57 protein-coding genes (2 of these 57 cut by a window edge) are annotated in these 56,373 nt (G+C 58.7%); 30 read left to right on the top strand and 27 right to left on the bottom strand.

Annotation, left to right across the window (positions count from 1 at the left end; genetic code table 11):
- On the bottom strand, positions 1-2,042 hold the 5' portion of the coding sequence (locus tag GOX21_RS12915; protein ID WP_170377708.1) for a [protein-PII] uridylyltransferase. It extends 778 nt beyond the left edge of the window; 2,042 of the gene's 2,820 nt are visible here — the first part of the coding sequence; its start codon is at positions 2,040-2,042; its stop codon lies off the left edge, out of view.
- Entirely contained in the window at positions 2,002-3,174 is a 1,173-nt protein-coding gene (locus GOX21_RS12910) for a penicillin-binding protein activator (RefSeq protein WP_170377707.1), read from the bottom strand. The genes GOX21_RS12915 and GOX21_RS12910 overlap by 41 nt, the downstream gene beginning before the upstream one ends.
- An 88-nt stretch (positions 3,175-3,262) precedes the next feature.
- Between GOX21_RS12910 and rsmI the strand changes: the two genes are divergently transcribed.
- The 3 genes from rsmI (at position 3,263) to gshB (ending at position 5,487) form a co-directional block, all read left to right on the top strand.
- Positions 3,263-4,120, top strand: coding sequence for a 16S rRNA (cytidine(1402)-2'-O)-methyltransferase (gene rsmI / locus GOX21_RS12905; RefSeq protein ID WP_170377705.1), 858 nt, complete (start codon positions 3,263-3,265; stop codon positions 4,118-4,120).
- A 1-nt stretch (position 4,121) separates the two neighbouring features.
- Positions 4,122-4,487, top strand: a complete 366-nt coding sequence (locus tag GOX21_RS12900; protein ID WP_170377703.1) for a YraN family protein — start codon at positions 4,122-4,124, stop codon at positions 4,485-4,487.
- 67 nt (positions 4,488-4,554) lie between these two features.
- Positions 4,555-5,487, top strand: coding sequence for a glutathione synthase (gene gshB, locus GOX21_RS12895; RefSeq protein ID WP_170377701.1), 933 nt, complete (start codon positions 4,555-4,557; stop codon positions 5,485-5,487).
- Here gshB and GOX21_RS12890 read toward each other — a convergent pair.
- Genes GOX21_RS12890 through cobU form a run of 4 tightly spaced genes read right to left on the bottom strand, consistent with a single transcriptional unit; the run spans position 5,484 to position 9,083 of the window.
- Positions 5,484-6,998, bottom strand: a complete 1,515-nt coding sequence (locus GOX21_RS12890; RefSeq protein ID WP_170377699.1) for a YifB family Mg chelatase-like AAA ATPase — start codon at positions 6,996-6,998, stop codon at positions 5,484-5,486. The two genes, gshB and GOX21_RS12890, sit on opposite strands and share 4 nt — an antisense overlap.
- Positions 6,999-7,043: 45 nt before the next feature.
- Entirely contained in the window at positions 7,044-7,928 is an 885-nt protein-coding gene (locus GOX21_RS12885) for a glutathione S-transferase (RefSeq protein WP_170377697.1), read from the bottom strand.
- Positions 7,929-7,986: 58 nt separating this feature from the next.
- Positions 7,987-8,565: a histidine phosphatase family protein gene (locus tag GOX21_RS12880; RefSeq protein ID WP_170361448.1), complete on the bottom strand. Its 579-nt coding sequence runs from the start codon at positions 8,563-8,565 to the stop codon at positions 7,987-7,989.
- Positions 8,562-9,083, bottom strand: a complete 522-nt coding sequence (gene cobU, locus GOX21_RS12875; RefSeq protein WP_170377695.1) for a bifunctional adenosylcobinamide kinase/adenosylcobinamide-phosphate guanylyltransferase — start codon at positions 9,081-9,083, stop codon at positions 8,562-8,564. The genes GOX21_RS12880 and cobU overlap by 4 nt, the downstream gene beginning before the upstream one ends.
- A gap of 100 nt (positions 9,084-9,183) precedes the next feature.
- Between cobU and GOX21_RS12870 the strand changes: the two genes are divergently transcribed.
- The 6 genes from GOX21_RS12870 (at position 9,184) to GOX21_RS12845 (ending at position 15,868) form a co-directional block, all read left to right on the top strand.
- On the top strand, positions 9,184-10,062 hold the full coding sequence (locus GOX21_RS12870; RefSeq protein WP_170377693.1) for an RNA polymerase factor sigma-32: 879 nt from the start codon (positions 9,184-9,186) through the stop codon (positions 10,060-10,062).
- Positions 10,059-10,874, top strand: coding sequence for a ChaN family lipoprotein (locus GOX21_RS12865; protein WP_170377692.1), 816 nt, complete (start codon positions 10,059-10,061; stop codon positions 10,872-10,874). The genes GOX21_RS12870 and GOX21_RS12865 overlap by 4 nt, the downstream gene beginning before the upstream one ends.
- A 63-nt stretch (positions 10,875-10,937) precedes the next feature.
- A complete protein-coding gene (coaBC, locus tag GOX21_RS12860; protein ID WP_170377690.1) occupies positions 10,938-12,134 on the top strand; it encodes a bifunctional phosphopantothenoylcysteine decarboxylase/phosphopantothenate--cysteine ligase CoaBC in 1,197 nt (398 codons plus the stop codon).
- 15 nt (positions 12,135-12,149) lie between these two features.
- Entirely contained in the window at positions 12,150-12,605 is a 456-nt protein-coding gene (gene dut / locus GOX21_RS12855; protein ID WP_170350570.1) for a dUTP diphosphatase, read from the top strand.
- The gene (locus GOX21_RS12850) at positions 12,605-13,654 is read left to right on the top strand and encodes a HesA/MoeB/ThiF family protein (protein WP_170377688.1); all 1,050 of its coding nucleotides are present in this window, start codon (positions 12,605-12,607) and stop codon (positions 13,652-13,654) included. The genes dut and GOX21_RS12850 overlap by 1 nt, the downstream gene beginning before the upstream one ends.
- A 198-nt stretch (positions 13,655-13,852) precedes the next feature.
- Positions 13,853-15,868 carry a M3 family metallopeptidase gene (locus GOX21_RS12845; RefSeq protein ID WP_170377686.1) on the top strand — a complete coding sequence of 672 codons (2,016 nt, stop codon included), beginning with the start codon at positions 13,853-13,855 and terminating at the stop codon, positions 15,866-15,868.
- On the opposite strand, the gene GOX21_RS12840 is transcribed toward GOX21_RS12845, so the two are convergent.
- Genes GOX21_RS12840 through GOX21_RS12815 form a run of 6 tightly spaced genes read right to left on the bottom strand, consistent with a single transcriptional unit; the run spans position 15,865 to position 22,429 of the window.
- Complete coding sequence (locus GOX21_RS12840; RefSeq protein ID WP_170350567.1) at positions 15,865-16,797, bottom strand: 2-hydroxyacid dehydrogenase; 933 nt, start codon at positions 16,795-16,797, stop codon at positions 15,865-15,867. The genes GOX21_RS12845 and GOX21_RS12840 overlap by 4 nt on opposite strands.
- A gap of 15 nt (positions 16,798-16,812) precedes the next feature.
- Complete coding sequence (gene rodA / locus GOX21_RS12835) at positions 16,813-17,952, bottom strand: rod shape-determining protein RodA (RefSeq protein ID WP_170350566.1); 1,140 nt, start codon at positions 17,950-17,952, stop codon at positions 16,813-16,815.
- The gene (gene mrdA, locus GOX21_RS12830; protein WP_170377684.1) at positions 17,949-19,898 is read right to left on the bottom strand and encodes a penicillin-binding protein 2; all 1,950 of its coding nucleotides are present in this window, start codon (positions 19,896-19,898) and stop codon (positions 17,949-17,951) included. The genes rodA and mrdA overlap by 4 nt, the downstream gene beginning before the upstream one ends.
- Entirely contained in the window at positions 19,895-20,431 is a 537-nt protein-coding gene (locus GOX21_RS12825) for a rod shape-determining protein MreD (protein WP_170377683.1), read from the bottom strand. The genes mrdA and GOX21_RS12825 overlap by 4 nt, the downstream gene beginning before the upstream one ends.
- Positions 20,424-21,326 carry a rod shape-determining protein MreC gene (mreC, locus tag GOX21_RS12820; protein WP_170377682.1) on the bottom strand — a complete coding sequence of 301 codons (903 nt, stop codon included), beginning with the start codon at positions 21,324-21,326 and terminating at the stop codon, positions 20,424-20,426. Before mreC ends, GOX21_RS12825 begins: the two co-directional genes overlap by 8 nt.
- A 56-nt stretch (positions 21,327-21,382) precedes the next feature.
- Entirely contained in the window at positions 21,383-22,429 is a 1,047-nt protein-coding gene (locus tag GOX21_RS12815; protein ID WP_008756832.1) for a rod shape-determining protein, read from the bottom strand.
- 154 nt (positions 22,430-22,583) lie between these two features.
- On the opposite strand from GOX21_RS12815, the gene GOX21_RS12810 reads away from it, so the two are divergent.
- A complete protein-coding gene (locus GOX21_RS12810) occupies positions 22,584-23,369 on the top strand; it encodes a 23S rRNA (adenine(2030)-N(6))-methyltransferase RlmJ (RefSeq protein WP_170377681.1) in 786 nt (261 codons plus the stop codon).
- Between the two features lie 164 nt (positions 23,370-23,533).
- On the opposite strand, the gene GOX21_RS12805 is transcribed toward GOX21_RS12810, so the two are convergent.
- Positions 23,534-25,102 (bottom strand): 2-isopropylmalate synthase, encoded by a 1,569-nt coding sequence (locus GOX21_RS12805; RefSeq protein ID WP_170377680.1) that lies wholly within the window; start codon positions 25,100-25,102, stop codon positions 23,534-23,536.
- Between the two features lie 290 nt (positions 25,103-25,392).
- Between GOX21_RS12805 and GOX21_RS12800 the strand changes: the two genes are divergently transcribed.
- On the top strand, positions 25,393-26,058 hold the full coding sequence (locus GOX21_RS12800) for an SDR family NAD(P)-dependent oxidoreductase (protein ID WP_170377679.1): 666 nt from the start codon (positions 25,393-25,395) through the stop codon (positions 26,056-26,058).
- A 4-nt stretch (positions 26,059-26,062) separates the two neighbouring features.
- Here the strand turns inward: GOX21_RS12800 and GOX21_RS12795 are convergent, their stop codons facing one another.
- Positions 26,063-27,508 carry an MORN repeat-containing protein gene (locus GOX21_RS12795; protein WP_170377678.1) on the bottom strand — a complete coding sequence of 482 codons (1,446 nt, stop codon included), beginning with the start codon at positions 27,506-27,508 and terminating at the stop codon, positions 26,063-26,065.
- Between the two features lie 146 nt (positions 27,509-27,654).
- Here GOX21_RS12795 and GOX21_RS12790 point away from each other — a divergent pair, with 146 nt between their 5' ends.
- The 3 genes from GOX21_RS12790 (at position 27,655) to GOX21_RS12780 (ending at position 31,350) form a co-directional block, all read left to right on the top strand.
- On the top strand, positions 27,655-29,313 hold the full coding sequence (locus GOX21_RS12790; RefSeq protein WP_170377677.1) for an NAD+ synthase: 1,659 nt from the start codon (positions 27,655-27,657) through the stop codon (positions 29,311-29,313).
- A gap of 314 nt (positions 29,314-29,627) precedes the next feature.
- Complete coding sequence (locus tag GOX21_RS12785) at positions 29,628-29,861, top strand: hypothetical protein (protein ID WP_170377676.1); 234 nt, start codon at positions 29,628-29,630, stop codon at positions 29,859-29,861.
- Positions 29,862-30,021: 160 nt separating this feature from the next.
- A complete protein-coding gene (locus tag GOX21_RS12780; protein ID WP_170377674.1) occupies positions 30,022-31,350 on the top strand; it encodes an NAD(P)/FAD-dependent oxidoreductase in 1,329 nt (442 codons plus the stop codon).
- Between the two features lie 3 nt (positions 31,351-31,353).
- On the opposite strand, the gene GOX21_RS12775 is transcribed toward GOX21_RS12780, so the two are convergent.
- Positions 31,354-32,286, bottom strand: a complete 933-nt coding sequence (locus GOX21_RS12775; RefSeq protein ID WP_170377672.1) for an MBL fold metallo-hydrolase — start codon at positions 32,284-32,286, stop codon at positions 31,354-31,356.
- Positions 32,287-32,402: 116 nt separating this feature from the next.
- Between GOX21_RS12775 and GOX21_RS12770 the strand changes: the two genes are divergently transcribed.
- Positions 32,403-32,837, top strand: coding sequence for a DUF1801 domain-containing protein (locus tag GOX21_RS12770; protein ID WP_170377670.1), 435 nt, complete (start codon positions 32,403-32,405; stop codon positions 32,835-32,837).
- Positions 32,838-32,897: 60 nt separating this feature from the next.
- Positions 32,898-34,223 (top strand): glutamate--tRNA ligase, encoded by a 1,326-nt coding sequence (gltX, locus tag GOX21_RS12765; protein WP_170377668.1) that lies wholly within the window; start codon positions 32,898-32,900, stop codon positions 34,221-34,223.
- Positions 34,224-34,249: 26 nt separating this feature from the next.
- Here gltX and GOX21_RS12760 read toward each other — a convergent pair whose 3' ends face one another.
- Positions 34,250-34,861: a gamma-glutamylcyclotransferase family protein gene (locus GOX21_RS12760; RefSeq protein WP_170350552.1), complete on the bottom strand. Its 612-nt coding sequence runs from the start codon at positions 34,859-34,861 to the stop codon at positions 34,250-34,252.
- Positions 34,862-34,955: 94 nt separating this feature from the next.
- Between GOX21_RS12760 and GOX21_RS12755 the strand changes: the two genes are divergently transcribed.
- A complete protein-coding gene (locus tag GOX21_RS12755) occupies positions 34,956-35,402 on the top strand; it encodes an RrF2 family transcriptional regulator (protein WP_170350551.1) in 447 nt (148 codons plus the stop codon).
- A 2-nt stretch (positions 35,403-35,404) separates the two neighbouring features.
- Here GOX21_RS12755 and GOX21_RS12750 read toward each other — a convergent pair whose 3' ends face one another.
- Both GOX21_RS12750 and GOX21_RS12745 read right to left on the bottom strand, forming a co-directional pair.
- The gene (locus GOX21_RS12750; protein ID WP_170377666.1) at positions 35,405-37,933 is read right to left on the bottom strand and encodes an ABC transporter permease; all 2,529 of its coding nucleotides are present in this window, start codon (positions 37,931-37,933) and stop codon (positions 35,405-35,407) included.
- On the bottom strand, positions 37,930-38,625 hold the full coding sequence (locus GOX21_RS12745; protein ID WP_170377664.1) for an ABC transporter ATP-binding protein: 696 nt from the start codon (positions 38,623-38,625) through the stop codon (positions 37,930-37,932). Before GOX21_RS12745 ends, GOX21_RS12750 begins: the two co-directional genes overlap by 4 nt.
- Before the next feature lie 26 nt (positions 38,626-38,651).
- On the opposite strand from GOX21_RS12745, the gene GOX21_RS12740 reads away from it, so the two are divergent.
- The gene (locus tag GOX21_RS12740) at positions 38,652-39,311 is read left to right on the top strand and encodes an arylesterase (protein WP_170377662.1); all 660 of its coding nucleotides are present in this window, start codon (positions 38,652-38,654) and stop codon (positions 39,309-39,311) included.
- On the opposite strand, the gene GOX21_RS12735 is transcribed toward GOX21_RS12740, so the two are convergent.
- The 5 genes from GOX21_RS12735 to ettA form a co-directional block, all read right to left on the bottom strand.
- Positions 39,312-39,872 carry a L,D-transpeptidase gene (locus GOX21_RS12735; protein WP_170350548.1) on the bottom strand — a complete coding sequence of 187 codons (561 nt, stop codon included), beginning with the start codon at positions 39,870-39,872 and terminating at the stop codon, positions 39,312-39,314.
- A gap of 191 nt (positions 39,873-40,063) precedes the next feature.
- Complete coding sequence (locus tag GOX21_RS12730) at positions 40,064-40,270, bottom strand: cold-shock protein (protein ID WP_170350547.1); 207 nt, start codon at positions 40,268-40,270, stop codon at positions 40,064-40,066.
- A gap of 210 nt (positions 40,271-40,480) precedes the next feature.
- A complete protein-coding gene (locus GOX21_RS12725; protein ID WP_170377660.1) occupies positions 40,481-41,236 on the bottom strand; it encodes a hypothetical protein in 756 nt (251 codons plus the stop codon).
- A gap of 146 nt (positions 41,237-41,382) precedes the next feature.
- A complete protein-coding gene (locus GOX21_RS12720; RefSeq protein WP_170377658.1) occupies positions 41,383-42,129 on the bottom strand; it encodes a hypothetical protein in 747 nt (248 codons plus the stop codon).
- Positions 42,126-43,793, bottom strand: a complete 1,668-nt coding sequence (gene ettA, locus GOX21_RS12715; RefSeq protein WP_170350544.1) for an energy-dependent translational throttle protein EttA — start codon at positions 43,791-43,793, stop codon at positions 42,126-42,128. The genes GOX21_RS12720 and ettA overlap by 4 nt, the downstream gene beginning before the upstream one ends.
- Before the next feature lie 135 nt (positions 43,794-43,928).
- Here ettA and GOX21_RS12710 point away from each other — a divergent pair, with 135 nt between their 5' ends.
- The 3 genes from GOX21_RS12710 (at position 43,929) to dacB (ending at position 46,597) form a co-directional block, all read left to right on the top strand.
- Complete coding sequence (locus tag GOX21_RS12710) at positions 43,929-44,399, top strand: MOSC domain-containing protein (RefSeq protein WP_170377656.1); 471 nt, start codon at positions 43,929-43,931, stop codon at positions 44,397-44,399.
- Positions 44,400-44,431: 32 nt separating this feature from the next.
- On the top strand, positions 44,432-45,052 hold the full coding sequence (locus GOX21_RS12705; RefSeq protein WP_170377655.1) for a nicotinate-nucleotide adenylyltransferase: 621 nt from the start codon (positions 44,432-44,434) through the stop codon (positions 45,050-45,052).
- A gap of 66 nt (positions 45,053-45,118) precedes the next feature.
- Positions 45,119-46,597 carry a D-alanyl-D-alanine carboxypeptidase/D-alanyl-D-alanine endopeptidase gene (gene dacB / locus GOX21_RS12700; protein WP_170377653.1) on the top strand — a complete coding sequence of 493 codons (1,479 nt, stop codon included), beginning with the start codon at positions 45,119-45,121 and terminating at the stop codon, positions 46,595-46,597.
- A gap of 2 nt (positions 46,598-46,599) precedes the next feature.
- On the opposite strand, the gene GOX21_RS12695 is transcribed toward dacB, so the two are convergent.
- Together GOX21_RS12695 and GOX21_RS21740 are read right to left on the bottom strand one after the other, a co-directional pair.
- Positions 46,600-47,022 (bottom strand): tellurite resistance TerB family protein, encoded by a 423-nt coding sequence (locus tag GOX21_RS12695; protein ID WP_170350540.1) that lies wholly within the window; start codon positions 47,020-47,022, stop codon positions 46,600-46,602.
- Positions 47,023-47,103: 81 nt separating this feature from the next.
- Positions 47,104-47,571, bottom strand: coding sequence for an Lrp/AsnC family transcriptional regulator (locus GOX21_RS21740; protein WP_368040019.1), 468 nt, complete (start codon positions 47,569-47,571; stop codon positions 47,104-47,106).
- A 109-nt stretch (positions 47,572-47,680) separates the two neighbouring features.
- On the opposite strand from GOX21_RS21740, the gene phhA reads away from it, so the two are divergent.
- From phhA to GOX21_RS12665, 5 genes are all read left to right on the top strand, one after another.
- Entirely contained in the window at positions 47,681-48,481 is an 801-nt protein-coding gene (gene phhA, locus GOX21_RS12685) for a phenylalanine 4-monooxygenase (protein ID WP_170377651.1), read from the top strand.
- Positions 48,482-48,488: 7 nt separating this feature from the next.
- Positions 48,489-48,842, top strand: a complete 354-nt coding sequence (locus tag GOX21_RS12680; RefSeq protein WP_170350538.1) for a 4a-hydroxytetrahydrobiopterin dehydratase — start codon at positions 48,489-48,491, stop codon at positions 48,840-48,842.
- A gap of 124 nt (positions 48,843-48,966) precedes the next feature.
- Positions 48,967-50,541, top strand: coding sequence for a lysine--tRNA ligase (locus tag GOX21_RS12675; RefSeq protein WP_170377649.1), 1,575 nt, complete (start codon positions 48,967-48,969; stop codon positions 50,539-50,541).
- Between the two features lie 48 nt (positions 50,542-50,589).
- On the top strand, positions 50,590-50,991 hold the full coding sequence (locus tag GOX21_RS12670) for a DUF4864 domain-containing protein (protein ID WP_170361506.1): 402 nt from the start codon (positions 50,590-50,592) through the stop codon (positions 50,989-50,991).
- A 134-nt stretch (positions 50,992-51,125) separates the two neighbouring features.
- Entirely contained in the window at positions 51,126-53,414 is a 2,289-nt protein-coding gene (locus GOX21_RS12665) for a glycosyl hydrolase family 28-related protein (RefSeq protein WP_170377647.1), read from the top strand.
- A gap of 45 nt (positions 53,415-53,459) precedes the next feature.
- Here GOX21_RS12665 and GOX21_RS12660 read toward each other — a convergent pair whose 3' ends face one another.
- On the bottom strand, positions 53,460-54,122 hold the full coding sequence (locus tag GOX21_RS12660; RefSeq protein ID WP_170377645.1) for a hypothetical protein: 663 nt from the start codon (positions 54,120-54,122) through the stop codon (positions 53,460-53,462).
- Positions 54,123-54,268: 146 nt separating this feature from the next.
- Between GOX21_RS12660 and GOX21_RS12655 the strand changes: the two genes are divergently transcribed.
- Together GOX21_RS12655 and GOX21_RS12650 are read left to right on the top strand one after the other, a co-directional pair.
- A complete protein-coding gene (locus tag GOX21_RS12655) occupies positions 54,269-54,595 on the top strand; it encodes an antibiotic biosynthesis monooxygenase family protein (RefSeq protein ID WP_170350533.1) in 327 nt (108 codons plus the stop codon).
- 62 nt (positions 54,596-54,657) lie between these two features.
- Positions 54,658-55,065: a universal stress protein gene (locus tag GOX21_RS12650; protein WP_170350532.1), complete on the top strand. Its 408-nt coding sequence runs from the start codon at positions 54,658-54,660 to the stop codon at positions 55,063-55,065.
- Here GOX21_RS12650 and GOX21_RS12645 read toward each other — a convergent pair.
- Positions 55,050-55,553 carry a HugZ family protein gene (locus GOX21_RS12645; RefSeq protein ID WP_170350531.1) on the bottom strand — a complete coding sequence of 168 codons (504 nt, stop codon included), beginning with the start codon at positions 55,551-55,553 and terminating at the stop codon, positions 55,050-55,052. The genes GOX21_RS12650 and GOX21_RS12645 overlap by 16 nt on opposite strands.
- Positions 55,554-55,678: 125 nt before the next feature.
- Here GOX21_RS12645 and GOX21_RS12640 point away from each other — a divergent pair, with 125 nt between their 5' ends.
- Both GOX21_RS12640 and GOX21_RS12635 read left to right on the top strand, forming a co-directional pair.
- Positions 55,679-56,101, top strand: a complete 423-nt coding sequence (locus GOX21_RS12640; RefSeq protein WP_170350530.1) for an excalibur calcium-binding domain-containing protein — start codon at positions 55,679-55,681, stop codon at positions 56,099-56,101.
- A gap of 98 nt (positions 56,102-56,199) precedes the next feature.
- Positions 56,200-56,373, top strand: the 5' portion of a protein-coding gene (locus GOX21_RS12635) for an antibiotic biosynthesis monooxygenase family protein (protein WP_170350529.1). It continues 117 nt past the right edge of the window; the window shows 174 of its 291 coding nt (coding positions 1-174); its start codon is at positions 56,200-56,202; its stop codon lies beyond the right edge, outside the window.

The following is a 56,373-nucleotide window of genomic DNA, read 5'->3' as shown; positions in this document are numbered from 1 at the left end:
TCGGTCCCGCGATTGGCGCGGTTGAGGTCCTCCATCCCGGTTTCAAGCGCGCGCTTGGTTTCGGCGTGCAGGGCGCGCAAAAGGGTGGCTTTCCAGTTGTTCCACGTGTTCGGCCCGACCCCGCGAATATCGCAGACTGTCAGAACCGTCAGCAGGTCCAGCCGTTTGACCGTTTTCACCGCTTTGGCAAAATCGCGCACAGTGCGCGGGTCTGAGATGTCGCGCTTTTGCGCCATGTCCGACATCAGCAGATGATAGCGGACCAGCCATTCCACGGTTTCCGAGTCCGCTTTGTTCAGCCCAAGCCGGGGCGCAACCTTACGGGCGATTTGCGCGCCGAGGATCGAGTGATCTTCGGGTCGTCCCTTGGCGATGTCATGCAACAACAACGCAACATACAGCACCTTGCGGTTCACACCGCCTTTCAGAATGGACGACACCAGCGGCAGCGGTTCAATCAGTTCTCCGCGTTCGATCTGGGCGAGGTTGACGATACATTGGATGGTGTGCTCGTCCACCGTATAGCTGTGATACATGTTGAATTGCATCATCGCCACGATGGGCTCGAACTCGGGCAGAAATGCGGACAGCACCCCCAGTTCGTTCATCCGCCGCAGGGCACGTTCGGGGTTGCCGTGTTTCAGCATCAGATCAAGGAAGATGCGCCGCGCCTCGCGGTTTTCGCGCATATCTTCGTCGATCAGGTCCAGGTTCGCGGTCACCAACCGCATCGCGTCTGGGTGGATCAGCATGCCGGTGCGCAAACCTTCTTCGAACAGACGCAGCAGGTTCACTTTGTCGGCAAGGAATTTCTCGGGATCGGCCACGTCCAGACGACCATGCACCACCCTATAGCCCGCCTTGACCCGCGGTCGGCGACGGAAGATGCGTTCAAGCAGGGCCTCACCTTTCATATGCGAGGCTTCCAGCTTGGTCAGGAAAATACGCGTCAATTCCCCGACATAAGTGGCCTCGCGGAAATAGCGCTGCATGAACACTTCGACCGCGCGGCGCCCGGCCCGGTCTTCATAACCCATCCGGTCGGCCACCTCGACTTGCAGGTCAAAGGTCAGTTGTTCGGTCGGGCGTCTGGTGATCAGATGCAGATGCGAACGGACGGCCCACAGGAAATCCTCGGCCTTTACGAATGTTTTAAACTCTTCGGGCGTAAACAGGCCCAGAGGCACCAGTTCAGCCACATCCTGAACGCCATAGATGTATTTCGCGATCCAGTAGAGCGATTGCAGATCGCGCAGCCCGCCTTTGCCTTCTTTGACATTGGGCTCGACCATATAGCGCTCACCCTGTTTTTGGTGACGCTCATCGCGTTCCTGCAATTTGGCTTCGATGAACTCTCGCTCGCTGCCTTTGAACAGGTCAGCCTTCAGGCGGTTGTCCAGCTCGGCGGCCAGTTTGCTGTCCCCCGCCAGAAAACGATGCTCCAGCATGGAAGTGCGGATGGTGAAGTCCTCGGCCCCAAGGCGCAGACAATCCCTGATCGTGCGGGACGCATGGCCAACCTTCAGCCGCAAATCCCACAGGATATACAGCATGGATTCAATTACGCTCTCGGCCCAGGCGGTGATTTTGTAGGGCGTCAGGAACAGCAGGTCGACATCAGAGGACGGTGCCATTTCCCCGCGCCCGTAGCCGCCCACCGCCAGCACTGCGATCCTTTCCCCCTGTGTCGGGGTGGCCAGAGGGTGCAGATCCTCGCTGGATACCTTCATGGCGGTACAGACCAGCCCATCGGTCAGATAGGTGTAGGAATGGGTCAGCGGCCGCGCATCAAACGGGCGTTCGGCAAAGGCATCGGCAATGGCCTGACGCCCGGCTTTCTGGGCGTCACGCAGGATACGCACGGTCTCATTGCGCCGCGCAGCATTGTCCGAGGTCTTGTCAAAGGCCTCCGACAGCTGTGCCATGACGGCGGCGCTGTCGAAAATTTCATCCGCCGGGCAGATCAGCTCACCCCTGGGGGTGAGCTTCAAACCCGTTTTCTCAGAAACCGGCGCCTGTGAAGCTTTGTGGGGCAGGGTCAATCACTACTACCTGTTTATTCTGGATCGTGGCGACAGCCAGACCGCGTTCATTCGTACCGTTCGGCCGCAGGCGGAAGATACCGCCAACGCCCTGGAAACCGGCGTTTTGCGTCAGCGCCGAAGCGGTCAGAGCGTTGGATTTACCCTGGCTGACAAGTGCGGCGATTGCGGCAATACCGTCATAGGCCAACCCGCTGTTGGGGTGTGGAGCCTCACCATAAGTATTGTTGTACCGCTGCCGGTAAGCTTGGGCTTTTGATTGGTCCGGCAGTGCAAACCAACCACCTTGTACACCGGGCAAGTCCAATGTTTGCGGTGGGATATTCCAGCGCGTCAAACCAATAAACTGTGTGTTTGTTGTAGAAACGCCGGCTTCGGGCAGCAACTGTGAGAATAGCGGCAATGCGCCAACTGTGGTCGAGGTCAGGAATAAGGAATCTGCGCCGGACGCATCGACGGTTGCTTTAACTGAGGGAACCGAATTGATGACGCCCTGCTGCGAACGGTCATACCCCACCGATCCTGCATTGTTCACGCGGCTGCCAGCTAGCGCATTGGCAATGGCGGTTTGACCCAACTGGCCCGCAGCATCGTTGCTGTGAACGATGACCATGTTCGATTTGCCTTGCGATCCGGCAAAATTGACCAGGCGGTTGGCTGTATTTTCGAATGTGTATCCCAGAACAAAGACATTGCCACCTGCAATGCTGGTGTTGTTCGAGAAGGACAACACGTTGACGTTGCTGCTCAGCGCCGCAATGCCTGCAGAGTTTGCAGCCTGCGCATAGACCGGACCTAGGATGATCTTCGCCCCGTCTGCCACCGCCTGCTGCGCAACCGCCGCAGCCGTATTCGAACTGCCCCGCGTGTCATAAACGCGCAGATCGATTTGAACATTTTGCAAATCCGACATGGCCAGCCGGGCTGCGTTTTCCAAGCTGCGTGCCAGCGCCGCATCACCGGCCTGCCCCGATCCGGCAGGGACCAAGAGGGCAACAGGCACGGGGTCGGATGTGTTGATCGACGGACCTCCGCCGATGGTGCTGACGTCGCAGGCGGCCAGAAATGTGGCGGTTGCCAGTACGGCGGCGGTGCGCGCCAGTTTGCGAACGGGCTTGCAAACGGTAAACATCTGAATGAAAACTCCCTGTCCCGGCGGCTTGAGATGCCGCCAATCTATTGGGTCGCGATAATAAACGTCACGCTGTGAGGGTCCAGCTTTGAATTTCCAAAAAGTCAGATTGGGCACCGGCCTGTATTTTGTTGCCACTCCGATTGGAACAGCGCGCGATATCACGCTCAGGGCGCTGGACGTGCTGGCCTCGGCCGATGTGATTGCCGCCGAAGACACTCGCAGCCTGCGGCGGTTGATGGAGATTCATGGCGTCCCGCTCGAAGGGCGGCGCATTCTGGCTTATCACGACCACAGCGGCGCGGGGGCACGCGGCAAAATTCTGGATGCTCTGGCCGAAGGGAAATCGGTTGCTTATGCGTCCGAGGCCGGAATGCCGCTGATTGCCGATCCGGGTTATGATCTGGGGCGGCAGGCGGCCGAGGCCGGGCATATGGTGACCTGTGCGCCGGGGCCGTCGGCGGCATTGATGGCCCTGACGCTGGCGGGGTTGCCGACGGACGCGTTTTTTTTCGCGGGTTTCTTGCCCAACGCAACCGGCGCGCGCCGGACGCGGATCGAGGCGTTGCGGGATGTACCCGGCACGCTGGTGTTTTACGAATCGCCCAAGCGCGTGGCGGCATGCTTGTCGGATTTGGCCGAGGTGTTGGGTGAAGACCGCCAGGCCGCGATGTGCCGTGAGTTGACGAAAAAGTTCGAAGAAATCCGGCGCGGCTCGTTGGGTGAACTGGCCACTGCCCTGCAAGGACAGACGGTCAAAGGTGAAATTGTTCTTCTGGTTGACCGGGGTCATTCGGAATCTGTTAACGAATCCGACATAGAAGAGGCTTTGACGCGCGCCTTGGAAACCCATTCGGTGCGTGATGCGGCGGATCTGGTGTCGCAGATGTACAAACTACCGCGCCGTCCGATTTATCAAAAGGCGTTGAAATTGGGAAAGGGATGACATGACCTCGCGATCTGTCCGAAGTTCGGTTTCCTACCATGCCGGACAGGCGGCAGAGTTGCAGGTCGCAGCCGACTATGAACGTAGGGGTTTCAAAATCGCGCATCATCGCTGGCGCGGCGCAGGCGGTGAGATCGATCTGATAGCCCGGGGCAGTGACGGGCTTGTGTTCATCGAAGTCAAGAAAAGCACCAGTTTCGACATGGCCGCAGCGCGGATTAGCCAGCGGCAGATTGACCGGATTTTCACCTCGGCAGCGCAATTTCTGGAAACGGAACCGGGCGGGCAGCTGACAAATGTTCGGTTTGACGCGGCGTTGGTGGATGCCACGGGGGCTGTTCAAATCATCGAAAACGCGTTTGGTTAGGCCTGACACCCATTGAACCCTCGGCCCCTCTGGGCCATGTATCTGGCGTGAAACTGAGGGACACGCCATGAAAATCGCCTTTCAGATGGACCCGATCGGGGCCGTGGATATCAACGCAGACAGCTCATTCCGTCTTGCCGAAGAAGCACAGGCGCGCGGGCATATGCTGTTTTTCTACAGCCCGGACCAGTTGGCCTATCAAGAGGGGCGGATCACCGCGCGCGGTCAGGACATGAAAGTGCAGCGTGTGGCAGACAACCCGGCCGAGCTGGGCCCGGAACGCGAGGTGGATTTGGCCGAGTTCGACGTGATCTGGCTGCGTCAGGACCCTCCGTTCGATATGCATTATATCACCTCGACTCATCTGCTGGATCGTCTCAAAGGGCAGGTGTTGGTGGTCAATGATCCGTTTTGGGTGCGGAATTACCCCGAAAAGCTGCTGGTTCTGGATTTCCCTGACCTGACCCCGCCAACCACGATCGCGCGTGATCTGCAAACCATCAAAGCGTTCAAGGAAAAGCACGGCGATGTCATTCTGAAGCCACTCTATGGCAACGGTGGCGCGGGCGTGTTCCGGCTTGATGCGAATGACCGCAACCTGACCTCTCTGCACGAGCTGTTTACAGGCTTCTCGCGCGAGCCATTGATCGTGCAGAAATTCCTACCCGATGTCAGCAACGGCGACAAGCGCGTGATCCTTGTGGATGGCGAGGCCGTGGGCGCGATCAATCGTGTTCCGGCGAAGGGTGAGACACGGTCAAACATGCATGTTGGGGGGCGGCCCGAAAAGATCGGCCTGTCCGAGCGTGACCGAGCGATTTGCGCGGCGATCGGCCCGTTGCTGAAAGAAAAAGGCCAGATTTTCGTCGGGATCGACGTGATCGGAGACTATCTGACCGAGATCAACGTGACCTCGCCCACCGGCATTCAGGAGCTTGAGCGGTTCGACGGTGTGAACATCGCCGAAAAAATCTGGCAGGCCATTGAAGCCAGGCTTTAAGAGGCAACCTTGGCGCTGATGCGAAAGCTCAGCGCCTCGGCCACGTGCGGACGCCGGACATCTGGTGCGCCATCGAGATCGGCAATCGTGCGCGCGACCCTTAAAATACGGTGAAAGGCACGCGCTGACAGGCCAAACCGTTCAGCGGCTTTCAGCAGCAACTCTTTGCCTTCAGCATCCGGAGCGGCAATCTCTTCCAATATCGAACCCTCAACATCGGCATTCTGCCGCGTAGCGGGCGTGTCCTGGAACCGTTCGGCCTGAATGGCGCGGGCCTGGTCGACGCGCGCTGCAACGGTCGCCGAACTGTCGCCGGAAGGTGGCAGGTCCAGATCGGTGAACCCGACTGGGGGCACCTCGATCCGCAGATCAAACCGATCCATCAGCGGGCCTGATATGCGGCCCAGATAGTCCTCTCCGCAGACAGGCGCGCGAGAACAGGCGCGGGCGGGATCGGTCAGATATCCACATTTGCAGGGGTTGGCTGCAGCCACCAGCATGAACCGGCAGGGGTATTTCACATGGGCATTTGCGCGCGCGACCATAACCTCGCCAGTCTCGATAGGTTGGCGCAGGGTTTCCAGCACGGTGCGCGGGAATTCGGGAAATTCGTCCAAGAACAGAACGCCATTATGAGCCAAGGAAATCTCGCCCGGCTTGGCGCCCTTGCCACCCCCAACGATCGCCGCCATAGAGGCGGTATGGTGGGGTTCGCGAAAGGGACGGCTGCGGCTGATGCCGCCTTCGTCCAGCAACCCGCACAGAGATTGGATCATCGAAGTTTCCAGTGCCTCGGTCGGGGTCAGAGGCGGCAGAATACCGGGCAGGCGCGCGGCGAGCATGGATTTACCCGATCCGGGTGTGCCGATCATGATCAGGTGGTGGCGGCCTGCGGCGGCGATCTCCAGCGCGCGCTTGGCCCGTTCCTGCCCTTTTACATCGCGTAGATCGCGGGCGCTGGGCGCCAAGTTCACTTCGCCGGGTTGGGCCGCAGGCAAGGGCGACTGGCCCGAAAAATGGCGTACGACATCGCCGAGTGATCCCGCGCCGATGACCTGTGTGGCATCCACCCAAGCCGCCTCGGCGCTGGAGGCTCGGGGGCACAGCAACGCGCGATCCTCGGCTGCGGCAGTCATGGCGGCAGGCAGCGCACCGACGACCGGAACCAGCGAGCCGTCCAGAGACAACTCGCCCAGCGAAACCGCGCCTTCGGCGGCGTCGGGCGGGATGATTTCCAACGCCGAAAGCAGCGCGACGGCGATGGGCAGGTCGAAATGGCTGCCTTCTTTGGGCAGGTCAGCGGGGGACAGGTTGATGGTGATCCGTTTCGACGGCAGCGCGATGGCCATCGAACTCAGCGCGCTGCGGACGCGGTCGCGGGCCTCGGACACGGCCTTGTCGGGCAGGCCTACGATGGAAAAAGCGGGCAGGCCCGGCGAGACGGCGCATTGCACCTCGACCGGGCGGGCATCAACCCCTTGGAAAGCGACGGTATGAGAACGGGCGACCATGAACGACCTGTTTGGTTAACAGGTCGTTGCTGCCATGGATGCGGTTTACGAATGGTTAACGGTGTCGGTCATTGCTAAGAATTTTGGCCAGGCACCGGGGTCCGCAACCGTTTTGTCGCGGCAGAATTGGTTACAGAATCCCCAGCGCTGACCGTCCAGTTCCAGAAAATGGGTGACCGCTTTGCCGGAATAAGGACAGATATCGTTGATCGATGGTCCGTTATCTACAGATTGGGCATCGGTTTGCGCGCCGATGGGCCATGCCTGTGACGGCAGGTCGAATGCGTAGGGGAACGGATCATAGGTCACGGTCAATCCCATTGCGCGCCATTGTCGGACCGAAGGGTCGGATAGCAAATCCAGGCAATATTCCCGATTAGCCACGGACACAGGCAAACCATAGCCAATGATCCGCGCGGCCACGGGGGTGTAAAATACATCCACCAGAGAATACCTGCCGAAAAGCGGCCCGGAGTCTGCACCGGATATAGTGCGGGCATGTGCCCAGAGGGTTTCGATCCGGTCCAGATCAACCAGCGTTTCAGGCGATGGATCAAATCCCTGCCAGCAGTGCAACAGCTGCATCGAACATTCCGCGCGCAACGCGGCGAATCCGGCAGTCATTTCGGCGCATAGCCACCGGGCCGTTGCGCGGGCGGCCACGTCTTCGGGCCACATCCCGGCCTCTGGATGCCGTTCGGCCAAGGTCTCGGCCATGGCAAGGCTTTCGCCCACTATGGTCCCATCCGGCAGGCGCAGAGCAGGGACAAGGCGCGCCGGGGCCAGCGGCTTCATATCCTCGGCCATGGTGCCGGAATAGAGGCCAATCATGTGGTTTCGGTAGGGCAGGCCGAACTTTTCCAGCATCAGCCAACCGCGCAAGGACCAGCTGGAAAACAGGCGGTCTCCAATAAATAAATCATAGGTCATACGACTACGATGGCGCGCCGCGATCGTTCAGTAAATCAGTGATTTGTGCGGGGTGTGATCACGGACAGTGATTGATCTGCCCAACCGACCAGCGATCGCCGTGATGGGTGATGTCGGTGACCGAGAGGTTGTCGATGCGATGGCTGAACGCCTCTTGTGCGTCAACGCCAAGGGCGCGCTGCACCTGGGTCAGGATCACGCCGAAATGGGCCACGATGATCAGGTCGTGGCCCGTGTGATCGACAATCAACTGGTCGATCACGGCATCGACGCGGGCGCAAACCTCGTTCCAGCTTTCACCTTTGGGCGGGCGCACGTCGCCGGGATTGTCCCAATACGCAAAGGCCAGATCGGGGTTTTCGGCCTCAATCTCTTTGAAATTGCGCAACTCCCATGTGCCGAAGTGAATCTCGCGCAGGTCTCTATGATGCGGCAGGCGCTGGCGTTTACCTTGAATGGCCGATGCCGTATCGGTGGCCCGCAGCAAGTCAGATGATACCACCAGCGCCTTGTCTGGCAGATGGTCGTGCAATCGCGCGATAGCGGCGTGATCGCTGAGGTCGGCAGGCAGATCGGACCACCCGACCATGGTTTTCGCATGGGTCGGCCCGTGACGAACAAGATGCAGCCGGGTCACGGCAATTGTCCTTTCAGCACCAGCGGAAGCCCTGCTGTTACCTGCACGGCCAGATCGGCCTGTGCGGCCAGCGCGATGTTCAACCGTCCCTGTGCTTCGCGGAAGCGGCGGGACAGAGCGTTGTCCGGGACGATGCCATGGCCGACTTCGTTCGAGACGATGATAACCGGCGCCCGGCACGATTGAAGGGCCTGCAAAAGCACAGATTGGGCTTGTTCCAGATCGTTTTCAGCCAACAGATGATTGGTCAGCCACATGGTGGCGCAGTCGATCAGACAGATATGATCGGAGGTCAAATCGGACAGGGCCGAACCAAGATCAAATGGGGCTTCGATCGTCGCCCATCCTGCACCGCGTTGGGCGATATGGCGCTGAACCTTGTCGCGCATCTCATCATCAAACACTTGTGATGTGGCGAGGTAAACGCGAGTTTTTTTTGATAAAACAACAAGTTGCTCGGCAAAAGCAGATTTACCAGAGGCCGCGCCACCCAACACAAAGGTTAAATCCGGATACACTATTATTACCTTTCTGGTGATCCACCCGGTTTTGTTCTGCGTATCGACCCTAAGTCGGTAAGGCAAGCCCGGCACGCGCCTGTGAAAAGGGGAGATTTCCATGGCACTGGATAATGGAACCGATTTTTCGATGTCCCGGCAGGCAATGAAAGCCGAATTGCTGGACGCAGAAACTGAATTAAAGCTGGCTTATGCGTGGCGTGACGACCGTGACGAACAAGCGTTGCATCGGTTGATCACGGCCTATATGCGGCTGGCGATTTCGATGGCGGCCAAGTTCAAACGATACGGCGCGCCGATGAATGATCTGATTCAAGAGGCTGGTTTGGGCCTTATGAAAGCGGCCGACAAATTTGATCCCGACCGAGGCGTGCGCTTTTCAACCTATGCGGTCTGGTGGATCAAGGCGAGCATTCAGGACTACGTGATGCGCAACTGGTCGATGGTGCGCACTGGGTCGACCTCATCGCAGAAATCCCTGTTTTTCAACATGCGGCGGGTTCAGGCGCGTTTGGAACGCGAGGCCGCAACCGAAGGGATGGATCTGGACCGTCATCAGTTGCACCAGATGATTGCAGCTGAAATCGGCGTGCCCTTGCGTGATGTTGAGATGATGGAAGGGCGCCTTTCGGGCTCGGATTTCTCTCTGAACGCGGTGCAATCGACGGATGAAGACGGTCGGGAGTGGATCGATGCGCTAGAGGATGAACGCGAGCAAGCTGCCGAGACGGTTGAAAACAGCCACGATACCGAACAGCTGCGCGAATGGTTGGTGACGGCGATGCAGGCGTTGAACGACCGCGAACGCTTTATTGTGCGCGAACGCAAGCTGCGCGATCCTGCCCGCACGCTGGAAAGTCTGGGGCAAGAGCTTGGCCTGTCCAAGGAACGCGTGCGTCAGCTTGAGGCTGCGGCTTTTGTGAAAATGCGTAAGAACCTTGAAGCACAGTCGCGCGAGGTGCAACACTTCATCGCATGAGACAGCTTGCGATTCTTGTTTGTACACTGATGGTTATGGCCGCGCCCGGCCAGGCCGAAGATTTGATCCCCAATGATATTTTGGCCGCGATGACCTCGGCGGATGTAGTCATTTTGGGCGAGATACACGACAACCCGCAACACCATGTCATTCAGGCCGAAGCATTGAAGGCCATCACCCCCTCGGCTGTTGTGTGGGAGATGGTAACCGAAGAAGGTGCGCAGCGACTGGCGGATAAGGCTGTATCCAACCCCGAAGAGCTTGCGCGCATTCTGGAATGGCTTGAATCGGGCTGGCCGCCGCTCAGCATGTATTACCCGGTGTTTCAGGCATCAGACGCGCCCGTCTACGGGGCCATGGTTCCACGTGCCGCAGCCCGTGCGGCGATGGAGCGAGGGGCAGCCACCGCTTTGGGCGCGGATGCGGCACGTTATGGACTGACCGTGCCTTTGCCAGCCGACGAACAGGCCGCGCGCGAGGCCGATCAACTGGCCGCCCATTGCGATGCGATCCCAGAAAGTGCCTTGCCGCAACTGGTGGCCATTCAGCGCTTGCGCGACGCTGTGCTGACGCGCGCCATCTTGCGCGCCACCGATGAAACCGGCGGCCCGGTTGCGGTGATCACCGGGAATGGCCATGCCCGTAAAGATCGGGGCATTCCCACCTTTTTGAACCGATTGCGCCCGGGGCTGAAGGTCTTTGTGCTGGGTCAATCCGAAGATGGCGTGGTTAATGGCACCTTCGACGCGGTAATCGACAGCCCCAGCGTTGAACGCGAAGACCCATGTCTGGCGTTTCAAAAGCAGAATTAACCGCTGGAACTGTCAGGCCCCCTTGCCTAATGTCGGGGCCGACCGGGACAGGAAGGGCTGAACATGCTGGCATCGAAACGCATTCTGCTGATTATCGGCGGTGGGATCGCGGCCTATAAGTCGCTGGACCTGATCCGGCGCCTACAAGAACGCGGCGCGGCCGTGACGCCCGTGTTGACGCGCGCGGCTGAGGAATTCGTGACACCCCTGTCCGTGGCGGCTCTGGCTGGTGAAAAAGCCTATCGCGATCTGTTCGATCTAACAGATGAGGCCGAGATGGGGCATATCCAATTGTCGCGCTCGGCGGATTTGATCGTTGTGGCCCCCGCGACTGCGGATTTGATGGGGAAGATGGCTACCGGGCTGGCGAACGATCTGGCCTCGACCCTGTTGATGGCGACCGACACGCCGGTTCTGTGTGCCCCTGCGATGAATGTTCGCATGTGGGACCATCCGGCGACGCAGCGCAATTTGAAACAATTGCAGGCCGACGGCGTCCGTTTTGTCGGCCCGAACGAGGGTGATATGGCTTGCGGCGAATACGGCCCCGGCCGTATGTCCGAACCGCTTGAGATCGTCGCAGCGATTGAGGCGGAACTGGGTCAGGGCCCGCTTAGCGGTAAGCGTGTGCTTGTGACCTCGGGGCCGACACATGAACCGATTGACCCGGTGCGTTATATCGCCAATCGCTCCTCTGGGGCGCAGGGTACGGCGGTAGCCCGGGCGCTTGCTGCACTGGGCGCTGACGTGGTCTTTGTCACCGGCCCAGCGGATGTTCCGCCACCCCCAGGGGTGCAGGTCGTGCAGGTCGAAACCGCGCTGCAAATGTCGGACGCCGTGAATGCCGCACTGCCAGTGGATGCAGGCGTGTTCGCCGCAGCTGTCGCGGATTGGCGGGTCGCAAGTGCCTCGGACAAAAAGCTGAAGAAAAGCCGCGATGGGATGCCAGCGCTGGAGTTTGCCGAAAATCCCGACATCCTAAAACGCGTATCGCATATGAAAACTGGTCGCCCGGCGCTGGTTGTGGGATTTGCCGCCGAGACGGACAATGTGATCGAACATGCCACCGCCAAACGGGGGCGTAAGGGCTGTGACTGGATCGTGGCCAATGATGTCAGCCCGGCAACCGGGATCATGGGCGGGTCCGAGAATGCGGTGATCCTAATCTCGGATGACGGGGCCGAGGAATGGCCGCGCATGGGCAAAGATGCAGTGGCCGAGCGTTTGGCGACCAAGATCGCCGACGCTTTGACGAGCTAGACAAGAGGAACAGTGATGGTTGCAATTCGTGTGATCCGCGAACAGGGCGCTGACCCCTCAGTACCCTTGCCGTCTTATGAAACCGCGGGGGCGGCTGGTGCGGATGTGCGGGCAAACCTGCCTGGCGGTGCGTCAATCACGCTTGAACCGGGCCAACGCGCCCTGGTGCCCACTGGTCTAAGGATCGAAATTCCGCAGGGGTTCGAAGTTCAGGTGCGCCCCCGTTCGGGTCTGGCGCTGAAACACGGGATCACTCTGCCCAATACGCCCGGTACGATCGACAGCGACTATCGCGGCCCATTGGGTGTGATCGTCCTGAACGCAGGTCAAGAGGCGTTCGAGATCACTCATGGCGAACGTATCGCGCAACTGGTCGTAGCCCCGGTCGTGCAAGCTGCGTTCGAAGCGGTTGATATGCTCAGCGACACGGCGCGCGGGGCGGGTGGTTTCGGCTCGACCGGGCGCGGCTGATGCTTCTGGTCGGGATTTTAGCGGCTGGTCTGTGGGGCATCGGCTATCTGGCTGGTGTATCGCGAACGGCCCGCACGACTTCGGTGGCCGTGCTGCTTCTGGGTGTGATTACGGCTCAATTGCTGCTGCCTGATGGGCATCCCTTGCGTCAGGCGACCGGCGGTTCTGCGGCGATGTGGCTGATACTGGCGGGTACGGTGCTGCTGGTACTGGTTTACGGACGTGTTCTGAAAGCGTTGCGAAACCGCGCCGCGCCAGCCTCAGCCAAGGAGCCCGCAATGCCATCCGACCAGTTTTCTGAGACCGAACTTGAGCGCTATGCCCGCCATATCGTCCTGCGTGAGCTGGGCGGGCCGGGACAGAAAAAGATGAAACAGGCGCGGGTTCTGGTCATCGGTGCTGGCGGTCTTGGGGCACCTGCGTTGCAATATCTGGCTGCCGCGGGGGTGGGGACTATCGGCGTGATTGATGATGACGAGGTTGAAAACGCCAATCTGCAACGGCAGGTTATCCATCGCGACGCAGATATCGGCATGCCCAAGGTCTTTTCGGCCCAACAGGCGATGCTGGCGCAGAACCCCAATGTGGTTGTTCTGCCCTATCACCGCCGCCTGACGGATGAAATCGCCACTGAACTGTTTGCCGATTTTGACCTGATCCTTGATGGCACCGATAACTTTGACACCCGTTATTTGGCAAACCGCACTGCTGTCGCGCTGGGCAAGCCGCTGATCTCGGGCGCGCTGTCACAATGGGAAGGCCAGCTCAGCGTCTTCGACCCGGCCAATGGTGCGCCCTGCTATCAATGTATCTTCCCCCAGGCTCCGGCCCCCGGTCTGGCCCCCTCCTGCGCCGAGGCTGGTGTGATTGGCCCGTTGCCCGGCGTGGTAGGCTCGATGATGGCGGTCGAGGCGATCAAGGTAATCACTGGGGCGGGGCAAGCCCTGCGCTGTGAGATGCTGATCTACGACGCGCTATTTGGTGAAAGTCGCAAAATCACCCTATCACGCCGGGAAGATTGCCCCATTTGCGCAGGTTCCGAAAACTAGATGCAACCGCCGCGCGCGTCAGCGCGCGGTCCGGCCCAACGCCGCCAAGGCGCATCTTTGATGCGCGCTGCGGGGGCGGGAGCCCCTGAAACCGCGCCCTGTTTCTGGCGCGCGAAACTGGATTGTCGCGGAATTTGATACGCCACCTCTGGACCATTCCAGCCCGCCTCCCTAGCTTGACCAGCAAAGGAGATTTGCATGACCAACCCGATCCTGTCCAACTGGACCACGCCGTTTGAAATCGCTCCGTTCAACGCAATCTCAGACGACGATTTCGCCCCCGCGCTCGAGCAGGCCATGCAGGCGCATAACGCCGAGATCGACGCGATTGCCGATAACCCCGATGCGCCCACCTTTGCCAATACGGTCGAAGCGCTGGAAGCTGCTGGAGAGCAGATGGACAAGGTGTTGTCGGTCTTTTTTACGGTCGCAGGGGCAGACAGCAACCCGGCACGAGAGGAACTGCAACGAGACTTCTCGCCCAAACTTGCGGCGCATTTCTCGGGTATTTCTTCGAATAAGGCTCTTTTTCAACGGTTGGCCGATCTGTGGTCTCGCAAGGAGGATCTGAACCTGACGGATGAACAGGCCCGCGTTCTCATGCTGACCCATCGCGGTTTTGTCCGTGCGGGTGGGGCGCTTGAGGGCGAACAGGACGCCCGGATGCAGGACATCAAGGCACGGCTGGCCTCGTTGGGAACGTCTTTCACGCAAAACCTTCTGGCCGACGAACGTGATTGGTACATGGAGCTTTCCGAAAACGATCTTGAGGGGTTGCCTGCATTCGTGGTGGATACCGCCCGCGCTGCGGGGCAGGAAAAGGGAGCAAAGGGTCCGGTGGTCACCCTGTCGCGCTCACTGATTGTGCCGTTCTTGCAATTCTCGCCCCGGCGCGACCTGCGGGAAAAGGCCTATCGGGCCTGGGCGGCGCGTGGTGCCAATGGCGGTGAGACCGACAATCGCAATATCTCAGCTGAAATCCTGCAACTGCGCGAAGAACGCGCCAAACTGCTGGGCTTTGACAGTTTCGCCGATTTCAAGCTGGAATCTGAAATGGCCCGCACGCCTGACAAGGTGCGCGAACTGCTGATGCAAGTTTGGGGCCCCGCCAAGTCACGCGCCGATGCCGATGCTGAAATCCTGACGCAGATGATGCAGGAGGACGGCGTCAACGGCCCGCTGGAAGCGTGGGATTGGCGCTATTATGCCGAGAAACGCCGCAAGGCCGAGCATGATCTGGATGAGGCCGCGTTGAAGCCTTACCTGCAGTTGGATCGGATGATCGAGGCTGCCTTTGCCTGCGCAAACCGCCTGTTCGGGCTTGAATTCGCACCGTTGGATGTGCCGCTTTATCACTCCGATTGCCGCGCGTGGGAAGTCACGCGCAACGGGCAACATATAGCCGTTTTCATAGGCGACTACTTCGCACGGGGGTCTAAACGGTCAGGGGCGTGGTGCAGTGCGATGCGGTCGCAGGCCAAGTTCCCCAAAGTGCAGGCGCCGGTCGTGATCAACGTCTGCAACTTTGCCAAGGGCGATCCTGCGTTGTTGTCTTACGACGATGCCCGGACCCTATTCCACGAGTTCGGTCACGCGCTGCATCAGATGCTGTCCGATGTGACCTATGAAAGCATTTCGGGCACCAGCGTGGCGCGGGACTTTGTAGAGTTGCCCAGCCAGCTATATGAACACTGGCTGGAAGTGCCCGAGGTTCTGGCCGAATTTGCCACCCACGCCGAAACCGGCGAAGCGATGCCACAGGAGATGCTGGAAAAAGTGCTCAAGGCCGCCAATTTCGATCAGGGGTTTCAGACGGTGGAATATGTCGCCTCGGCGCTGGTCGATCTGGCGTTCCACGATGGCGATGCCCCGGCTGATCCGATGGCGAAACAGGCTGAGGTTTTGTCCCAGATCGGCATGCCGCAAGCCATTGGGATGCGCCACGCCACCCCACATTTCGCGCATGTCTTTGCGGGCGATGGCTATAGCGCGGGCTATTACAGCTATATGTGGTCCGAGGTCATGGACGCCGATGCCTTTGCCGCGTTTGAAGAGGCCGGAGGGGCCTTTGACCCGGAACGCGCTAAAGCGTTGGAAGAAAACATCCTGTCCACAGGCGGCTCACGCGAGGCCGAAGAGCTGTACCTCGCCTTTCGGGGTCGGTTGCCGGGGGTTGAGGCCTTGCTGAAAGGGCGCGGTCTGATCGCGGCTTAGTACCCCAGAGACCGGTCAACGAGGTGCAGGAAGGGTTCACCTTCCTCACCCCGACGGATGTTCTCGCAGATCACCTGCGCTGCTGTTTCGGGCCGGGTTTCCGAGGCGATATGCGGGGTCACCGTCACATTCGGATGCGCCCAATAGGGGTGATCTGCAGGCAGGGGCTCAACCCGAAACACGTCCAGCGTCGCGTGGCCAACCTGACCCGCATTCAGTGCCGCCAGCAGGGCATCGTCGTCGATCAACGGGCCCCGACCGGGATTGATAATGCAAGCACCCTTTGGCAGCAGGGCCAGAGTGTCGGCGTTCAATATACTCACGGTGGCGGGAGTGTCAGGCAACAGCAAAACCACGATCTCGGCCCGCGACAAGGCTGTGCGCAGCCCATCGGGACCATGCAGGCAGGTAATACCGGGAATATCCTTGGCTGTACGGCTCCAGCCGGTGACATCGAATTTCAGCGCCGCCAGCGCACGCGCCGCGGCCTCGCCCAACGCGCCAAGGCCCAGAACACAGACCTGACGTCCGGTTGCCAGCGGGGGCGGTGCAGGGGTCCAGACACCATCCTGCACGGTGATGTGTCGATCCATGCCGAGGTGATGGCGCAGCACGTGGCCCACCACCCATTCGGTCATGCCTTGTGTCAGGCCATGATCCACCATCCGCGCCAGCGGCACGGTCAGGGTCGCATTCCCCGCGATTTTTTCTACCCCGGCCCACAGGCTAAGCACGGCCTTCAGCCGGGTGTATGGGGTGAAATCCAGTAACCCACCGCTTGGGGCATAGACAATATAGTCGACTTGATCCGGCTCAAACTCGGTTGCCAGGTGAAAGTCTACCCCGGCTTCGGTCAGGCCTTTGGTCAATAGAGGCTTATAGATCGGCCATTGCGCTGGGCGCGCGGAAAACAGGACGTTCACGGGCATAAGGGGCCTCTCGGATCAGCGGGGGCGGTGGATATGGGCGCTTTGGACGATGCCGAAGGCGGCCATCAGAACCAGCATGGCGGAACCGCCATAGCTGACCATCGGCAACGGCACTCCCACCACCGGGGCAAGGCCCATCACCATCGACATGTTGACAGCAAAGAACAGGAAGAAATTCAGTGCGATGCCCAGCGTCACCAGTGATGAGAATCGATCTTTTGTCGAGAGCGCGGTGATTAGGCAGAACACCAGGATCAGGCCATACAGAGTCAGTAGGGTGATGCCACCGACAAAGCCGAACTCTTCGGCCAGCGTGGTAAAGATGAAGTCGGTGTGTTTTTCGGGTAAAAAGTTCAGACGCGACTGCGTACCCTGCATGAACCCGCGCCCGTTCCATCCCCCCGATCCCAAAGCGATCTTGGACTGGGTGATGTGATACCCTGCGCCCAGCGGATCGGTAGACGGGTCCAGAAACGTGTCGATCCGTCGGAACTGATAATCCTTGAGCAACTGCCACTCGGTCCCGCGGCTGTTGAACACGGTGGCAATCAGGCCGACCACAGCGGCGATGACGGCGGCGAAATAGGCCCAGTGGACTCCAGCCAAAAACATCAGCCCGCCACCTGCCGCCAACAGCAGGATTGAGGTGCCCAGATCGGGCTGTTTCAGAACCATGAACGTGGGGATCAGGATCAACGCCACCGGGATCAGCACCCACAGCGGGCGTGACGTTTTATGAGACGGTAGCCAGTCGTAATAGGCGGCCAAAACCATAACCAGCGCAACTTTCATAACCTCGGACGGCTGCAGTCGCATGAATCCCAGGTCGATCCAGCGCTGCGCGCCCATGCCGATGGTGCCAAAAAGCTCAACGAAAACAAGCAATACGATTGACCCGAGATAGGCCACGACAGACATGTTTCGCCAGAACCAGATCGGTACCAGCGCGATGATGAACATCGCTGTCAGACCCAGCCCAAAGCGTTCCATCTGCGGTTCCGCCCAGGGCATCCACGATCCACCCGCAACCGAATACAGCATCAGGAATCCGGCACTTGCTGTGCTGATCAGCAACAGGGTCAGTGGCCAGTTCATATACAGGAATTTGCGGAACCCCGACGGTGTGGATTTGACGGCATATTCAAGATAGCTCATGCGCGGTCCTTCTCGGTCGGACGCGCTTTGGGGCGGCGATCGCCCTCAAGCCGTTTTTGCTGTTCCTTGATGCGGTCGCGATCGCCAGCCGGATAGGCCTCGAGCGGCGGTGTGCCGTTGTACAGCGCTTGCAACATGATGTCCCGTGCGACCGGGGCCGCTGCCTTGGAGCCACCGCCGCCATGTTCCACCACCACGGCCACGGCGAATTTCGGATTGTCATAGGGTGCAAAGCTGACGAACAGCGCGTGGTCGCGGCGTTCCCATGGCAGGTCTTCGTTGCGGATCACACCGGCTGCGCGCTCCGCCTTGGTGATGTTGCGCACCTGGCTGGTGCCGGTTTTACCGGCCATGCGGAATTCATCCGCGATGATACGGCTGCGATAGGCGGTGCCGCGCCGGTTGTTCGAGACCGTGAACATGGCATGACGCACCTGTTCCAGATTATTGCGGTTCACCGCCAGCGGTTCTCCCGCGCCGGAAGGTTGTTCAATCCCGTTCACCGAGCGTACCAGCCGCGGCGACACCGCGCGACCGGTTGCAATCCGCGCCGTCATGACTGCCAATTGCAGCGGTGAGGCCAGCATAAAGCCTTGACCGATCGAGGCATTCGCCGTGTCGCCGACCAGCCATTCCTCGCCATGAACACGCTGCTTCCACGCCTGGTTAGGTGCCAACCCGGCGGCGACGGCAGACATCGGTATGTCGTGCTTTACGCCCAGACCAAAAATGCGCGCCATTTCCGAAATCTTGTCGATACCGGTGCGCAGAGCCACGTCATAATAATAGACGTCGCAGCTGCGTTTCAGCGAGGTTTCCAAATCAACCGTGCCGTGCCCGCCGCGTTTCCAGCAGTGGAAGCGGCGGCTGCCCACCTTTAGGTGGCCGGGACAATAGACTGTGTTCGATGGCCCGATCACCCCGGCCTCAAGCGCGGCCATGGCGGTGATCATCTTGAAGGTCGAGCCCGGCGGATAGGTGCCCTGAACCGTCTTGTTGGCCAGCGGGCGGTAATTGTCCTGTGTCAGCGTCCGATAGTCTGCGACCGAGATACCGCGCACGAACAGATTCGGATCAAAACTGGGGGCTGAACTGATGGCACGGATATCGCCGGTTTCGCAATCGATCACCACGGCGGCGGCACTTTCCCCGGCCAGACGTGCTTGCGCGTATTGCTGTAGATCCGCATCGACAGAAAGCTGCAAGTCGGCCCCGGTCTCACCTTCTTGCCGGTCCAGTTCACGCATCACGCGGCCGGTGGCGTTGACCTCGACCCGTTTCGCCCCGGCTTTGCCGCGCAGGGCAATCTCTTGCTTGGCCTCTAGCCCGACCTTGCCGATCTGGAACCGCGGAATTCGTAGGACCGGCTCTGGGTCTTCGATCTGGCTCAGGTCATAATCGCTGACCGGGCCGACATAGCCGACCACATGGGCAAAATCCTCATAGCGCGGGTACTGCCTTGTCTGTCCCACTTCGGGGATCACACCGGGCAGGGCGGGTGCGTTGACGGCAACCTTCGAGATATCCTCCCACGTGACCTGATCGGCCAGCGTGACCGGCAGGAACGGGGCCGAGCGGCGCATTTCGGTCTTGGCGCGTTCAATCTCATCTGCCGTCAGGGGGATCAGCTCTGAAAGCTTGGCGATAACCTGATCGACGTCACCGGCATCTTCGCGCACCATGACGATACGGTATGAGGGCGAGTTCTGGCCGATGATCTCGCCGTTCCGGTCGTAGATCCGTCCACGGGTTGGCGGGATCAGGCGGATATTGATCCGGTTTTCCTCGGCCAGCAGGCGGTATTCATCGGCCTGATCCACCTGCATATAGCGCATCCGGGCGGCGAGCCCGCCGATGAAGGCGGTTTGTAGCCCACCCAAAAGCAATGCTCGACGAGGCAGGCGTTTATAGGCAAGGCCCGGGGCTTTGGGTTTGCGCTGTTTCATCCCCGTGTCCCTACGGCATTGGTATTGGCCACGGTTGCGCGCCGCACGCCAAGCGCGTTCTGGCTAAGCAGAACGATCAAAGGATAAACCGCAATTGTCAGAACCACTTGTATCACTACAGGCCCCAATGCCGCTTGTTGTACAGACACAATAGCAAGAATGACACGGTTCAGCATGAAAACTACCGTGATCGCCACCGCAACGGTGGACCATTCGCTAACAAAACCTGAATCCCGCATTCCAAATGCAGCCGAGCGCAGATAAGCCGAGCCCAACACTACGAGCGCGGCCAACAAGCCGGGCGGGCGTTGTAACAACAGATCAGCCATCAGCATGACGAAGGCGATCAGCAGGGTCGGTACATATTCGGGCCGCCTCAGTACCCAGGCAAAAGTCAGTGCGATCAAAAAGTCGGGAAATGGCCAGCGGTCCGGTTTCGTGTCCAGTGGCAGCAAGTGCAGAAATAGCACAAGGGCGGCCAGTATAAGATACAGCCCACGCTTGGACCAAAGCTGTGAGGTTGCGTTATCCATCGCCGACCTCGGACGGGGTCAGGGCGGCCTTGGGGTTTCGTGGACCGACGATATCACCCGTATCGCGGATCTGGGGCGCTGATTGATAGCGCAGCACCCGCAGAAATTCGAGCCGTTCAAAATCTGCTGACAGGCGCACCCGCAGGCGACCGCCGGGATCAGCAGTGATCTGACCGATCAGCAAACCGCCGGGAAACACGCCACCATCGCCCGAAGTTACGACCCGGTCGCCGGGGCGGACCAGCTCTCGGTTCTCCAGAAACTCGACCGCCGGTGCGGATGTGTTGTCGCCGGTGATCAGGGCGGTCTGGCCAGAGGGCTGGATTGTGGCAGGGATCGCGCTGGAGGCATCAGTCATCAGGATCACCCGTGCCGTGTCCGGCCCCACGCCGGAAATGCGCCCGACCACACCAATCCCATCCATTGTGGCCCAGCCATCGGTGATACCGTCGCGCTCCCCCACATTCAGCAGAACCGACTGCCGGAAGGGTGACCCGCTATCGGCCATCACGACCCCGGTGATATAGGTCAGACGGGGATCGAGACGCACGTTGTTCAAATCCAACAGCCGGGCGTTTTCCTGTTCAAGCTGAAGTGCTGCTTCTTTCCAGGCGCGCATCAGGCGCAGCTCGCTGCGCAGCTCCTGGTTCTGTTCGCTCAGGCGTTGGTAACTTTGGAAATCGCGGGCCAGGTTGACCACGGCGGTGACCGGGACCATTGCCCACTCCATCGAGGGCACCACCCGGTCCACGACCTGCGCGCGGAACCGTTCCACGCGCGGACTGTCGATCCGCCAGACCAGAAAGATGGCAAGCAGGCACAGCACCACAATCCCCAACAGCAGACGGCGCAGGGGGGTGGTGTATTCGTCGCGCTGTGATCGGTCCTTTGCCACAGGTTACCTTCCCGTGCTGCTCTTGCCCGAGTGTTGTCCCTTAAAGGGTGCGCGCCTTAGCTTTCGTAGTCAATCGCGTGGCGCAGCTGTTTTTCATATTCCAACGCCTTGCCGGTGCCCAAAGCCACACAATTCAGGCTTTCATCTGCAATCGACACGGCCAGCCCGGTTTGTTCGCGCAGGGCCAGATCCAGATCGCCAAGCAGCGCGCCACCTCCGGTCAGCATGACGCCTCGGTCCACGATGTCCGCAGCCAGATCGGGCGGAGTGGTTTCCAGCGCGGTCATGACGGCTTCGCAGATCGCCTGAACTGGCTCCGACAATGCCTCGGCCACTTGCGCCTGGCTGATTTCGATTTCCTTCGGCACGCCGTTCAGCAGGTCGCGGCCACGGATATGCATCGACTGACCGCGGCCGTCATCGGGCATACGGGCGGTGCCAATGGTGGTCTTGATCCGCTCGGCGGTCGATTCACCCACCAGCAGGTTCTGCTGGCGGCGCAGATACGAGATGATGGCTTCATCCATCCGGTCTCCACCCACACGGACTGAACGGGCATAGACGATGTCGCCCAGCGACAGAACGGCCACCTCGGTGGTGCCGCCACCGATATCAACGACCATGTTGCCGGTCGGGTCAGTAATTGGCATGCCAGCACCGATCGCGGCAGCAATAGGTTCCGCAATCAATCCGGCGCGACGCGCACCTGCGGACAGAACCGACTGACGGATCGCACGCTTTTCAACCGGAGTTGCGCCGTGTGGAACGCAGACGATGATTTTGGGTTTCGAAAAGGTCGAGCGCTTATGCACCTTGCGGATGAAATGTTTGATCATCTCTTCGGCGGTGTCGAAATCGGCAATGACGCCTTCACGCATCGGGCGGATGGCTTCAATCGAACCCGGCGTCCGGCCCAACATCAGCTTGGCATCCTCGCCCACGGCCAGCACTTTTTTCACACCGTCTTTCACGTGGTAGGCGACAACGGACGGTTCCGACAGGATCACGCCGCGTCCTTTGACATAAACCAGCGTGTTCGCTGTCCCAAGGTCGATGGCCATGTCCGCTGTGAACAGGCCGCCTAGATTGCCAAAGATCCCCATGATTCCCCTGATCCTGTATGTCGGTTTTCTACTGCCCGCGACTCGACGGTTCCGGGACGGATGACTTATAGGGTGCCAATACGCCCGGTTAAAGGGCTGATTCCGCGACAATCAGCACCTTTCCGCCTTATTGAGAGGGACTTTAGAAGGCAATATGCTCTCTTATCAACACATTTACCACGCCGGGAATCTGGCTGATGTGCAAAAGCACGCATTATTGGCATGGGTGCTGAATTATTTGACCCGCAAAGACAAGCCGCTGACATACCTTGAAACCCACTCTGGACGGGGGCTGTATAAGCTGGATGCGGTTGAGGCACTGCGCACGGGCGAGGCGGCGGCGGGTATCGGGCGAGCCCAAAAGGCCGACTGGTTCGATGCGGATCATCCACTGAGCCGGGCAATTGCGGCGGTTCAGCAGCGACAGGGGAGCGTGGCCTATCCCGGTTCTCCGATGATCGCGGCCAGTTTGCTGCGCGATCAGGACAGTTTGCACTTTGCGGAGCTACACCCGCAGGAACACGCGGCTTTGGCTATGGCGATGTCACCCTATGGAGCCAAAGTGTACCAACAGGACGGGTACGAACTGGCGCAATCCCTGCTGCCGCCGACGCCGCGGCGAGGGATGTTGCTGATCGACCCAAGCTACGAGGTGAAATCGGAATATGATCGTCTGCCCGGCATCATCGCCAAACTGCATCGCAAGTGGAATGTTGGCGTCATTGCCCTGTGGTATCCGCTTCTATCGGATGACCGTCACCGGGCCATGGTTTCGGCGCTGAAGGCGCAGAATCTACCCAAGGCGTTTTGCCACGAGGTTCGGTTTGACCCGGTGCGAGAAGGGCACCGCATGGTCGGTTCAGGTATGTTTATCGTCAATGCACCATTCGGTCTGGAAAACGAAGCCGCCCGGTTGACCAAGTTGTTCAAGGCGCTCTGAACACAGTCTACAGTCAATTCCAGAATGCTCCCGCCTCGCTTGCCCGCATCAAAGATGCAGCCAACCGAGTTGGGCCCGGCAGCGCGCCTTTGGCGCGCTGCCGGGCCCAAAACCCAAGAAGGTTCGGCGAAGCCGGGCCGCCGCGGGTGCGGGAGCCATTGCCCCTAGGTCAGGTCTTTGTAGCTGATCTCGCGTGCGTCGGCACCGGGGCCGGTTTTTTCACGGCGTACGATCAGGCGGTTCAAGGCGTGAAGATAGGCTTTGGCCGAAGCCACAACCGTATCCGTGTTGGCCGATTGACCCGTTGCGATCATGCCGTCTTCTTCCAGACGGACTGACACCGTGGCCTGGGCATCGGTGCCCGCTGTTACTGCATGCACCTGATAAAGCTGAAGATGGGCTTTGTTCGGAAAGATCGCGCGGATTGCCTTGAAGGTCGCATCCACCGGGCCGTCGCCGTGTTCGGTTGCGATCGTATCCTTGCCGTCCACTTCCAACTCGACCGTCGACTCCGCCTGTCCGCCAGTGCCGCAGGTCACCTTCATCGACACCAATTGCAGATGATCGTCTTCGTCATCCAGCGTCATCAGTGCAATAAGATCGTCGTCAAACACCTCTTTCTTGCGGTCAGCCAAATCCTTGAACCGCACGAAGATATCCTTGAGCTGGTTGTCACCAACCTCATAGCCCAGCGTTTCTAGCTTGTCGCGCAACGCCGCACGGCCCGAGTGTTTTCCCAAAGGCAAGGACGTGCCCGAGAGGCCGATATCTTCGGGGCGCATGATCTCAAAGTTTTCGCGGTTCTTCAGCATGCCATCCTGGTGGATACCGCTTTCATGGGCAAAGGCGTTCTTGCCAACGATGGCCTTGTTGAACTGCACGTTGAAGCCCGACACCGTCGCAACGCGGCGAGAGATATGCATGATCTTGGTCGTATCAATGCCGGTGTTCCACGGCATAATGTCGTTGCGGGTGCGCAGCGCCATAACGACCTCTTCCAACGCCGTGTTGCCTGCGCGTTCGCCAAGGCCATTGATCGTGCATTCAATCTGACGTGCCCCGCCCGCGACAGCGGCCAGCGAGTTCGCCGTCGCCATGCCAAGATCGTTGTGGCAGTGGGTGGCAAATACCACCTCATCTGCACCCGGCACCGTCTCGATCAGGCGCTTGATCAGGTCAGCCGATTCCATCGGGGCCGTATAGCCCACAGTGTCTGGGATGTTGATCGTCGTGGCGCCGGCCTTGATCGCAATCTCGATCACGCGGCACAGATAGTCCCACTCGGTCCGCGTTGCATCCATCGGCGACCATTGCACGTTTTCACACAGGTTGCGCGCGTGGCTGACAGTCTCGTGGATTTTCTCGGCCATTTCGTCCTGTGTCAGGTTCGGAATGGCGCGGTGCAGTGGTGAAGTGCCTATAAACGTGTGAATTCGGTTCTTTCCGGCGTGCTTGACGGCTTCCCAACAGCGGTCGATATCCGCGAAATTGGCGCGCGCCAGGCCGCAGATGCGGCTGTTTTTGGATCGCTCGGCGATCTCGGATACCGCTTTGAAATCGCCCTCGGACGCGATGGGGAAACCGGCCTCGATGATGTCGACGCCCATTTCATCCAGCAGTTCTGCGATTTCCAGCTTTTCGTCATGGGTCATGGTTGCGCCGGGGCTTTGCTCGCCGTCGCGCAAAGTGGTGTCAAAGATCAAGACGCGGTCTTGGTCGGTCACGTTGGTCATGGGATTCTCTTTCTTCTTCTGTCCTAAAGCCTATGGCGCGCGGGCGTCCTCCTCTGAGCGGGCGCGCCGGATGGCACGCTCAGAGGCGGATTAGGATCAGTAGGCCACGCAGAGACGCACCGCGCAGGGCGGTGTCGGCAAATGGGATATCTGCGCGGTTGATCATGGGGCGGAATTTATACAGAGCCTGCCCAGAATGAAAAGACCCATTTGCGCTTAACTGCTGTTGCAGGGGTTTCTTTCAAGAGTGGCGTATTGATCCGCGTATCAGGACGTCTAGGTGGTTAGTGATGAAAACAGCGTTGATCATAGGCGCGTCAGGAGGAATCGGTCAGGCGGTATGTCACCGCCTGAGGGGGCAGGGCGTGGCGGTGACCACCTTGTCGCGGTCTACGGATGGGTTTGATTTAACCGATCCCGCCGGTATTGAGAGCGTATTGGGCAAGTTGCCCGGCCCCTTCGATTTGATCCTCGTCGCCTCGGGCGCGTTAGAGATCAACGGGGCGGCACCGGAAAAGACACTGCGTGCGGTCACAGCACAGACAATGATGGACCACTATACGTTGAACGCTGTCGGACCTGCGCTGATTCTGGGTCATGCATCACGCCTGCTGCCGCGGGATCGCCGGGCGATTTTTGCTGTGCTATCGGCACGCGTTGGGTCCATCGGGGACAATAGGCTGGGCGGTTGGGTCAGCTATCGCGCAGCAAAAGCCGCGGTGAACCAGATCGTACATACGGGGGCGATCGAACTGCATCGTACCCACCAGCAAGCGATCTGCGTTGCCCTGCATCCCGGCACCGTGAAAACTGAATTCACCCGAAAATACCTGGGACGTCATCCCGCTGTTGCACCGGATGAAGCCGCCGAGAACCTGTTGACCGTGATGGCGCATTTAACCCCAGCCGAAACTGGAGGGTTTTTCGATTGGGCCGGCAAACCCGTGCCGTGGTGAAGGTTCAGCCGTCCGAATCAGTTGAGTCCGTGGCATCTGCCTCAGGGGTCGCACTGTTCGATGTCGCCAATGCACCGTTTTCCCAAACGCCGGTTTCCTCTTCGCCGTTGGCATAGCGCACTGTGCCGTTGCCGTGCCGTTTGGCGTCGACAAAGCTGCCCTCGTAAACATCGCCGCTTGGGTATGTGGCGATCCCGTCACCGGTGATCTTGCCTTCGGTCCATTGGCCAGAATAGCTGAACCCATTGGCCATGACGATTTCACCTTGCCCGTGGCGTTTGCCTGCGTTGAACTCGCCGGAATAGGTGGTGCCATCGGGGTACGTGGACAAGCCCTTGCCCTGACGCAGACCATCGGCCCAATCCCCGTCATAGCTGGACCCGTCAGCAGAAGTCAGAATGCCCTTGCCACTCGGTTTGGCGTTTTTGAACTGTCCTTTGTAGACCGTGCCGTTGGGATAGGTGGAAATACCCTGACCTTCAATCACGCCAGCGATCCAATCGCCGTCATAGGTCGAGCCGTCGGGGTAGGTGATCAGGCCCTTGCCCTCGGCCAAATCAGCCTTGAAGTCGCCGACATGGACCGAGCCATCCGGATAGGTCATCTCACCTAAACCCTCAAGCAGCCCGTCGGTCCATTCGCCGGTGTATGCAAATCCGTCAGTGCCGGTATAGGCCCCCTGACCATGGCGCAGATCGTTGGCATAGTCGCCTTCGTAGACGTCGCCATTGGCATAAATCATCTTGCCCTTGCCTTGCCGCCGACCCTCGATCAGTTCGCCTTCGTAGACGTCACCGTTGACAAGGGTCATGCGCCCGGAGCCTGTTATGCGGTCTTCGACCCAATCGCCGACGTAAGTCATCCCGTCGGGCAGGGTCAGGCTGCCTTGACCGTGGCGCTGACCATCCTTGATTTCGCCCTCGTAGATACCGCCTTCGGCATAGGTAATCTTGCCACTGCCCTGTTTGACACCATCAACCCAGTCCCCGTCATAGCTAAAGCCGCTGGGGTCCGTCATCACGCCCTTGCCGTGATAACGCGCGTTTTTGAAATTGCCCTCGTAGCGCGCGCCATTGGCATAGATCGCGATGCCAGCGCCATTGAGCGACCCGTCGGCCCATTCACCATCATAGCTGCCGCCGTCGGCATAGATGATCTTGCCGCGCCCTTCGGGTTGCCCTTTGACAAACATGCCTTCGTAGATCGAGCCGTTGACATAACGGGCAATCCCTTTGCCCTGAATCTCACCCTCGGCCCATTCGCCGCTATATTCGAACCCGTTAGGCAGGCGATACGTGCCGGTCCCGTGGCGCAGGCCGTTTTCGAACGTGCCTTCATAGACGCCGCCAACTTCATCGTCCGTGGTGATTACCTGACCGTTCTGCGCGGCGGCGCCAGCAGCGATCAGAGCGATTGCTGATGCGGCAATGGAAATGCGAAAAGCGTTCATAATCTGTCCTGCCTGCCCAGTGTTCATCCTTTTGCGCAAAACTAAGGTACCGGTGGGGGCAGAGCAACGGGTTTTGCCGCATTTGCCTTTTACTTGCGCAATGATCTGCTAAATGGCTGTAAGACTGACGAGGGCAAGAGGGCACAATGGCCGACCGTTTCCGTATCACTCTGGCGCAACTCAATCCCACTGTGGGGGATATCGACGGTAACGCTGCCAAGGCGTTGGCCGCGTGGAAGCAGGGGCGCGAGGCCGGGGCCGATCTGGTGGCGTTCCCCGAGATGTTCATCACCGGCTACAACACGCAGGACCTGGTGATGAAGCCTGCGTTCCACCGGGCGGCGATGGCGGCGGTCGTGGATCTAGCCAAACAATGCGCCGATGGCCCTGCGGTGGCGATTGGCGGACCTTGGGCAGAAGATGGCAATCTTTTTAACGCTTACCTGATCCTCAAGAACGGGCGGATCAGCAGCAAGTCGTTGAAACATCATTTGCCCAATGAAACCGTATTCGACGAAGTTCGCCTGTACGATGCCGGGCCTTTGGGCGGGCCTTATGCGGTTGGCAACACCCGCATCGGCAGCCCGATCTGCGAAGACAGCTGGCATCCGGACGTGGCCGAAACGCTTGAGGAAACCGGGGCCGAGTTTCTGCTGATCCCCAATGGTTCGCCGTATTTCCGCAACAAATACGACGTGCGCCTGAACCATATGGTGGCCCGCGTGGTCGAGACTGGCCTGCCGCTGATCTATCTGAACATGGTTGGCGGTCAGGACGATCAGGTATTCGACGGAGCCACGTTTGGCCTGAACCCGGGCGGAGAGCTGGCGTTTCGGATGCCTGTCTTTGACGAGGCCGTGACGCAGATCGATCTGGAGCGTGGCGATGATGGCTGGCGCATCGTGCCCGCTGAAATCGTGCCGCAGCCCGACGAATGGGAGCAGGACTATCGCACCATGGTGCAATCCTTGCGCGACTATATGGGCAAGACCGGGTTCAAAAAAGCGCTGCTGGGTTTGTCAGGCGGCGTTGATTCTGCCTTGGTCGCGGCTATCGCAGTGGATGCAATTGGCGCTGAGAATGTTCGCTGTGTGATGCTGCCTTCGGAATACACCAGTCAGGCGTCGTTGGACGATGCCGAAGCCGTCGCCAAGGCGTTGGGCGTTCACTATGACTATGTGCCGATCTCGGACAGCAGGGCGGCCGTGATCGAGACCTTGGCCCCGCTGTTTACTGGGCGTGATGCGGATTTGACCGAAGAGAACATCCAATCCCGCTTGCGCGGTTTGCTGTTGATGGCGATCTCGAACAAGTTTGGTGAGATGCTTCTGACCACAGGCAACAAATCCGAGGTCGCGGTGGGATATGCCACCATCTACGGCGACATGAACGGCGGCTATAACCCGATCAAGGATTTGTACAAAACCCGTGTGTTCGAGACCTGCCGCTGGCGCAATGCAAACCACCGCGACTGGATGATGGGGCCCGCAGGTGTGGTGATCCGCCCTTCGGTCATAGACAAACCGCCCAGTGCCGAACTGCGTGAGGACCAAAAGGACAGCGACAGCCTGCCCGACTATCCGGTTTTGGATGCCATTCTGGATATTCTGGTCGATCGTGAGGGCTCGATCGCCGATTGTGTCGCTGCCGGATTTGACGAAGCTGATGCGCGGCGGGTCGAGCATCTGATCTATATTAGCGAATACAAACGCTTTCAGTCCGCCCCTGGAACCCGCTTGACGCATCGGGCCTTTTGGCTGGATCGCCGCTATCCGATTGTGAATCGCTGGCGGGACAAAGGCTGAACTGCTCTGGAACCAATTAAGGAATAAATGATTGTCTCCTTCGCTAGGCTAGTTTGTCCAGAGAGGTGAGCATTGTTTCAAATATTCCGATAACACTCTAATTTTCCAGCCTCTCTTGGAATAGATGGCTTGAAATTGAGACATTTTTTTGCCACATTTTAGCTTAATTCACGCCCCATCTGGGGCGGTGTGACCTTATTTCGAAAGTATCGAATTGTGGCGCACTTGGTGTTGGATGTCTGAGTTAACGATTTGGTGTTATTATGTATGAGGGATATGACAAACCGCTTCACCCGCCGTTGAGGTTCAAATCAATGGAGTCCGAGGCGCGGGTTCTGGACGAAGCTAAGTTGGATTCTGCCATCGCGGATCTTCTTCGCGAGGATGAGTCCGAAGACCCCGAGCCTGAGGTAAAATCTACAAAAGCGCCGGCCGTCTTTCCTGAACTGCCTCAACAGGCCGAGATGGATGAAGAGGTCGAGACGAAAGACAGCGGGTTGGGGGCGACCCTGCGCCAGAAATTGGCAGAGTTGCGCGGCGCGGCTTAATTTCCAGGTGAATCCGGGCGGAATGGCGCGTGAATTCTCGCGCCTATTGGCGTGTTCGCCACAGCTTTTGAAAATCATCACCCCTGCGGCACAAGGCACGTTGCCTGTGCGCTCGCTCTGGGCCTTCATGGCGGTTCGAGCCACGAAATAAGAGCAGTTGATGCCCGGCCCCAAGCCAACCCCCGTCGAACCTGATTTGCACTTGCCCAAAACCGTGGATGTCGTTGTCATTGGCGGCGGCATAATCGGCGCGTCCACCGCGTTGGAACTGTCTGAACGCGGTGCTTCGGTGCTGCTGTGTGAAAAGGGGCAGATCGCGGGCGAGCAAAGCTCGCGCAACTGGGGATGGGTGCGTCTGGGTATGCGCGACCCGCGGGAAATCCCGTTGATGGTCGAGGCGCTGCACCTGTGGCAAGGGCTGGATCAGCGGACCGGCCGCAAGACAGGTTATACCCGTGCAGGCATCCTGTTTGGCGCCTCGGGCAAACGCAGCAGCGGAAATCTGGAACGCTGGCTACGCCATGTCGACGGGTTGCAAACCGGTGCCAGATTGGTGGCCGGGGGTGAGTTGGACGCGATGCTGCCTGATACTGCAGCGGATTTTGATTGCGCCCTTTTTATGCCGCAGGACGGTCGGGCCGAGCCGCAATGGGCCGCACCCGCCATCGCCGAGGCGGCGCGGGACCGTGGGGCGGTGCTGATGACCAATTGCGCAGTGCGCAGTGTCGATCTTAGGGATGGCCGCGTTTCTGGTGTGTTCACCGAGCGTGGTCGGGTGGCATGTAATTATGTGGTTCTGGCCGGTGGCGCGTGGTCACGTCTGTTTGCCGGGAATGCCGGGATTGATCTGCCGCAACTGAAGGTACAGAACACGGTTCTGCGCACGTCACCTGTCGAGGGTCCTGAAACAGCGCTTTGGGCGGATGAATTCGCAATGCGAAAGCGTGCCGATGGCGGCTATAGCATCGCGTCCGGTCGTGAGAATACGGTTGATATCGTGCCCGATAGCTTTCGTCTGGGTCGACAGTTCCTGCCTGCCTTTAAACAGGAATGGCGGTCTTTGCGCTTTCGATTGTCGGGCCGCTGGCGCACCGAGGCGCAGCAGGATCAGACCTGGCTGCCAACCGATGTGACGCCGTTCGAAAAATGCCGTGTGCTGGACCCCGAGCCGTCGTCAAAAGTGTTGCGCAAGGCATGGGCCAAAGCACGCGATGCGTTTCCGGCGCTTGAACAGGCCGAGATTGTACAAAGCTGGGCGGGCATGATCGATGTAACACCGGATGCGGTGCCGGTAATCTCGGGGGTGGATGAGATGGCGGGAATGTATATTGCAACCGGTTTTTCCGGTCACGGGTTTGGTATTGGCCCCGCAGCAGGTCGTCTGATGGCTGACCTGGTCGCCGAAACCACGCCTTGCGTCGATCCGGCCGCTTTTCGCCTGTCCCGTTTCACGGATGGCTCAATAGTGCGGCCGGACCCTGGATACTAGGGCTTAGCCCATCATCTGATAGCTGACGGGGACAAAGCGGAACCCGTCACCGCGCGTTTCGACAAAGCCGGCCGCCGGGAACGGCATGTGATAGCCGATCATAGGCACCTTGTCGGCGGCCAGCATGCCCAGCACATTGCGCCGGGATGCAGTGGCTGCCGCCTTGTCCATGTCAAAGCGCACCTCCCATTCCGGGTGGGCAAAAGACCAGACATAGTGATTGGCCAAATCAGCGGTCAGCACCAGACGTTGCCCGTTGCTTTCCAAGTGGTAAACCGTGTGACCCGGAGTATGCCCATAGGCTGCGACTGCGGTGATGCCCGACGCGACCTCGCCCCCGTCTTCGACAAAGGTCATCTTTTCGGCCAGCGGTGTCACTTTGGCTGCGACCAGATCGCCAACGCGGTTGCCTGCGTCTTGCGCGGCCCAGAAATCATATTCAGGCGATGCAGTGACATAACGCGCATTCGGGAAGGTCGGCGAGTCGTTCGTGGTCATGCCGCCGATATGGTCGGGATGCATATGGGTGATCACAACGGTATTGATCTGATCTGGCGTCACGCCCGCATCCGCCAGCGCGGCCTGAATGCCGCCCTGACCTAGGCCAGTGTCGAACAGAACCAGCTCAGACCCGGTATTGACCAGTGTTGGGGTAAAAAAGAACTGCGCCACCTCGGGCGAGATGAAGTTGTCGGCTGAGACCTTGGCGAAATCCTCGTCCGAAGCGCCGCCGCCAAAGATATCCTTGGCGCCGTCACGGGGCAGGCTACCGTCCAACAATGTGGTGACGGTGAAGTCGCCCAACTTAAAGGATTTGGCGATGGTTGAATTGGCCTTGGTCTCGGTCCCGGCGGCCAAAACCGGGGCGGCGGCGGATGCGAATGGCAATGCTGCTGCGGCTCCTAGGGCCGCGCGGCGAGTCAATTTGATGGTCATTTTCGATCTCCCTGTCAGAATATCAGGATGTTAGGTAGGGCGGAGAGGGTCACTTGCCACTCTATACACTCAAGACATGGGCTGTGTGGTTGAACATTACGTGTTAAATTTTGTTCATGGCGCGATCTGTAAACAAAACCGTCCCCACAGGGCAAAGCGTTGAGAGTTTCCTTTCGGCGGTACAGCCAACGCGAAAAGCCGAGGAGGCACGGGTACTGGATGCAGTATTCCGCAACGCGACGGGATTTGCACCTGTTATGTGGGGGGCGTCGATGATCGGGTACGGGCGATACCATTACCGATATAAATCCGGGCGCGAGGGTGATTTTCTGGCCACCGGGTTTTCCCTACGTAAATCTGCGCTGTCGATCTATATCATGCCCGGTTATGCGGATTTCGGGGATATCCTGACGCGCCTGGGCAAACACAAACTGGGCAAGTCCTGCCTCTATGTGAACAAGCTGGCGGATATTGATCTGGACGTTCTGTCCGAGCTGATCCGAGCCGGGTTGAAGGATCTTGATCAGCACTGGCCAATACAGCCGACCTGAACGCCTCTGCTGGACAATTGGCCCATCCTGTGACATGAGCCGCGCCAACAGGAGAACTCCATGACCACCACCCGTTTTGCCCCGTCGCCCACCGGTTATATCCATGTGGGCAACCTGCGCACCGCCTTGATGAACTATCTGATCGCCCGCAAGGCAGGCGGTACGTTTATCCTACGTATCGACGACACCGATCCCGAGCGTTCGAAAGAAGAATATGTCGATGCGATCAAGCAGGATCTGGAATGGTTGGGCCTGCATTGGGACCGGGTCGAGCGTCAGTCCGAACGGCTGGACCGCTATGCCGAAGCTGCGGACAAACTGCGTGAGATGGGCCGGTTTTATGAGGCGTTTGAAACGCCGACCGAGCTGGACCTGAAGCGCAAGAAACAGCTGAACATGGGCAAGCCGCCAGTTTATGACCGCGCCGCGCTGAACCTTTCTGAGGCTGAGAAAGACGCGTTGCGGGCTGAACGTGGCAATGGCGTCTGGCGGTTCAAGCTGGATCATGAGCGGATCGATTGGACGGACGGTATTCTGGGCGACATTTCAATCGATGCGGCCTCGGTGTCTGACCCGGTGCTGATCCGGGGGGATGGTCAGGTTCTCTATACGATTGCGTCGGTGGTGGACGACACCGAAATGGGCGTTACTGACGTTGTGCGCGGCTCGGACCACGTGACCAACACTGCGACGCAGATTCAGATCATCGAGGCACTGGGCGGCACTTGCCCGCGCTTTGCACACCACTCGCTGCTGACCGGCCCGCAGGGTGAAGCTTTGTCCAAGCGTCTGGGCACGCTGGCCCTGCGCGATCTGCGTGAACAGGGAGTGCAACCAATGGCTCTGCTGAGCCTGATGGCGCGTTTGGGCTCGTCCGATCCGGTTGAGTTGCGTTCGGACATGGCTGAACTGATCGAAGGATTCGATGTAAACCGCTTCGGGGCTGCACCAACCAAGTTCGACGTGCAGGACCTGTTCCCGCTGACGGCGAAGCACCTGCAATCGCTGCCGCTGGCCGATGTGGCCGACGCCGTTGCCGACGCAGGCGTTCCAGCCGACTTGGCCGAGCCGTTTTGGTCGATGGCGCGCGAAAACATCACCACCCTAGCCGATCTGAAAGGCTGGTGGGAGCTGTGCCGCGACGGGGCTGAACCCTTGATCGCGGATGAGGACCGTGAGTTTATCGCCGAAGCCGTTGCGCTGCTACCCGAAGGGCCTTTCGATGGTGAAACATGGGGCGCATGGACCAAAGCGGTGAAAGAGGCCACCGGCCGCAAGGGCAAGGGCCTTTTCATGCCGCTGCGCAAGGCGCTGACCGGCATGGAGCGGGGCCCGGAAATGGCGACCTTGCTGCCGTTGCTGCAGGTGATCCGCGCGCGCGGATGAATGTACCTGATCCGGTATTAATCAGCCTAGAACACGAATGAGGCAGGCAAACCGCCTGCCTTTTTTTGTTGGCCGGTCTGCAGCACTTGTGCCGAAACCTGTTGCAAACGATCATCCACCAATTCGGTCTCTGCCGGTTTTAGTTGCTGATGGCGCGGATACCGAGGTTCTGCGCGATCATTCAGGATTGGCGCGTCCCAACCATCGGTGGTTGCAAAAAACCGATCCACTCCATCGGGTCCGAAGGCACGCAGATAACCCTGCACAACCACGTCAATATAACTTAGCAGCAGCGGGTGGTGGTTGCTGGGTGCGGTATGACGGTCATGCGGCACCGCATAGACGGCAATTTCAACGTCATGGGTCAGGGGGTGTGTCACCGCCTGCGTGGCAGGCACCCGATCATAAGCCCATTCCCGTTCATCCAGCGCCGCCCAGTCGTTTTTCGGCACATGAGCTATCATCCCCTCAATCTCACAATCCGGGTCCGGCACTGCTGTCAGAAAGGCCACCGGGCGCAGATCGGTATGGCGCCAGGCGCGCCGCCATCCCTTTAACCGGGCCGGGTGCGGATCGGGGAAATCATGGGTCGAAAGGTTCACAAGGCTGCCATAGCCAAAGAAATAAGGGTCCGCCATGCGCCTACATGTCCTTCTAAGCGATTGATGTATGTCAAACCGCTTTTTTGCCAGACATGCAATAAGGTCCCACCTTGAAATTTGGGAGGCCAACATGCGGATTACCAAACGGACAAACATAGCAGTGCGCCTTTTGATGTATTGTGCGGCGCATCAGGATCGATTGGTGACAAAGGCCGAGATTGCGGATGTGTGCAATATCTCGGAAAACCATCTGGCACAGGTGATCAATCAATTGAGCCAGCTAAATTACCTGAGCACCCAGCGCGGTCGCAATGGCGGTATGTCTCTGGCGCGCCCAGCTGACGAAATTCGCGTCGGGTCGGTTTTTCGCCATGTCGAGGGCGCTTTACCGATCGCCGAGTGTTTTGCCGATGCCGACAATACTTGTCCACTGACCGATGCGTGTCGGTTGCGGGTGGCGCTTAGCGACGCTGCCGAGGTTTTCTATGCCTCGCTGGACGAGATCACGCTGGATGCGCTGGTCTGTGACAACGAACAGCTGTTGCAAATCCTGCAACCGGTGGCCTGCGTGCGCTGATCCTAGTCAGCGGCGCGCAGAATGCTGGCCGGGCGTACCGCCAGTGGGCGCAGGGCAAAGACCAGACCTGCGCCCAGTGTCACAAGGATTCCAGCCAGCACGATACCCAGGGCTGAACTCCAGATGACCGTGAACCCGGTGTCAAAGATGTATGTGGCCACAGCCCAACCCCCTAATATCCCGGTCAGCAGGGCGACACATCCGGCGGCCGCGCCCAGCAAGATCGAACGCAGCGCAAAGCTGAGCAAGATGCGCCGCCGGTCTGCGCCCAATGTCTTGAGGATCGCAGATTCGCAGCGGCGCGCGGTTTCGCCTGCTGCGGCGGCCCCAATCAGGACCAAGAAACCGGTCAGCAAAGACACACCCGCTCCATAGGAGGTCGCCGCCGCCAGCCCGGCCAGCAGGCCTGAGACACGATCAATCGCGTCCCGCACCCGGATCGCTGTGATGTTCGGATATTGCCCGGCCAGGTCGCGCAGAATGGCAGCCTCGGCCTGTTCTTCGGCATAGACGGTGGCGATAAAGCTGTGTGGGGCTCCGGCCAGCGCCGAAGGGTTCATCGACATGATAAAGCCGATGCCGGCGGTTGAAAAATCGACCTCGCGTAGTGAGGTGATTTCGGCAGTGATGTCCCGGCCAAGGATATTTACGGTCAACTCGTCGCCTAGGGACAGGCCCATTTCCTCGGCCTCTTCTGCCGCGAAACTGACCTGCGGTGAACCGGAATAGTCATCCGGCCACCATTCGCCTGCCGTGACGCGGGTGTTTTGTGGCCGAGCGGCGGAATAGGTCACGCCCCGATCACCGTCTAGAACCCAGTGGTCGCCAGCTACCTCACGGGCAGGGCGGCCGTTGATCTGGGTGATGATCCCCCGCAGCATCGGTGCGCTTTCAACACGGGTGACAGCCGGGTCAGCGTTCAGCCGTTCGGTAAAACCGGGCATCTGGTCTTTTTGAATGTCGACGAAGAAATAGGATGGCGCCACGTCCGGCAAATTGCCTGCGATTGCATTGCGCAAGGTTCCGTCAATCTGGCCAACGGCGGCTAGTACCGAAAGCCCCAGCCCCAAGGACAGCACGACCGACGCAGCCCCTTCGCGCGGGTCCGAGATGGCCGATAAGGCCCATCGCAGGGCCGGGCGACCACGTGCTGGTTTGGCACCGAAACGGGCAAACTTGCGGATTGCCAAAGCCGACAGAGACAGCACAAGCAGCGCGCCGACCAGCCCTCCGCTGGTCCAGAGTGTCAGACGTGCCGAACCGCTGAACCAGGATGCTGATGCGACCAGCAGGACCAGCCCGATGCCAGTCGCCAGGATGAATACCGGGCGCGGGAAGGCGTGGGCCGAAGACAACGCATCGCGGAACAGGGTCGCGGCCCGCACTTCTTCGGTGCGGGCCAGGGGCCAGAGGGTGAACAGGAAGGCCGTCAGAACCCCGTATAGCGCGGCCTCGGCCAGCGGACGCGTATAAAGCGAGAAGACCGCCGGGACAGGTAATTGGCTTTCGATCAGCGGGGCCAGTAGCAGGGAAAGTAGCCCACCCAAAGTTATGCCTATAAGGATGCCAATACCGGACAATACACCGATCTGGATCATGTAGGTTTGCAAAATCGTCGCGCGATCCGCCCCTAAAGTGCGCAGCGTGGCGATGGTTTCGGTCTTTTGCCCCAGATAGGCCCGGACGGCGGCAGAGACGCCAATACCGCCAACCGCCAGACCCGACAGTCCCACAAGAACCAGAAAGGCGCTGAGGCGGGCGACGAATTCCGCGATCCCCGGAGCGCCATTGCGGGCATCGGTCCAGCGCATACCGGTACTGTCGAAACTTTGCTGTGCTGTGGTGGACAAGGCCGCAAGGTCAGTATCGGGTGGCAAAGCCAGCCGGTATTTGGTGGAAAACAACGTCCCCGGCGCCAAAAGGCCCGACGCCTGTAAATCTTCGGTTCGTACCAAAGTACGCGGCCCCAATCCGAACCCGTCGGCAGCCCCGTCCGGCTCGTGAATCAGGGCGGCGGTCAGGGCAAACTCTTGCGTACCAAGGGCAAAGCGGTCTCCGACGGACAGACCTAACCGATCCATCAGCACCGGATCCATGACCGCTCCGGGCAGGTTCTGATCACCATCCAGAGCGGCGGATAGCGTTTGGTCAGGGTCCAGCACGGGTGTGCCCAACAACGGATAAGCCGCATCCACCGATTTCACCTGGGTCAGCGCGCGCTGGGCTTCCTCGCCTTGCTGGACTACGGCCATAGAGCGGAAGTCGACCACTTCAGACACAGCCGTTGCGGTCTGTTCCATCCAGTCACGCTCATCCTCATTGGCGAAGCGGTAGGTGAATTCCAATTGGGCGTCTCCACCCAGAAGCGCAGCGCCTTCCTGGGCAAGTCCCGTCTGGATGGCCTGACGCACCGATCCAACGGCGGCGATGGCGGCAACACCCAGCGCAAGACAGGCCAGAAACACTCGAAAACCGCGCAGGCCGCCGCGCAGCTCGCGCCGGGCCAGACGGCCAGCCAGCCGCAGGCTCATTCCGCGGCCTCCTGCTGAACGTCTTCGGCAATCGTTCCATCTCGCAACCGCACGACCCTGTCGCACTTGCGCGCCAGACTGTGGCTGTGCGTGACCAGAACCAGTGTTGCGCCGTGTTTGTCACGCAGACCAAACAGAAGATCGACAATGGCGGCACCAGTTGCATCGTCCAGATTTCCCGTGGGTTCATCCGCCAGCAATATCTGCGGTCGCGGGGCTGACGCCCGGGCCAGCGCCACCCGTTGTTGTTCACCCCCCGACAATTGCGCCGGGTAATGATCGCGCCGATGGGACAGGCCGACCGCTTCCAGTTCGGCCTCGGCGCTGTCGAACGCATCCCTGTGTCCGGCCAGTTCCAGCGGCGTGGCCACGTTTTCCAGCGCGGTCATGGTCGGGATAAGGTGGAAGTTCTGAAACACCACCCCAATCGTGTCCCGCCGGAAACGGGCCAAGGCGTCTTCGTCCATTTCTGTCAGATCGTTGCCAAGGGCGGTGATCTTGCCCGCCGTCGCCAGTTCCAGCCCGCCCATCAGCATCAACAACGAGGATTTGCCCGACCCGGACGGCCCCACCAGCCCCAGTGTCTCACCTTTGGCTACGGTCAGGGATATGTCATGTAGGATTTTGACCCGCCCGGCATTGCCATCCAGCGACAAAGCGGCATTTTGGAGCGAAAGAACAGGTGTCGTCATAGGTCTTTCCAAATGAAGGCGGTCAAATGGGATATGGAGCGGTTCTGATGGTGCGCAAGGCTTTGATGTCGGTGATATTTGTTTGCTGCGGTTTTGGGGCCACAGCCGAACAGATCGTAATCGCAGCCTTAGGCGATTCCCTGACACAAGGCTATGGGTTGCCGGAAGAGGACGGGTTTGTACCGCAGTTGGATCGGTGGTTGAGGGCACAAGGCGCGGATGTGCGCCTGATCAACGCCGGTGTATCCGGCGATACCACAGCCGGAGGCGCCGCGCGCGTGGACTGGACTTTGACACCGGAAGTGGACGGCATAATCGTGGCGCTGGGCGGTAATGATCTGCTGCGGGGGATCGATCCGGCAGTGTCGCGCAGTAATCTTGAGGCAATTGTAAAAGTGGCAGACAGCTCGGAGGTCGATATCCTGCTGGTCGGCATGCAAGCGCCGGGGAATTATGGGGCGGACTACAAAGAAGCGTTTGACGCGATCTATCCCGACTTGGCGACAGCGTATGAAACAGGTTATGCGCCCAGTTTCTTTGCTGGGCTGACAGCCGGGGGCGATCCGGACGCCGCCCGCAACTACATGCAATCAGATGGCATTCATCCGAATGCCGCAGGTGTGACCTTGATCGTTGAGAACCTAGGTCCATACGTGTTGGAGCTTGTGAACGCCACCCGGCAGTGATCAGACGACAGTGACCACGGTGCCGATGGGCACACGCTCATACAGATCGACCACATGTGAATTCAGCATGCGAATACAGCCGTTGGATGCTGCCCGCCCAATGGTTTGCGGCTGCGTGGTGCCGTGAATGCGGAAATAGGTATCGACACCGTTCTGGAACAAATACAGCGCCCGCGCCCCCAATGGATTGTCGCCTCCACCGGGTTGGACATAGTCATTGTCCTTGAACTTGGCATATGTGACGGGTTCGCGTTCGATCATCTCATCAGTCGGGCGCCAGGTCGGCCACTCCTTCTTGACGTCGATCGTGGCGGTGCCGGTGAATTCCAACCCCGCCTTACCCACCCCGCACCCATAGCGGACCGCCTTGCGCGGTTCGGTAACGTAGTAGAGGTAGAAGGACCGGGGAACGACAAGCAACTGACCCGGCAAAAACTCTTTCTTGATCCGCACGTATTGCGGCGTGGGATCGTATTCGACAGCTTTTTGCTTTGCGATTGCAACACCGGGCAAAAGGCTGGTGGCAGCAGTTGCTGTCAGGAAAGTACGGCGCGTGAACATGGCAGCTCTCTTCAACAAAACACAAAATTATTGACCCTAATGTCGGAATGATAGCCGATCTGGTCAATCGCCGGAGAGAAGTAACCTGTTTGTGATGTATTCGCCGGGACACACTTGCGGACGGTGGTCAAACGCGAAAGTGGTCGTCCAGTAAGGAAAAGGGCAGAGAAATACTCTGCCCTTTCATTGACTTACGCCAACTGAATGTCGTCGGCGCTTTCGCGGCCGTCACGACCCGAGCGCAGCTCGTACGTGACTTTCTGATTGTCGGCCAGGCCGGTCAGACCCGAACGCTCGACAGCTGAGATGTGTACGAAGATGTCTTTGCCGCCATCTTCGGGTGCGATAAAGCCATAGCCTTTGGTTGTGTTGAACCATTTTACGGTGCCTGCGGGCATATCCGTTGTCTCCTGTTTAGTGCTGCCCACGGTGTTGCGGCAGCCCGGCGTCGTTGTCTGTATCGATAGACTGAGCGCCGTAGAAGGAGACAGTAGGTCGAAATAGAAAAACGTGTGCCCGTCAGATATGGCATTTGCACAAGCGCAGGGCAAGAGAGTGCTGAAGGCGATATCCTTCAGTAGGCAATTGGCCGTTCGGTTAAGGGCGAGTCAAATCTTGTAAATCTTGCTTTCCTCAGGAAACATTGTTCGGATCGCCTTCAGACTTTGGTCTGACAGAACAACGGGTCGTTGATCACTTGCGGCCTTTCCAACCCCATCCGATTGATTAACGTGTGGAAGCGCCTTTTGTTTGTTCTTGGCACTGGAAAGTGGCTTAAGTCTGCGAGACCGCCAAGCCTCGGACAAAGCTGGGAATCTGCGATTTTCCAGCTTGCTGGTTAGCCACCTGTTCAGTTTCTCAGTGTTTTCAAGCTGAAACACGTTTTTGACGTGGTTGACGCCTGCGCGGTCGATGGCATGTGCTTCTAGGCTGAGCGGGGAAAGGTTCTGGGTCGAGATCCATTTGGGCGCAAGTTCCTGCCAGGCAGGGTTCATGCCAACTTTGCCGAATTGAATCCATTCTTCAAAGTCGATTGTCGAGTTTTCATTCCAATCGGATTGATAGTTGTAGAGACAATCAGCATCAGGTCGAAAAAACCGATAATATGACCAGAGCATATCAACCGGATTACGGATGGTCATGAAATAGGTCAGCTTTGGGTGATCCGGGTACAACTCTGCCAGCTTTGCTTTGACATAGGGCGCCGTATCATGCGGGTGAAAATGCTCGACCGTTTTGGCCACATCGACAGCAAAATCACCGTCATCCTTTGAAAGAAAAGGGCCCAGATGTCTGCGGATTGATGTGGAACCACAGCGTGGCTTGGATATGAAAACAAGCCCCTTTGAGAAAAGCACTCTCACAAATATTGTCCTTTTGTTACTCGTCTGCTGCGGCTGCGATGTGACCAACAGTTGCAACCTGACCCACTTTTTTCCAATTGCCAAGCTGGTCTGACCTGGGTGATGCATCGTCGAACATCCAGTCAGGGTGCTTTGATCTGCGGTCTTCAGTTGGAAATCGGTAGTTCTTCGACAGTCATTCGGTATTGTTTTGACGCAACAAAACACCGTGGCAGGTGTTCGATCACTTCGTCGATCGGATCGTAAACAAGATCGGCTGCAGCTTTGAGTCCTGCCGGAATGTCCTTTGGCACACGCTCGCGCCGTTCAGGGGGCTTGAAGTCCAATCCAGTAAAGCGCGAGATGGTTTCCTGATATTCCCAAAGCGCGTCATAGTGAACGCACAGAACAGGGACGTCTTCATATGTCACCCATTCCTTGATCTGCCGCGCCTGCTGCAGCACATCGCGCTGAAACAGTTCGTCATAGGTGCCGGTGGCATGCAGGTGATGAAAATGCAGGTCGATCCAATCTGCACCGTATCTGTCCAGCGCGGAATAGACGGAAAAAGCGGAATCCTTAGCAGACCCAAAACAAAAAACGACCCGAGTGTTCTCGGGCCATGAAGAGAGGGGCTGAGGGTAATCGTGTGTCTTGTACACGCAAGGCGCGTGAAATGTTGCGTCGTCCAGCCGGGCGATGAAGTTCGATTTTTTCGCAGCTTCCCTATCAACGTCCCTTAGCGAATCTGCAAGGGCCAGAAAGGTCATTGTGCTACCTGACCGGCCATTGCTGGCGACGATGACGCAATTTTCCGGCGCGTTTTGCGGGATGCGCTTCAAACGCCGGGGGGCCAGCCTTTTGCGTACGCTGCGCATCCATTTGTCTATACGTGCTTCGATGAAACCGTTCATCGCGCAAACTTTTTGTGCTTCAACCGCTTGGGCTCCAGCGCATCTGGTCCCAAACGACGCTTCTTGTCCTCTTCGTAATCTTCGAAGTTGCCCTCGAACCATTCCACATGGGCATCACCTTCGAAGGCTAGGATATGCGTACAGATACGGTCCAGGAAGAAACGGTCGTGGCTAATGACCACCGCGCAGCCGGCGAAATCGACTAGGGCGTCTTCTAGCGCGCGCAGGGTTTCGACATCCAGATCGTTGGTCGGTTCGTCCAGCAGCAGGACGTTGCCACCCTCTTTCAACAGACGGGCCATGTGGACGCGGTTGCGCTCACCCCCGGACAGCAGCGAGACTTTCTTCTGCTGGTCGCCGCCCTTGAAGTTGAAGGACGAGCAATAGGCGCGGGAATTGACCTGCGCGTCGCCCAACTGGATGATCTCGGCACCGCCGGTGATCGCCTCCCACACGGTGTCGTTGTCTTTCAGGTCGTCGCGGGACTGGTCGACATAAGACAGCTCAACCGTGTCGCCTAGCGTGATGGTGCCGCTGTCGGGCTGTTCCTGACCGGTGAGCATCTTGAACAGGGTCGATTTACCGGCGCCGTTGGGGCCGATGACGCCGACAATGCCGCCGGGGGGCAGGGCAAAGTCCAGACCTTCGATCAGTTGCTTGTCGCCCATGTGTTTCGACAGGCCTTCGACCTCGATAACCTTGCCACCAAGGCGCTGGCCGTTGGGTATGACGATCTGGGCGCGGGTCAGCTTTTCGCGTTCGGACTGTTCGGCCAGCTCGTTATAGGCGTTGATCCGGGCCTTGGATTTGGCCTGACGGGCCTTCTGGCCCTGACGCATCCATTCCAGCTCGCGCTGCAGGGTCTTCTGCTTGGACTTGTCTTCGCGCGCTTCTTGCTCCAACCGTTTGGCCTTTTGTTCCAGCCACGCGGAATAGTTGCCTTCGTAAGGAATGCCGCGGCCACGGTCGAGTTCGAGGATCCAGCCGGTGATATCATCCAGAAAATACCGGTCGTGGGTGACGATCAGAATGGTGCCCTTGTAGTCGATCAGGTGCTGTTGCAGCCATGCGATTGTCTCGGCGTCCAGGTGGTTGGTCGGTTCGTCGAGCAGCAGCATGTCGGGCGCTTCGAGCAGCAGTTTGCACAGCGCCACGCGGCGTTTCTCACCACCCGAGAGGTTGGCGATGTTGGCGTCGTCCGGCGGGCAGCGCAGTGCCTCCATCGAGACGTCGATCTGGCTGTCGAGGTCCCACAGGTTTTCAGAATCAATAGAGTCCTGCAAGGCGGTCATTTCTTCCATCAGTTCATCGGAATAGTTTTCCGCCATCTCGATGGCTATTTCGTTGAAGCGATCGACCTTGGCCTTTTTCGCGGCGACGCCCAGCATGACGTTTTCGCGGACGGTTAGCGATTCATCCAGCTGCGGTTCCTGCGGCAGATAGCCGACCTTGGCGCCTTCGGCCGCCCATGCCTCGCCGGTGAAATCTGTATCGAGCCCCGCCATGATCTTCATCAGGGTCGACTTACCCGCGCCATTGACGCCGACAACACCGATTTTCACGCCAGGCAGAAAGCTCAGGTGGATGTTTTCAAAGCACTTCTTGCCACCGGGATAGGTCTTTGAGACACCCTGCATGTGGTAGACATATTGATAGGCGGCCATGTCGCGTCCTTTGGGTCGGGGAAATTGGGTTGAAACGCTAGATATCTAAGCGGGGCGGGCGGGGCAAGCTGGTGGTTTTGTGAATTTCTAATGGCGTCGAATTTAGTTAGATCTATTCGCTGAGTGGGAGCTAAAATGTCGAATTTGGCGGAATTGATAGCTGGCTGGGCCAAGCCGGGTTGTGTCGATTGGATTGGATTGCGACCTGAGCGCTGCAAAGAAATGCGCGCGGTTGATAATATTATGATTTTAGCCGACGGCCTAGAGGGCGACCGGGGTCGCGCTGGCAAAAGGGCTGTGACTCTGATCCAGCAAGAACATCTGGCGGCGATTGGTTCCTACTTGGGGCAAGGGCCGATTGCCGCCGACATCCTACGGCGCAACTTGGTGGTTTCGGGGATCAATCTGGCGGCGCTCAAGGGGCGGGAGGTGCTGGTGGGGGAGGCTATTCTGCGATTCACTGTCATCTGCGCGCCGTGCAGCCGGATGGAGGAGGCGCTGGGCAAGGGCGGCTATTCCGCCGTGCGTGGGCACGGGGGATGGTGCGCCGAGGTCATCAGGTCCGGACGGGTCCGTCTGGGCGATCTGGTGCAACCGGTTGATTGACAAGCCGCTTCAGTTCTGAACATCAGCAAAGGATGTTACGAAGCGCCATTCCATTTGCACGGCCCGGGCAGGTCGTTGGTCTGTTCGGCGGGTCTTTTGATCCGCCGCATCAGGGACATGTGCATGTCTCGCTTGAAGCGATGAAGGCGTTTGGGCTGGATCGGGTTTGGTGGCTGGTGTCTCCCGGCAATCCGTTAAAGGCGCGTGGACCTGCCCCGCTACAGCGGCGCATCAAGGCTGCGCGGGACGTCATGCAGCACCCCAAGGTCGAGGTGACGGATATCGAGGCGCTGACCGGGACGCGGGCGACGGCGGATACGCTGGCGGCCTTGCAAAAACTTTATCCGCAGGTGCGGTTTGTCTGGCTGATGGGCGCGGACAATCTGGCGCAGTTTCATCGCTGGAAGGATTGGCGGCTGATTATGGACAGCGTGCCGGTGGGGGTTGTCGCACGGCCGGGGGATCGGATCTCGGCACGAATGTCGCCTGCGGCGCGGCTTTACGCTCGATATCGCATTGACGGCCAAGCGCGGCATTTGCTGGGGCGGGCGCAGGCACCGGCGTGGTGTTTCGTGAATGTACCGATGGTCGATGTCAGCTCGACCGAGATTCGCACACGCGGTGGCTGGGATGGAGGGGTGTTGCCTGAATAGCCCCCATGCGGGCATAATCACATTCAGTGGTTGTTTGCCTGTGATCTCTGGGATTTTAATTGACCCATGGTTGATCGTATTTCGCGTCGTTTGTTTCTTGCGGGCCTTGGGGCCTCTATTGCATCGGGCTCAGCGCTGGCCGATGCTCCTGTCCAATCCTTGCGACCGCAGCTGCGGGGGGACCTGCCCAGCGGGGCCGAGCGCCTTATCCAGTCCGCCGGGTTGCGCGGAGAGGTTGTGTTTGCAGTCGCTGATGCAGAGACCGGTACGCAGGTTGAGGCGTTTGGCGGCGATCAAGGCTTGCCGCCCGCCAGTGTCGCCAAAGCGCTGACCGCGCTTTATGCGCTGGATGTTCTGGGCGCAGATTATCGGTTTGAAACCGCGTTGATGGCGGATGGGCCGATTGAGAATGGCGTGTTGAATGGTGACCTGATCCTTGTCGGGGGCGGCGACCCGTTGCTGGACACAGATGATCTGGCCACGATGGCCGCCAATCTGCGCGAGGCCGGAATCACCGAGGTGCGCGGGGCCTTCAAGGTCTATGACGGAGCGTTGCCCTATGTGTTTAGCATTGACCCCGGGCAGCCGGATCACCTGGGTTACAGCCCGGCCATCAGCGGCATCTCACTCAATTTCAATCGCGTCCATTTCGAATGGAAGCGCGCTGGTGCCAGTTATGACGTGAGTATGGATGCGCGCACCGCCCGATATACTCCGTCTGTGGATATGGCGTCGATGCAGGTCGAAAAGCGCAGTTTGCCGATATACACCTATCAGCCAAGTGCGCGGCAGGATCGCTGGACCGTTGCCCGCGGTGCGCTGGGCAACGGTGGCGCGCGTTGGCTGCCCGTTCGCAAACCTGCGCTTTATGCGGGGGATGTTTTCCGTACTCTGGCGCGGGCAAATGGCATTGTGCTGGGGCGCGTACAGATCACGCGGCAGACCCCGCAGGGCACTGTTTTGGTGGTGCATCAGAGTGATCCGCTGGAAAGTATTCTGCGCGGTATGCTGAAATACTCGACCAACATAACGGCGGAAATGGTCGGCATGACGGCTTCGAAAGCCCGTGGGGCAAATATGCAAAGCCTCGCCGATTCCGCCGCTGAAATGAATCGCTGGGCGGCCGAGACCTATGGTGTGACCGGGATTGCGATGGTGGATCATTCGGGGCTTGGCGATGCGTCGCGCGTGGCACCCGCGGATTTGGTTACCGCGCTGGTGGTGGCGCGCAAAGATGGCGCGCTGCGGCCCTTGCTCAAGAAATTTACCCTGGCGGACCGTCAGGGACGGCCGGTCAAGGATCACCCGATCAAAGTAGACGCAAAGACCGGGACGCTGAATTTCGTGTCGGGATTGGGCGGCTTCATAACTGCACCGGATGGCTCCGAATTAGCTTTTGCCATCTTTACCGCTGACGTTGATCACCGCGCGACCATTCCCCGTGCGCTGCGCGAGCGTCCGGAAGGCGCGCGCAGCTGGAACAACAGGTCGCGCAAGCTGCAACGCGCGTTGATCGAACGTTGGGGAACGTTACAGGGCAGCTAGGATCAGGTCGTGTGGCGCGCCCGTGCGCCACGCTCGATCGCTGCGGCGTGCAGACGGTCAATGCTCAGCTCGTAGCGGATTTCTTCCAGCAGGCGCAGTTCGGTTTCCGCAAGCGACCCGTCCGCAGCGGCCACATCGCAAGCCAGCGCATAGGCCGTTTCATTCAGCCGCTCGGGAAGGTTATCGCGGATCAGGCCGAAAAGTGCATCCAGCCCGTCCTCTTGCTCGAACAGGTCGAACACCGTCTGAGATACACGGCGCGTGCGGTCGATATCGTATTCGGCAAAGACAGGTAACATGTTGACGGCGCCTTCGATCTTGACCAGCTCGGCCGTGCGAATGGTTTCATCCGATGCAGAGACCGCGACCATGATCGCAACCAGGCAATCCTGTGGGGACATCGGGTGGGGTACTTGTTCGGTCATGGTGTCGTCCTGATTGGGCTTTTTGCGCTCGCACGATAGGAGGGCTGGCGGGCAGGTTCAACGGATTTTGCCCCTGACCGATCAGAGAATGGGCAACGGGCCGCGTGTTTTGGTCTGGCGCAGCACAAAATTGCTGCGCGTGTCGCGGACAAGGCCGGATTTCAGCAGCCGTTGCATGATGAAATGTTCAAGGTCCTCGGGCGTCTTGGCATAAACCTTTAGGATAAAGTCGTGGTCTCCGGTGATTGAGGCGCATTCGACGATTTGCGGCTCGGTTTCGACCAATCGCAGGAATGAGTTGATGCTGTCCTCTTGGTGATCGCGCAATGCGACGTGAACATAGGCAATGGCGTCCAGCCCGACCGATTTGGCCCGCACCTGCGCAATGTAGCCTGATACCACCCCGGATGCCTCAAGATCGCGTACGCGCCGCCAACATTGCGAGGCGGAAAGACCGGTTCGGTCGGCAAGGTCTTGCATAGACAGGCGGCCATTGGTCTGCAGCTCTTGCAGGATGGCGATATCAGCAGGTTGGATGGTTTGTTTCACAAATTGTCACCTTTCGATATATATTTGCCAAAATAATCAGAAACCATCGATTGTCCAAATCAAAACCTTCAAGTCGCGTGGCTATACTTTTCATGCGGAGGGAATGCAGATGCCAAAGTCGACCAAATACATCGCCAAAGTGGCCGATGAACGCGGCCATATCGCCTATACAGAAGAAGAGGACGCCGTTTGGGCTGACCTCTATGCTGCGCAAGCAGAGAACGTACAGCGTTTTATGGCGCGAGACTATCTTGAAGGGTTGGAAAGGCTGGACTTGCCAAAGACCCGCGTGCCTTCTTGCGCGGATATCTCGGAACGGCTGTTGGACATGACCGGCTGGCGGGTTCAGCCTGTGCCAGCGCTTATCGGGTTCAAGACATTCTTTGGCATGCTGGCAGATAAGGTGTTTCCCGCTGCGTCCTTTATTCGGTCACGCGAGGATTTCGATTACATTGAGGAACCGGATATTTTTCATGAAATTTTCGGTCATACCCCGCTGCTGAGCGATCCACGCTTTGCGGCGTTCAGCCATGCCATCGGCAAGGCAGGCGTGCAGGCTGATGACAAGGACTATGCCTGGCTGATCCGACTGTATTGGTTTTCGATCGAATTTGGGTTGCGTCGTCAGGATGGTGTGATCAAGGCGTTGGGGTCGGGGTTGGCGTCCTCGCCGACAGAGCTTGTCTATGCCGTCGAAAGCGGCATTCCTGATCGGGATCCGTTCGATGTGCTGACGATCCTGCGCACGCCTTATCGGATCGATATGCACCAGATGGGCTATTTCGTGCTAAACTCACCCGAGGAACTTTTTGCCGCCGCCGACCGCGATTTGCTGGCAGACGTGCGACAGGCACAATACCTGGGATTGTTGCCAAACAAGTTCCCGGAAAAAGCAACCGCAGCGGAGTGAACGGATCATGACACTAACAGGAGAAACCTGCAGCCTATCGGACCGAACCTGTGTGCCCTGTTCAGGTGGCGTTCCAGCTTTGACGCGGGATGAGGCGAACACGCACATGGCGGAGCTTTCGCCCGATTGGAATCTGGACGCTGATGCGAAAGAACTGAGCCGTCACTACAAGTTCAAAGGGTTCGCCAAGGCGACCTATCTGGCCAATCTTTGCGCGTGGCTCGCCGATCAGCAGGGGCACCACCCGGATGTCACCTTTGGCTGGGGTTATGTGGATGTCAGACTGACCACGCATGAAATTGGTGGTCTAAGCGAGAATGATTTCATCTGGGCGGCCAAACTGGACCAGTTGACCATATAGATCAGCCTTCCATACAGGAAAAAACCAGCGCTTTATTGACTCATGCTGCACCGGCACAATAGGAGGGTCCGGTCGGTTGCATGGGGTGACCGGCGCTGTTTTCCCCGATGGAGCTTGTCTAAAAATGTCTGAACTGCGTGAAACCGCGATTGCGTCCAAGGCCTGGCCTTTCGAAGAGGCGCGCCGGGTACTCAAACGCTATCAGAAAGCGGCTCCGGAAAAGGGATACGTGCTGTTTCAGACCGGCTATGGCCCGTCGGGTCTGCCGCACATCGGTACATTTGGCGAGGTTGCACGGACCTCGATGGTCCGTCACGCCTTTGAACAAATCAGTGACATCCCGACCAAGCTGATCTGTTTCTCGGACGATATGGACGGTTTCCGTAAGGTGCCGACCAACGTGCCGATGCAGGAAGAGCTGAAAGAAGACCTGCATCTGCCGCTGACCAAGGTGCGCGATCCGTTTGGCACTCATGCCGGGTTTGCCCAGCACAACAATGCGATGCTGTGCGATTTCCTGGACAGTTTCGGGTTCGAGTACGAGTTCGCCTCGGCCACGGATTACTACACCAGCGGTCGGTTTGATGAGATGCTGTTGATCGCGTTGGAGCGCTTCGACAAAATTCAAGAGATCATGCTGCCGACGCTTGGGCCGGAACGGCGCGAGACCTATTCGTGCTTCCTGCCGATCAGCCCGAAAACCGGGCACGTGCTGCAAGTGCCGACGCTGGAGCGCAATGTCGCTAAGGGCACGATCGTCTATCAGGAACCCGACGGCGAGAAGGTCGAAATCCCGGTCACTGGCGGTAACGTCAAGATGCAGTGGAAGCCGGATTGGGCGATGCGCTGGGCTGCGCTGGGTGTGGACTATGAGATGTCGGGCAAGGACCTGATCGACTCGGTCACGCAGTCCTCCAAGATTTGCCGGGCGCTGGGCCAGAAGCCACCCGAGGCGCTGAGCTATGAGCTGTTCAATGACGAGCAGGGCCAGAAGATTTCCAAATCGAAGGGCAATGGCTTGTCGATGGAGGAATGGCTGACCTATGCCGCGCCGGAAAGCCTGTCGTACTTCATGTATCAGAAACCAAAAACGGCCAAGCGGCTGTATTTTGACGTAATCCCGAAGGCAGTGGATGAGTATCATCAACAGCTGCGAGCCTATCCGGGGCAGGAGTTGAAGGCGCAGTTGAACAACCCCGTCTGGCATATCCATGGTGGTGATGTTCCTGCATCCACACTGATGGTGCCGTTTGCGATGTTGTTGAACCTGGCATCCGTTTCGGGGGCCGAGGACAAAGAGGCACTGTGGGGCTTTATCCGCCGCTATGCGCCTGAGGCGACCGCTGAAACGCATCCGGATCTGGATCAGGCGGCTGGCTTTGCCGTGCGCTATTTCAACGATTTCGTCAAACCCACACGTCAGCACCGCGCCCCGTCGGATCAGGAACGCGAAGCGTTGGAGGCACTGAAAACTGCGTTGGAAGCTTATGACGGCCCAATCGAGGATGAAGCGCTGCAATCGGTGGTTTATTCGATCGGGCGAGAGCGGTTCGATCCCATGCGCGGTTGGTTCACTGCGCTGTATGAGGTGTTGTTGGGTGCCTCGCAGGGCCCACGTTTTGGCGGCTTTATCGCGCTGTACGGCGTGCCGGAAACGATCGCGCTGATCGATAAGGCGTTGGCGGGTGAGCTGGTCTGATTTGACCTGATACCGCGTGGGGCTACTCTTTCAACAGGAGGTGGCCCCATGCGTCGAATACTGCTTGCACTATCCCTCAGCGCCGGTTTGGCCTCGGGCGCGTTTGCCCAAAGCGCCGAGATCGAGAAAAACATCGCGGCGCAGATTAAGGCGTTTGAGGCTGATGATTTTGCCACCGCCTTTACCTTTGCCAGCCCCAATATCCAGCAACTGTTTCAAACGCCCGAGAATTTCGGCGTCATGGTAAGGCGCGGCTATCCGATGGTCTGGCGTCCGGCGGAGGTTCGTTTTCTGGAATTGCGCGAGGTGGCCGGGGCGCTGTGGCAAAAGGTCATGATCACTGATGACGCTGGCAGGGTGCATATCCTAGACTATCAGATGGTGCAGATGGACAACGGTTGGAAGATCAATGGCGTGCAACTGCTGGGCAATTCTGATCCGGCAGCTTGATGCAACACCACCGTCACGGTGATATGAGCGGCGGTTAATTCCTTTTCGGTACTCAGGCTTTTGCGTTCGGGGCGTGTGTCTCCGGGCACTGGGTTTATGCGCGCTGATGCGGCGCGATTGGGAAAGGGATTTCTATGAACAAGGCAATCACCGACGGTATCGTGTTCACGCCGCCTGCCTTCGCAAATGGTTTGAATGTGTGGTCCAGCGGCGACGGGACGCCCGGCTCGCCTACCTATGACGGATCTGGCACCGGCGCATTTGTTCCGGCGGATGCGGATTTTGCGGGCTGTCTGGAAATCCTGAAAGTCAGCACCACCCAGCGCCTGCGTTACATGGGGCAGACGCCGTTGCTGCCGGGCTGTTACCTGCAAATCAAGGCTCGGGTCAAAGCCATCAGCGGCCCGCTGCCCGAGGTACGTATCGCCGGATGGGCTGGCGGTGCCGGGGATGTTCAGGTTACCGGTGTGGTAGAGCAAGGCCCCGCCACACAGCTTTCGGGCTATGGCACAGTGCATGAGATCACCGCCATAGTCGGCACCGGCCAGCGTCCTGGCGTGGATATGCCATGGGGTGTACAAGCCCTTTACGGGCATTTCGGTCTGGATATCGACGGCGCAAATGGGGCGGTTATCCGCGTTGATGATATCGAGATTTCGGATGTCACCGGCGTGTTCCTGCGCAATCTGATCAGTCTGGTCGATGTCCGTGATTTCGGCGCGGTCGGGGATGGCGTGACGGATGACTCGGCCGCGTTCGAGGCCGCGGATCAGGCTGCGAATGGTCGTCGTATTTTCGTGCCCGAGGGGACCTATCTGTTGGCGCAAAACACGTCGGTGGTATCCGAGATCGAATTTGAAGGCACCGTAACGATGCCGGATGACAAGATGCTGCTGCTGACCAAGAATTTTGATCTGCCGACCTATATCAATGCGTTTGGTGATGAAATGCGGGCCTTTAAAAAGGCGTTTCAGGCGTTGTTGAACAATTCTGACCATGAATCGCTGGATATGGGTGGGCGCAAGGTATCGGTAACCGAGCCCATCGATATGGCCGCTGCTGTTCCGAACCGGCAAACCGGATTCTCGACGCGCCGTGTGATCCGCAACGGACAGTTCGACGTCAAAAGCAGTACGGCCTGGGATACCGAAACCTTTACATCGGTCGCGACCTACAACCCGAACGATCCCACCCGGTTGGTGAACGTGGCGAATGTGGCCAATATTCCGGTTGGTTGTCTGGTACAGGGGAGCGGGGTCGGTCGCGAGATTTACGTGCGTTCGAAGAACGACGGCGCGGGTGAAATCACGCTCAGCGCGCCGCTCTACGATGCGTCTGGTACGCAGACATTCACGTTCCTGTCCTTCAAGTACCTGCTGGATTTCAGTGGTTTCAGCACGCTGCGCAAATTTGGAATGGAACAGATCGAATTCCAATGTAACGGCCGCAGCAGCGCGATCCGTCTGGCCCCGTCAGGCAGCACCTTTGCATTGGCGAACTGTTTTGTCAGCCGCCCCAAAGATCGCGGGATCACGTCTATCGGTACCGGTTGTCAGGGCATGTTGATCGATACGTGTCAATTCCTGTCCACCGAAGAATCCTTTAACGTCCCAGACCGTTCTTCGATCGCGCTAAACGCGACGGCCAACGACGTCAAACTGCGCCACAACCGGGCCGTACGGTTCCGCCACTTTGCGGTTCTGGGTGGCACCAACAACATGATCCTCGGCAATCACTTTTTCCAGGGCGACAGCATTCCACAAGGTGTACGCAGTCCTGGATTGGTCATGATCGGCACTTACAACAGCTCGACAATCTCGGGGAACTATATCGACAATTGCTCGATCCTGTGGACCAACGAACGGGACGCAGATCCGGTTTACACAACCGGGTTTTCCTTCAGCTCGATGGCCATTACCGACAATATTTTCTATTCCAGCGAGGCCCCACCCTGGTTCACTTACCTCATTGTTCGTCCCCATGGTGCAGGACACTTCTTGAACGGTGTGGTCGTGACAGGAAATAAGTTCCGCGCAACAAGTGGTGGTATCACGCGGGTGGAACGGGTGGATACCTCATTTGCCAGTATGAACAACTATGCGCATCGCAATGTGATGTTTGAAAACAATACCTTTCACGGCGTTGACCGAAAAGTTGCGAACCCATTGCGGGTCAAGCATACGCAAGGAACCGCAGCGCAAGCCTGGTCCGTTCAGACAGCCGGAGAGCTGCCTTTCGGGGGCTATGCGCGTAGTTGCGACGCGGTTACGGCATTGGGAGCTTTGAGAAATACATTCGGCGCGGTGACCTATGCCACCCCCTATGTGCAGTTAGAACAAGGTGCGTCGAGAAACGCGATCAACCTGCGCTGGCCCGAGGCGGTCCGCGGAGAAGTCTCGACCCGCATTCGTATGGAAAGCTGACAACTGGGATGGCCACCCTTTTGCAGGGTGGCCATTTCACCGGTCTCAAAACTCTTCCCAAAGCGCGATTTTCAAACCGGTATCGTTGCGGGCATCGTTGCGTTCAAGGCCCAGCACCCAGGTGGGCCCTTTGTCGCGCGCACGGATCATGACCGAGGGCCTGGCCCTCCAAAATAACGAGTGTCCAGAGGTATAAGCCGTTTCCACCTGTATCAGAGGATTGAGCAATCGATCTGACGAAAGGCCCGCCGTGATATCCAGTTTGCGATAAACCGCGTCATGTGTGCGAATTTCCAGGGCCGTGTCGACCGCAACCCAACCGTTGCCCCAACCGGTTTGAAACCCTTTGCCATAGGACAGGGTCAGTTTGTACATCGCCCAGGCGTCCAGTTGCTTGTGGTGGGCACCGGCCCCGAACTCGGCCGCGAAACGCCCCCATTTGTTGAGATCGGCCACGGGAACCCGGGCAAACAACAGGGCGTGGCCGTAGAAATCCCGGCTTTGTTCGAAATCTACCCCGATTGTGAGGTTCGGCCTGTATCCGAATTCAGCATAAAGCGCCGTTTTGTAATCATAGCTGCCGTCACGGTCTTTGAATGCAGTGACCGAGGCCGCGGTGAACGCTGCGTCCTTCTCACGCAGCCATGCGCCGGGCCAAGCCGGGGCTGCGGCAAGCAGCAATACCAGAAAAGCGAGAACCCGGAACATGCACGCAGTTTCCGCAAGCATGGTTAACGGTTGGTTAGTGTTTTGTTTATTTTCTGGAAACCAATCCAAGGCGACGTGTCGTTCAAGGAAACACAAGACCTTTCCAAATCCTGTGTTAAGCTTGCAAAAGAAAAGGGAGATTCCAGATGCCGAAGATTTCCAAGACCGCGAGCGTCCAGACTGTCATCACCACTTTTGAGATGACACCGGGCACCTGCCACGATCTGTTGGATGCGTTGACCGACGCCTACGCCGAGTTTATCTCGAAACAGCCGGGATTTGTTTCCGCAGGGCTGCATGTGAACGATGCGCAGACGCGGATTGCCAACTATTCCCAATGGAACCGTCGTGAGGATTTTCTGGCAATGTTGCGAACGCCGGAAATGCGCGATCGCAATCGCAAGATCAACGAGATGTGTAAAAGCTTTGAGCCGGTGATGTATGACGTGGCCGAAACTTTTGGCAGTTCCTGACTTGTATCAAAACCTTAATCGATAAAATCAGGTATGGTGGCTGAAGAAAGTAGAGGCTCACCATGTATCACAACATTCTTGTTCCAATTTCATTTGATGCCGATCGGGATATCTCCGGCCCGCTGAAACTGGCCGAGATTTTGGCAACACCAGATGCTCAGGTGACACTGCTGCATGTGGTCGAGCATATTCCGAACTACGCGATTTCCTACATGCCGCCGGAATATCTGACCGCGGCCCGCAAGGCGGTCCAGGGCGAGCTGGATGAGTTGGCGGCCAAGCTGTCCAATGCGACGGGTGTGGTGATCGAAGGGCATTCTGGGCGCACCATTCTGGACTGGGCGGAATCCCACAAGCCTGACCTGATCATCATGGCCTCACACCGGCCTGGCATGCAGGATCTTTTGTTGGGCTCAACCACAAACCACGTGGTCCGTCACGCCGCCTGTGCGGTTCACGTGGTGCGTTGATCAGGCCGCAAATCGTTGGGGGCAAGGCGCCAGGCCTTGCCGAACCCTCCGTTCAGAACGGCGTCTGAAATGGCGAAACGCACAAAGCTGAAATCGGTGAAATCGACATAGAGTTTCGATTTGGGTCGCAAGGTCAGATACCGCGACCGCAAGCTGGCATGTTCGGCGCTTTCACGGGCAACGAACGTGGCTGTGGCATGCAATGTCAATCGGGGATGGGTCAGCGGGTCGCCGGTGTTGCCGGGTTCTCCGATTAGCAACGCGCAGACCGGATTGGCACGCAAGGCGGCTGTATGATCCGCCAATGTCGAAATCAGGGTCATAGGGCTGCCCGCGTCATCCGTGGCCAGGGCGATGCGCGACACCGAAGGCACCCCTAAGTCCGGTCGCAAAGTGGCAAGCGCACCATAGGTTGCGCCCTCGATCAGATCACGAGTCAAACATCGGGCGGTCTCATCGACCGGGTGAAATGGGCTGGATTGGCTCATGATGTGCGTGGTTCTAGCTGTTTGAAACACGCAAAAGATACCCCCTATGCCCTCCCTGTGCGAGGGCTTGTTTCCGGGTCAATTGGGGTCTCGGTTTCGCCACAAATCGAGGGTAACAGAGGGACATGCAGTTTAGAAAACCCACCCCTGAAACGGAATCTTCTGTCCCCAAGGTTTCGCGGCGTCAAAAACGGGCTGAGGCGCAGCGGAAACGCGCATTATCCCCGGTTCGAATTTTCCTCATGGTCCTGATGCTGCCGGTGACGATTATGGGTATCGTCGTGGGGGTCTATCTGCGGACGTCTGAGTATAGGCACGAAGAAGCTTTGCTGCACCTGATTGCCCTGGCCGGGTGCGGCGCGATTGAAACCATTGTGCCGGGGCCATTCGTTGAGGGCGGCCCAGGGTATCACCCGCGCAATGACCCCGATGGCGATGGTGTGGCCTGCGGAACGCAAAGGTCGATTTCCGGGCAGAGCGCAGTGCCGCAACCAGCTGAAACGCCCAGATCGCGGACAGTCGGCAACGCCAAATTCCTGCGGCCTTGACCCCAATTCTAACAGAATCCCCGTGGCTGTGGTACACTCCGCCGGACGCGCCGTTTTGGCCGTCATTGGGGGATTTCGCCCAGATAGCGAGGAAAATCATGTTTGCACGTATTACTCAGTTCAAGATGAAGCCCGGAATGCGGGATGCGGCCGAGGCAAAGATGAACGAGCTTAAAGATCAGATTATGGGCATGGAAGGCATGCACAGCTTTACCAATGTCATGAATGAGGACGGTACCGGTTTTGTTGTGGCCGTGGTTCAAAGCGAGGAA

Origin of the sequence: Ruegeria atlantica, assembly GCF_013032005.1 — a bacterium.
Classification (GTDB): domain Bacteria; phylum Pseudomonadota; class Alphaproteobacteria; order Rhodobacterales; family Rhodobacteraceae; genus Ruegeria; species Ruegeria atlantica_A.
Note: the sequence above shows the minus strand (reverse complement) of the source record. Positions and strands in the feature narration are given on the sequence as shown.

Coding starts and splice junctions, on each gene's coding strand:
- GOX21_RS12840 (WP_170350567.1), bottom strand. CDS start 16,797: ATGCCCGTGAACGTCCTGTTTTCCGCGCGCCCAGCGCAATGGCCGATC.
- GOX21_RS12890 (WP_170377699.1), bottom strand. CDS start 6,998: ATGGTCGCCCGTTCTCATACCGTCGCTTTCCAAGGGGTTGATGCCCGC.
- GOX21_RS12675 (WP_170377649.1), top strand. CDS start 48,967: ATGTCTGAACTGCGTGAAACCGCGATTGCGTCCAAGGCCTGGCCTTTC.
- coaBC (WP_170377690.1), top strand. CDS start 10,938: ATGCTGGCATCGAAACGCATTCTGCTGATTATCGGCGGTGGGATCGCG.
- GOX21_RS12735 (WP_170350548.1), bottom strand. CDS start 39,872: ATGTTCACGCGCCGTACTTTCCTGACAGCAACTGCTGCCACCAGCCTT.
- GOX21_RS12650 (WP_170350532.1), top strand. CDS start 54,658: ATGTATCACAACATTCTTGTTCCAATTTCATTTGATGCCGATCGGGAT.
- GOX21_RS12655 (WP_170350533.1), top strand. CDS start 54,269: ATGCCGAAGATTTCCAAGACCGCGAGCGTCCAGACTGTCATCACCACT.
- GOX21_RS12800 (WP_170377679.1), top strand. CDS start 25,393: ATGAAAACAGCGTTGATCATAGGCGCGTCAGGAGGAATCGGTCAGGCG.
- GOX21_RS12640 (WP_170350530.1), top strand. CDS start 55,679: ATGCAGTTTAGAAAACCCACCCCTGAAACGGAATCTTCTGTCCCCAAG.
- GOX21_RS12825 (WP_170377683.1), bottom strand. CDS start 20,431: ATGGATAACGCAACCTCACAGCTTTGGTCCAAGCGTGGGCTGTATCTT.
- GOX21_RS12815 (WP_008756832.1), bottom strand. CDS start 22,429: ATGGGGATCTTTGGCAATCTAGGCGGCCTGTTCACAGCGGACATGGCC.
- GOX21_RS12775 (WP_170377672.1), bottom strand. CDS start 32,286: ATGACCATCAAATTGACTCGCCGCGCGGCCCTAGGAGCCGCAGCAGCA.
- GOX21_RS12810 (WP_170377681.1), top strand. CDS start 22,584: ATGCTCTCTTATCAACACATTTACCACGCCGGGAATCTGGCTGATGTG.
- GOX21_RS12730 (WP_170350547.1), bottom strand. CDS start 40,270: ATGCCCGCAGGCACCGTAAAATGGTTCAACACAACCAAAGGCTATGGC.
- GOX21_RS12795 (WP_170377678.1), bottom strand. CDS start 27,508: ATGAACGCTTTTCGCATTTCCATTGCCGCATCAGCAATCGCTCTGATC.
- GOX21_RS12785 (WP_170377676.1), top strand. CDS start 29,628: ATGGAGTCCGAGGCGCGGGTTCTGGACGAAGCTAAGTTGGATTCTGCC.
- gshB (WP_170377701.1), top strand. CDS start 4,555: ATGAAAATCGCCTTTCAGATGGACCCGATCGGGGCCGTGGATATCAAC.
- GOX21_RS12870 (WP_170377693.1), top strand. CDS start 9,184: ATGGCACTGGATAATGGAACCGATTTTTCGATGTCCCGGCAGGCAATG.
- GOX21_RS12885 (WP_170377697.1), bottom strand. CDS start 7,928: ATGACCTATGATTTATTTATTGGAGACCGCCTGTTTTCCAGCTGGTCC.
- GOX21_RS12720 (WP_170377658.1), bottom strand. CDS start 42,129: ATGAACGGTTTCATCGAAGCACGTATAGACAAATGGATGCGCAGCGTA.
- GOX21_RS12670 (WP_170361506.1), top strand. CDS start 50,590: ATGCGTCGAATACTGCTTGCACTATCCCTCAGCGCCGGTTTGGCCTCG.
- ettA (WP_170350544.1), bottom strand. CDS start 43,793: ATGGCCGCCTATCAATATGTCTACCACATGCAGGGTGTCTCAAAGACC.
- GOX21_RS12710 (WP_170377656.1), top strand. CDS start 43,929: ATGTCGAATTTGGCGGAATTGATAGCTGGCTGGGCCAAGCCGGGTTGT.
- GOX21_RS12680 (WP_170350538.1), top strand. CDS start 48,489: ATGACACTAACAGGAGAAACCTGCAGCCTATCGGACCGAACCTGTGTG.
- dut (WP_170350570.1), top strand. CDS start 12,150: ATGGTTGCAATTCGTGTGATCCGCGAACAGGGCGCTGACCCCTCAGTA.
- GOX21_RS12695 (WP_170350540.1), bottom strand. CDS start 47,022: ATGACCGAACAAGTACCCCACCCGATGTCCCCACAGGATTGCCTGGTT.
- GOX21_RS12645 (WP_170350531.1), bottom strand. CDS start 55,553: ATGAGCCAATCCAGCCCATTTCACCCGGTCGATGAGACCGCCCGATGT.
- GOX21_RS12850 (WP_170377688.1), top strand. CDS start 12,605: ATGCTTCTGGTCGGGATTTTAGCGGCTGGTCTGTGGGGCATCGGCTAT.
- GOX21_RS12705 (WP_170377655.1), top strand. CDS start 44,432: ATGTTACGAAGCGCCATTCCATTTGCACGGCCCGGGCAGGTCGTTGGT.
- phhA (WP_170377651.1), top strand. CDS start 47,681: ATGCCAAAGTCGACCAAATACATCGCCAAAGTGGCCGATGAACGCGGC.
- GOX21_RS12780 (WP_170377674.1), top strand. CDS start 30,022: ATGCCCGGCCCCAAGCCAACCCCCGTCGAACCTGATTTGCACTTGCCC.
- GOX21_RS12900 (WP_170377703.1), top strand. CDS start 4,122: ATGACCTCGCGATCTGTCCGAAGTTCGGTTTCCTACCATGCCGGACAG.
- gltX (WP_170377668.1), top strand. CDS start 32,898: ATGACCACCACCCGTTTTGCCCCGTCGCCCACCGGTTATATCCATGTG.
- GOX21_RS12865 (WP_170377692.1), top strand. CDS start 10,059: ATGAGACAGCTTGCGATTCTTGTTTGTACACTGATGGTTATGGCCGCG.
- GOX21_RS12665 (WP_170377647.1), top strand. CDS start 51,126: ATGAACAAGGCAATCACCGACGGTATCGTGTTCACGCCGCCTGCCTTC.
- GOX21_RS12805 (WP_170377680.1), bottom strand. CDS start 25,102: ATGACCAACGTGACCGACCAAGACCGCGTCTTGATCTTTGACACCACT.
- GOX21_RS12845 (WP_170377686.1), top strand. CDS start 13,853: ATGACCAACCCGATCCTGTCCAACTGGACCACGCCGTTTGAAATCGCT.
- GOX21_RS12740 (WP_170377662.1), top strand. CDS start 38,652: ATGGGATATGGAGCGGTTCTGATGGTGCGCAAGGCTTTGATGTCGGTG.
- GOX21_RS12770 (WP_170377670.1), top strand. CDS start 32,403: ATGGCGCGATCTGTAAACAAAACCGTCCCCACAGGGCAAAGCGTTGAG.
- rodA (WP_170350566.1), bottom strand. CDS start 17,952: ATGAGCTATCTTGAATATGCCGTCAAATCCACACCGTCGGGGTTCCGC.
- GOX21_RS12755 (WP_170350551.1), top strand. CDS start 34,956: ATGCGGATTACCAAACGGACAAACATAGCAGTGCGCCTTTTGATGTAT.
- mrdA (WP_170377684.1), bottom strand. CDS start 19,898: ATGAAACAGCGCAAACCCAAAGCCCCGGGCCTTGCCTATAAACGCCTG.
- GOX21_RS12760 (WP_170350552.1), bottom strand. CDS start 34,861: ATGGCGGACCCTTATTTCTTTGGCTATGGCAGCCTTGTGAACCTTTCG.
- GOX21_RS12750 (WP_170377666.1), bottom strand. CDS start 37,933: ATGAGCCTGCGGCTGGCTGGCCGTCTGGCCCGGCGCGAGCTGCGCGGC.
- dacB (WP_170377653.1), top strand. CDS start 45,119: ATGGTTGATCGTATTTCGCGTCGTTTGTTTCTTGCGGGCCTTGGGGCC.
- GOX21_RS12790 (WP_170377677.1), top strand. CDS start 27,655: ATGGCCGACCGTTTCCGTATCACTCTGGCGCAACTCAATCCCACTGTG.
- GOX21_RS12910 (WP_170377707.1), bottom strand. CDS start 3,174: ATGTTTACCGTTTGCAAGCCCGTTCGCAAACTGGCGCGCACCGCCGCC.
- GOX21_RS12660 (WP_170377645.1), bottom strand. CDS start 54,122: ATGTTCCGGGTTCTCGCTTTTCTGGTATTGCTGCTTGCCGCAGCCCCG.
- GOX21_RS12745 (WP_170377664.1), bottom strand. CDS start 38,625: ATGACGACACCTGTTCTTTCGCTCCAAAATGCCGCTTTGTCGCTGGAT.